Annotated in this window: 45 protein-coding genes and 1 pseudogene (1 of these 46 running past the window's edge); 18 read left to right on the top strand and 28 right to left on the bottom strand. The window is 65.4% G+C overall.

Annotated features, from left to right (window positions below):
• Both A5791_RS17370 and A5791_RS17365 read left to right on the top strand, forming a co-directional pair.
• Positions 1–1,720, top strand: partial view of a fumarate reductase/succinate dehydrogenase flavoprotein subunit gene (locus A5791_RS17370; protein WP_067239431.1) — the 3' portion only. It extends 209 nt beyond the left edge of the window; 1,720 of the gene's 1,929 nt are visible here — the last part of the coding sequence; the start codon falls outside the window, past its left edge; it ends in the stop codon at positions 1,718–1,720.
• A complete protein-coding gene (locus A5791_RS17365) occupies positions 1,720–2,466 on the top strand; it encodes a succinate dehydrogenase/fumarate reductase iron-sulfur subunit (RefSeq protein ID WP_067239429.1) in 747 nt (248 codons plus the stop codon). The genes A5791_RS17370 and A5791_RS17365 overlap by 1 nt, the downstream gene beginning before the upstream one ends.
• A 24-nt stretch (positions 2,467–2,490) precedes the next feature.
• Here the strand turns inward: A5791_RS17365 and A5791_RS17360 are convergent, their stop codons facing one another.
• Together A5791_RS17360 and A5791_RS17355 are read right to left on the bottom strand one after the other, a co-directional pair.
• Complete coding sequence (locus A5791_RS17360) at positions 2,491–2,982, bottom strand: flavin reductase family protein (RefSeq protein ID WP_067239427.1); 492 nt, start codon at positions 2,980–2,982, stop codon at positions 2,491–2,493.
• 6 nt (positions 2,983–2,988) lie between these two features.
• Positions 2,989–4,014 carry an isopenicillin N synthase family oxygenase gene (locus A5791_RS17355; RefSeq protein ID WP_067239425.1) on the bottom strand — a complete coding sequence of 342 codons (1,026 nt, stop codon included), beginning with the start codon at positions 4,012–4,014 and terminating at the stop codon, positions 2,989–2,991.
• Between the two features lie 197 nt (positions 4,015–4,211).
• Between A5791_RS17355 and A5791_RS17350 the strand changes: the two genes are divergently transcribed.
• On the top strand, positions 4,212–6,047 hold the full coding sequence (locus A5791_RS17350) for an acyl-CoA dehydrogenase (protein ID WP_067239423.1): 1,836 nt from the start codon (positions 4,212–4,214) through the stop codon (positions 6,045–6,047).
• A gap of 319 nt (positions 6,048–6,366) precedes the next feature.
• On the opposite strand, the gene A5791_RS17345 is transcribed toward A5791_RS17350, so the two are convergent.
• On the bottom strand, positions 6,367–7,689 hold the full coding sequence (locus A5791_RS17345) for an acetyl-CoA C-acetyltransferase (RefSeq protein WP_067239498.1): 1,323 nt from the start codon (positions 7,687–7,689) through the stop codon (positions 6,367–6,369).
• 147 nt (positions 7,690–7,836) lie between these two features.
• On the opposite strand from A5791_RS17345, the gene A5791_RS17340 reads away from it, so the two are divergent.
• Together A5791_RS17340 and A5791_RS17335 are read left to right on the top strand one after the other, a co-directional pair.
• Positions 7,837–9,201, top strand: a complete 1,365-nt coding sequence (locus A5791_RS17340; protein ID WP_067239421.1) for a 3-oxoacyl-ACP reductase — start codon at positions 7,837–7,839, stop codon at positions 9,199–9,201.
• A 22-nt stretch (positions 9,202–9,223) separates the two neighbouring features.
• On the top strand, positions 9,224–10,066 hold the full coding sequence (locus tag A5791_RS17335) for a MaoC/PaaZ C-terminal domain-containing protein (protein ID WP_067239495.1): 843 nt from the start codon (positions 9,224–9,226) through the stop codon (positions 10,064–10,066).
• Here A5791_RS17335 and A5791_RS17330 read toward each other — a convergent pair.
• From A5791_RS17330 to A5791_RS17320, 3 genes are all read right to left on the bottom strand, one after another.
• Entirely contained in the window at positions 10,061–11,275 is a 1,215-nt protein-coding gene (locus A5791_RS17330; protein ID WP_067239419.1) for a chloride channel protein, read from the bottom strand. The two genes, A5791_RS17335 and A5791_RS17330, sit on opposite strands and share 6 nt — an antisense overlap.
• A gap of 9 nt (positions 11,276–11,284) precedes the next feature.
• Complete coding sequence (locus A5791_RS17325; protein WP_067239417.1) at positions 11,285–11,926, bottom strand: TetR/AcrR family transcriptional regulator; 642 nt, start codon at positions 11,924–11,926, stop codon at positions 11,285–11,287.
• Positions 11,927–11,989: 63 nt separating this feature from the next.
• On the bottom strand, positions 11,990–13,147 hold the full coding sequence (locus A5791_RS17320; RefSeq protein WP_067239414.1) for a glycoside hydrolase family 3 N-terminal domain-containing protein: 1,158 nt from the start codon (positions 13,145–13,147) through the stop codon (positions 11,990–11,992).
• Positions 13,148–13,279: 132 nt separating this feature from the next.
• On the opposite strand from A5791_RS17320, the gene A5791_RS17315 reads away from it, so the two are divergent.
• The 4 genes from A5791_RS17315 (at position 13,280) to A5791_RS17300 (ending at position 19,648) form a co-directional block, all read left to right on the top strand.
• Positions 13,280–13,552 carry a hypothetical protein gene (locus tag A5791_RS17315; RefSeq protein WP_067239412.1) on the top strand — a complete coding sequence of 91 codons (273 nt, stop codon included), beginning with the start codon at positions 13,280–13,282 and terminating at the stop codon, positions 13,550–13,552.
• A 118-nt stretch (positions 13,553–13,670) separates the two neighbouring features.
• Complete coding sequence (locus tag A5791_RS17310) at positions 13,671–13,844, top strand: DUF2613 domain-containing protein (RefSeq protein ID WP_067239410.1); 174 nt, start codon at positions 13,671–13,673, stop codon at positions 13,842–13,844.
• 7 nt (positions 13,845–13,851) lie between these two features.
• Positions 13,852–18,135, top strand: a complete 4,284-nt coding sequence (locus A5791_RS17305; protein WP_231995942.1) for an alpha-(1->3)-arabinofuranosyltransferase — start codon at positions 13,852–13,854, stop codon at positions 18,133–18,135.
• Between the two features lie 70 nt (positions 18,136–18,205).
• The gene (locus A5791_RS17300) at positions 18,206–19,648 is read left to right on the top strand and encodes a lipase maturation factor family protein (protein WP_067239406.1); all 1,443 of its coding nucleotides are present in this window, start codon (positions 18,206–18,208) and stop codon (positions 19,646–19,648) included.
• A gap of 338 nt (positions 19,649–19,986) precedes the next feature.
• Here the strand turns inward: A5791_RS17300 and A5791_RS17295 are convergent, their stop codons facing one another.
• From A5791_RS17295 to A5791_RS17255, 9 genes are all read right to left on the bottom strand, one after another.
• Positions 19,987–21,762, bottom strand: coding sequence for a GMC oxidoreductase (locus tag A5791_RS17295; RefSeq protein ID WP_082966993.1), 1,776 nt, complete (start codon positions 21,760–21,762; stop codon positions 19,987–19,989).
• Positions 21,755–23,293, bottom strand: coding sequence for an NAD(P)/FAD-dependent oxidoreductase (locus tag A5791_RS17290; protein ID WP_067239400.1), 1,539 nt, complete (start codon positions 23,291–23,293; stop codon positions 21,755–21,757). The genes A5791_RS17295 and A5791_RS17290 overlap by 8 nt, the downstream gene beginning before the upstream one ends.
• A gap of 18 nt (positions 23,294–23,311) precedes the next feature.
• Positions 23,312–24,376, bottom strand: coding sequence for an aromatic ring-hydroxylating dioxygenase subunit alpha (locus A5791_RS17285; RefSeq protein WP_067239398.1), 1,065 nt, complete (start codon positions 24,374–24,376; stop codon positions 23,312–23,314).
• Positions 24,373–25,374 carry a PDR/VanB family oxidoreductase gene (locus A5791_RS17280; protein WP_067239396.1) on the bottom strand — a complete coding sequence of 334 codons (1,002 nt, stop codon included), beginning with the start codon at positions 25,372–25,374 and terminating at the stop codon, positions 24,373–24,375. The genes A5791_RS17285 and A5791_RS17280 overlap by 4 nt, the downstream gene beginning before the upstream one ends.
• A complete protein-coding gene (locus tag A5791_RS17275; RefSeq protein WP_067239394.1) occupies positions 25,371–26,615 on the bottom strand; it encodes a cytochrome P450 in 1,245 nt (414 codons plus the stop codon). Before A5791_RS17275 ends, A5791_RS17280 begins: the two co-directional genes overlap by 4 nt.
• Before the next feature lie 236 nt (positions 26,616–26,851).
• Complete coding sequence (locus A5791_RS17270; protein ID WP_067239391.1) at positions 26,852–28,336, bottom strand: long-chain fatty acid--CoA ligase; 1,485 nt, start codon at positions 28,334–28,336, stop codon at positions 26,852–26,854.
• A 14-nt stretch (positions 28,337–28,350) separates the two neighbouring features.
• Positions 28,351–29,235, bottom strand: coding sequence for a lysophospholipid acyltransferase family protein (locus tag A5791_RS17265; RefSeq protein WP_067239389.1), 885 nt, complete (start codon positions 29,233–29,235; stop codon positions 28,351–28,353).
• Between the two features lie 190 nt (positions 29,236–29,425).
• Positions 29,426–30,604, bottom strand: a complete 1,179-nt coding sequence (locus A5791_RS27495) for a CdaR family transcriptional regulator (RefSeq protein WP_082966986.1) — start codon at positions 30,602–30,604, stop codon at positions 29,426–29,428.
• Positions 30,604–30,783, bottom strand: a complete 180-nt coding sequence (locus tag A5791_RS17255; protein ID WP_067239386.1) for a hypothetical protein — start codon at positions 30,781–30,783, stop codon at positions 30,604–30,606. The genes A5791_RS27495 and A5791_RS17255 overlap by 1 nt, the downstream gene beginning before the upstream one ends.
• A gap of 190 nt (positions 30,784–30,973) precedes the next feature.
• Here A5791_RS17255 and A5791_RS17250 point away from each other — a divergent pair, with 190 nt between their 5' ends.
• The 3 genes from A5791_RS17250 to A5791_RS17240 all read left to right on the top strand — a co-directional run bounded on the left by A5791_RS17250 (position 30,974) and on the right by A5791_RS17240 (position 33,550).
• Entirely contained in the window at positions 30,974–32,248 is a 1,275-nt protein-coding gene (locus A5791_RS17250) for a CdaR family transcriptional regulator (RefSeq protein ID WP_082966992.1), read from the top strand.
• Positions 32,249–32,438: 190 nt separating this feature from the next.
• Positions 32,439–33,131: a TMEM175 family protein gene (locus A5791_RS17245; protein WP_197504715.1), complete on the top strand. Its 693-nt coding sequence runs from the start codon at positions 32,439–32,441 to the stop codon at positions 33,129–33,131.
• Positions 33,132–33,223: 92 nt separating this feature from the next.
• The gene (locus A5791_RS17240; RefSeq protein ID WP_067239384.1) at positions 33,224–33,550 is read left to right on the top strand and encodes a GNAT family N-acetyltransferase; all 327 of its coding nucleotides are present in this window, start codon (positions 33,224–33,226) and stop codon (positions 33,548–33,550) included.
• A gap of 348 nt (positions 33,551–33,898) precedes the next feature.
• Here the strand turns inward: A5791_RS17240 and A5791_RS17235 are convergent, their stop codons facing one another.
• From A5791_RS17235 to A5791_RS17190, 9 genes are all read right to left on the bottom strand, one after another.
• Entirely contained in the window at positions 33,899–35,662 is a 1,764-nt protein-coding gene (locus tag A5791_RS17235) for a GMC family oxidoreductase (protein WP_067239381.1), read from the bottom strand.
• Positions 35,663–36,035: 373 nt separating this feature from the next.
• A complete protein-coding gene (locus A5791_RS17230; RefSeq protein ID WP_067239378.1) occupies positions 36,036–37,490 on the bottom strand; it encodes a catalase in 1,455 nt (484 codons plus the stop codon).
• Positions 37,491–37,558: 68 nt separating this feature from the next.
• Positions 37,559–39,013 (bottom strand): catalase, encoded by a 1,455-nt coding sequence (locus A5791_RS17225; protein ID WP_067239376.1) that lies wholly within the window; start codon positions 39,011–39,013, stop codon positions 37,559–37,561.
• Between the two features lie 135 nt (positions 39,014–39,148).
• Positions 39,149–39,448: a hypothetical protein gene (locus tag A5791_RS17220; protein ID WP_067239485.1), complete on the bottom strand. Its 300-nt coding sequence runs from the start codon at positions 39,446–39,448 to the stop codon at positions 39,149–39,151.
• 420 nt (positions 39,449–39,868) lie between these two features.
• Positions 39,869–40,888 carry an aromatic acid exporter family protein gene (locus A5791_RS17215; RefSeq protein WP_067239374.1) on the bottom strand — a complete coding sequence of 340 codons (1,020 nt, stop codon included), beginning with the start codon at positions 40,886–40,888 and terminating at the stop codon, positions 39,869–39,871.
• A 278-nt stretch (positions 40,889–41,166) separates the two neighbouring features.
• Positions 41,167–41,535 carry a VOC family protein gene (locus tag A5791_RS17210; protein WP_067239372.1) on the bottom strand — a complete coding sequence of 123 codons (369 nt, stop codon included), beginning with the start codon at positions 41,533–41,535 and terminating at the stop codon, positions 41,167–41,169.
• Between the two features lie 41 nt (positions 41,536–41,576).
• Entirely contained in the window at positions 41,577–42,839 is a 1,263-nt protein-coding gene (locus A5791_RS17205; protein WP_082966985.1) for a helix-turn-helix domain-containing protein, read from the bottom strand.
• A 230-nt stretch (positions 42,840–43,069) separates the two neighbouring features.
• Positions 43,070–43,996 (bottom strand): LysR family transcriptional regulator, encoded by a 927-nt coding sequence (locus A5791_RS17195; protein ID WP_067239364.1) that lies wholly within the window; start codon positions 43,994–43,996, stop codon positions 43,070–43,072.
• Positions 43,997–43,998: 2 nt separating this feature from the next.
• Complete coding sequence (locus tag A5791_RS17190) at positions 43,999–45,648, bottom strand: acetolactate synthase large subunit (RefSeq protein ID WP_067239363.1); 1,650 nt, start codon at positions 45,646–45,648, stop codon at positions 43,999–44,001.
• 67 nt (positions 45,649–45,715) lie between these two features.
• Here A5791_RS17190 and A5791_RS17185 point away from each other — a divergent pair, with 67 nt between their 5' ends.
• On the top strand, positions 45,716–47,092 hold the full coding sequence (locus tag A5791_RS17185) for an NADP-dependent succinic semialdehyde dehydrogenase (protein WP_067239361.1): 1,377 nt from the start codon (positions 45,716–45,718) through the stop codon (positions 47,090–47,092).
• A 75-nt stretch (positions 47,093–47,167) separates the two neighbouring features.
• Here A5791_RS17185 and A5791_RS17180 read toward each other — a convergent pair whose 3' ends face one another.
• The 3 genes from A5791_RS17180 to A5791_RS17170 all read right to left on the bottom strand — a co-directional run bounded on the left by A5791_RS17180 (position 47,168) and on the right by A5791_RS17170 (position 50,836).
• Positions 47,168–48,106: a R2-like ligand-binding oxidase gene (locus A5791_RS17180; RefSeq protein ID WP_067239358.1), complete on the bottom strand. Its 939-nt coding sequence runs from the start codon at positions 48,104–48,106 to the stop codon at positions 47,168–47,170.
• Positions 48,107–48,116: 10 nt separating this feature from the next.
• Positions 48,117–48,788, bottom strand: a complete 672-nt coding sequence (locus tag A5791_RS17175; protein WP_067239356.1) for a TetR/AcrR family transcriptional regulator — start codon at positions 48,786–48,788, stop codon at positions 48,117–48,119.
• A 338-nt stretch (positions 48,789–49,126) separates the two neighbouring features.
• Positions 49,127–50,836 carry an acyl-CoA dehydrogenase family protein gene (locus tag A5791_RS17170; protein ID WP_067239353.1) on the bottom strand — a complete coding sequence of 570 codons (1,710 nt, stop codon included), beginning with the start codon at positions 50,834–50,836 and terminating at the stop codon, positions 49,127–49,129.
• An 89-nt stretch (positions 50,837–50,925) separates the two neighbouring features.
• On the opposite strand from A5791_RS17170, the gene A5791_RS17165 reads away from it, so the two are divergent.
• From A5791_RS17165 to A5791_RS17155, 3 genes are all read left to right on the top strand, one after another.
• The gene (locus A5791_RS17165) at positions 50,926–51,909 is read left to right on the top strand and encodes a phosphotriesterase-related protein (protein WP_255397704.1); all 984 of its coding nucleotides are present in this window, start codon (positions 50,926–50,928) and stop codon (positions 51,907–51,909) included.
• Entirely contained in the window at positions 51,906–53,396 is a 1,491-nt protein-coding gene (locus A5791_RS17160; protein WP_067239350.1) for an AMP-binding protein, read from the top strand. The genes A5791_RS17165 and A5791_RS17160 overlap by 4 nt, the downstream gene beginning before the upstream one ends.
• A gap of 96 nt (positions 53,397–53,492) precedes the next feature.
• On the top strand, positions 53,493–54,266 hold the full coding sequence (locus A5791_RS17155; protein ID WP_067239348.1) for a PP2C family serine/threonine-protein phosphatase: 774 nt from the start codon (positions 53,493–53,495) through the stop codon (positions 54,264–54,266).
• A gap of 9 nt (positions 54,267–54,275) precedes the next feature.
• On the opposite strand, the gene A5791_RS17150 is transcribed toward A5791_RS17155, so the two are convergent.
• A complete protein-coding gene (locus A5791_RS17150; protein ID WP_082966990.1) occupies positions 54,276–55,382 on the bottom strand; it encodes an acyltransferase in 1,107 nt (368 codons plus the stop codon).
• Between the two features lie 248 nt (positions 55,383–55,630).
• Between A5791_RS17150 and A5791_RS17145 the strand changes: the two genes are divergently transcribed.
• Together A5791_RS17145 and A5791_RS17140 are read left to right on the top strand one after the other, a co-directional pair.
• Positions 55,631–56,872 carry a DUF3068 domain-containing protein gene (locus tag A5791_RS17145; RefSeq protein WP_197504714.1) on the top strand — a complete coding sequence of 414 codons (1,242 nt, stop codon included), beginning with the start codon at positions 55,631–55,633 and terminating at the stop codon, positions 56,870–56,872.
• Between the two features lie 7 nt (positions 56,873–56,879).
• Positions 56,880–57,671: pseudogene (locus A5791_RS17140) on the top strand (hypothetical protein); the annotation flags it as partial.

Genomic DNA, 57,671 nt, shown 5'->3' with positions numbered 1-57,671 from the left:
CTTCGGCGACACGATGCGCGGTGGGAAGTTCCTGAACAACTGGCGGATGGCCGAGCTGCACGCCAAGGAGGCACCAGACCGGGTCTGGGAGCTGGAGACCTACGGCGCGTTGTTCGACCGCACCAAAGACGGCCGGATCAGTCAGCGCAACTTCGGTGGGCACACCTATCCCCGGCTGGCGCACGTCGGCGACCGCACGGGCCTCGAGCTGATTCGCACCATGCAGCAGAAAATCGTCTCGCTACAGCAGGAGGACTACGCCGAACTCGGCGACTACGAGGCGCGCATCAAGGTGTTCGCCGAATGCACGATCACCGAGCTGCTCAAGGACCACGGCGCCATCTCGGGAGCGTTCGGCTACTGGCGCGAGAGCGGCCGCTTCGTCGTGTTCGAGGCGCCCGCCGTCGTGCTGGCCACCGGGGGGATCGGCAAGTCGTTCAAGGTGACCTCGAATTCCTGGGAGTACACCGGCGACGGCCATGCGCTGGCGCTGCGGGCCGGGGCGACGCTGATCAACATGGAGTTCGTCCAGTTCCACCCGACCGGCATGGTGTGGCCGCCCAGTGTGAAAGGGATCCTGGTCACCGAGGGTGTTCGCGGCGACGGCGGAGTGCTGAAGAACTCCGAGAACAAGCGGTTCATGTTCGACTACATCCCTCCGGTGTTCAAGGGCCAGTACGCCGAGACCGAACAAGAGGCCGACCAATGGCTCAAGGACAACGACTCGGCCCGTCGCACCCCGGACCTGCTGCCCCGCGACGAGGTCGCGCGAGCGATCAACTCGGAGGTCAAAGCGGGCCGCGGCAGCCCGCACGGCGGTGTCTTCCTCGACATCGCCTCACGGTTGACCCCCGCGGAGATCAACCGGCGCCTGCCGTCGATGTATCACCAGTTCAAGGAGCTGGCCGGGGTCGACATCACCAAGGAGCCGATGGAGGTTGGCCCCACCTGCCACTACGTGATGGGTGGCGTCGAGGTGGACGCCGACACCGGAGCCGCCACCGTTCCCGGTCTCTTCGCCGCCGGCGAATGCTCCGGCGGCATGCACGGCTCCAACCGGCTGGGCGGTAACTCGCTGTCGGACCTGCTGGTGTTCGGCCGGCGCGCCGGCCTGGGCGCGGCCGACTACGTGCGCGCGCTGAGCAGCCGCCCGACGGTTTCGCCGGAAGCCGTCGACGCCGCCGCCGAGGTGGCGGTGAAGCCTTTCGAGGGCCCGGCCGACGGCTCCGCAGCGGAGAATCCGTACACGCTGCAACTCGACCTGCAGCAGGTGATGAACGACCTGGTGGGCATCATCCGCAAGGAGGACGAGATCACCAAGGCGCTGACCCGGTTGAACGAGTTGTGGACGCGCTACCAGAACGTCCAGGTCGAGGGCAACCGCCAATACAACCCGGGCTGGAACCTCGCCCTCGACCTGCGCAACATGCTGCTGGTCAGCGAGTGTGTAGCCAAGGCAGCGCTGGAGCGCACCGAGAGCCGCGGCGGGCACACCCGCGACGACCACCCGAGCATGGATGCCAACTGGCGCAACACCCTGCTGGTGTGCCGGGTCGGGTACGGCGACACGAGCGACTCGCGCGTCATCATCACCCGCGAGCCACAGGTACCGATGCGGCCTGACCTGCTTGAGCTCTTCGAGATCTCCGAGTTGGAGAAGTACTACACCGACGAGGAGCTGGCCGACCATCCGGGACGGACCCCGAGGACGGAGAGCTGATGAGCTACAACGCCAGCCTGCGCGTATGGCGCGGCGACGAAAGCGGCGGCGAGCTGCGCGATTTCACCGTCGAGGTCAACGACGGCGAAGTCGTGCTCGACGTGATCCTCCGCCTGCAGCAGACCCAGACGCCAGACCTCGCGGTCCGCTGGAACTGCAAGGCGGGCAAGTGCGGGTCCTGCTCCGCGGAGATCAACGGCAAGCCCCGACTGATGTGCATGACCCGGATGTCCACGTTCAGCGAGGACGAAACCGTCACCGTCACCCCGATGCGCACCTTCCCGGTGATCCGCGACCTGGTCACCGACGTGTCGTTCAACTACGAGAAGGCGCGGGAGATCCCGTCGTTCGCGCCGCCAAAGGAACTGCAGCCCGGCGAATACCGGATGGCGCAGGTCGACGTGCAGCGCTCACAGGAGTTCCGCAAGTGCATCGAGTGCTTCCTGTGCCAAAACGTCTGCCACGTGGTCCGCGATCACGAGGAAAACAAGCAGGCTTTCGCCGGCCCGCGCTTCCTGATGCGCGTCGCCGAACTGGAAATGCATCCGTTGGACACGCTGGACCGGCGCAACCAGGCGCAGGACGAGTTCGGCCTGGGCTATTGCAACATCACCAAGTGCTGCACCGAGGTGTGCCCGGAAAACATCAAGATCACCGACAACGCGCTGATTCCGATGAAAGAACGGGTCGCCGATCGCAAATACGATCCGGTGGTCTGGCTGGGCAACAAACTGTTCCGCCGCTGAACCGAGGCGGGCTGGTCGCCGTCCCTAACCGGTGACGAGGCGGCGAAAAGCGCTGCGGTGAAACACGATCGGTGCCACCTCGGCATCGATCGTGACCTGCCTGACCCGCAGTACGACGATGGTGTGGTCCCCTGCCGGGATCATTTGCTCGATCGCACTTTCCAGCCAGAGACCGGTGCCCTTGATGAACACCGCTCCGGACTCATGCGACACCGTCTCCAAGCCGGCGAACCGGTCGCCGGTCTTGGCGGCCAAGGTGCGCGCGGCCTCGTCGTGCGCCTCGCCGAGCACGCTGATGCCGAGCATCGGGACGTCCTTGAGTTTGGGCCACGTCGTCGAAATGTTCTGCACACAGAACGACACCAGCGGAGGGTCCAGCGAGACCGGAACGAAGGTGCTGGCCGCCAGGCCCTCCCGGACCCCATTCACCTCGGCCGCGATAGCCACTACCCCGGACGGGAAGTGGCCGAAAGCCTCACGCAGTGACGACGGTGTCAGATTGCTGTTCGAATTCACCGGAGTTCATTCGCCCCTCGAGCCGAGAACGGGATTCTCGGTTTGGAGCCTACCGGGTGCATATCCGTGCGCGGCAGCCACATCCGGGTGCGCGCGCAATCTGCTCTTCCACGCGTTGCGCCCGTAGACGGCGAAGATCGGATCCGACGGGTCCGGGCGCATCCCGGCCCGGGCGGCCAGTTTGGCGGGCAGCGAGAGCACCGGTATCCGCGCGTCCAGCCGGGGGTTGAAGAAGTACGCCACCGAAAGCCGCTCGACGGCCGGGAACTGCAGGTTCACCCGGTGTTCGGTGGCGCGCAGGTAGCCGCTGGTCGCGACCTCGAGCAGCTCACCGATATTGACGACGAACGCGCCGTCCAACGGCGGCACCTCGATCCACTGCCCTGAATCGGGTAGGCGCACCTGCAGTCCGCGGCTGCCCGGCTCGGCCAACAGCAGCGTCAGCACCCCCGAATCTTTGTGCGCGCCAACGCCTTGCGCGCCGGCTGTCGGCGCGGGGTACCGGATCACCTTGATCAGCGTGGCGGGCGCTCCGGCGAAGGCCGCGTCGAACACGTCGGGCGGACTGCCCAGCGAAACCGCCCAGTGGCGCAGCAACGTTCGGGCAACGCGCGAAAGCGCGGCGTCCCATTCCGCGATCACGCCGGGCAGTTCCGGCAGCGCCGCCGGCCACTGGTTGGGCCCTTGCAGCCACAAGTAATCCGGCTTGCCGGTCCCTCCGATCGAGGGGCGTTGCGGCCCCACGTCGATCTGCTCGCGCCAGTCCACCTCACCGCGGGTCAGCTCGCCACCGAGCCGCGTGTATCCCCGGAAATGGGGGCTATGCACCATGGCGATGGCGTCTTTGTCCGCCTGCGGCAGCGCAAACAGCCGACGCGCCGTCGCGAGCACCTTGCCCACCAGCGTCTCCGGCACCCCGTGGCCGGTCAGATAGCAGAAACCCACCTCGTGCGCGGCCTCGCGCAGGCCTTCGCGCAGCGCGTCGGGGTCGGCGCGCGCATCGATCACCGGGAGGGCCGTGACGCTCACCACACTCCTCTTGAAATCCCATCGCCGCAGGTCAAAGGGCTGCCGACGCGTTCCCAACCGGTTGGTTAGTTAGATAGTGAAATTTAGCTCACATTGACTTGCGTTGGACCATCAGACGGATATAGTTTAGCGGTGTTACTGGTGGGTAACTTAGCCCTAGTGCCCAACCACAAGTGGCATTCTCAACGAGGAGGAACGTAGTGAGCCACTACAAGAGCAACGTCCGCGACCAGGTATTCAACCTGTTTGAGGTCTTCGGCGTTGACAAGGCTTTAGGCGAAGGCGAGTACAGCGATCTGGACGCTGATGTCGCCCGCGAAATGCTGGCGGAGATCAGCCGACTCGCCGAGGGGCCGGTGGCTGATTCATTCGTCGAAGGCGACCGTAACCCGCCGGTTTTCGACCCGGAGACCCACTCGGTGACCTTGCCGGAGTCGTTCAAGAACTCGGTTCGCGCGGTTATCGATGGGGGTTGGGACAAGGTCGCCCTCGACGAGGAACTCGGTGGCACTCCGGCGCCCAAGGCGCTGTTGTGGGCTTTGCACGAACACATTCTGGGCGCCAACCCCGCGGCATGGATGTACGCCGGCGGCGCGGGTTTCGCGCAGATCTTCTACAACCTCGGCACCGAGGAGCAGAAGAAGTGGGCGATCATGGCCGCCGAACGCGGCTGGGGATCGACCATGGTGCTCACCGAGCCGGACGCCGGCTCCGATGTGGGCGCCGGACGGACCAAAGCCGTCCAGCAGGAGGACGGCTCCTGGCACATCGACGGTGTCAAGCGATTCATCACGTCAGCCGATTCCGGCGACCTGTTCGAGAACATCTTCCACTTGGTGCTGGCCCGCCCCGAGGGCGCCGGCCCGGGCACCAAGGGGCTGTCGCTGTTCTTCGTACCGAAGTTCCTGTTCGACTTCGAAACCGGCGAGCTGGGTGAGCGTAACGGCGTGTTCGTCACCAACGTCGAGCACAAGATGGGCCTGAAGGTCTCCGCGACGTGTGAGCTGTCGCTCGGCCAGCACGGCGTGCCCGCGAAGGGCTGGCTGGTCGGCGAGGTGCACAACGGTATTGCGCAGATGTTCGAGGTCATCGAGCAGGCCCGCATGATGGTCGGCACGAAGGCGATCGCCACCCTGTCGACCGGCTACCTGAACGCGCTCGAGTACGCCAAGTCCCGGGTGCAGGGCGCCGATCTGACCCAGATGACGGACAAGACCGCGCCGCGGGTGACCATCACGCACCACCCCGACGTGCGCCGGTCGCTGATGACCCAGAAGGCCTACGCCGAGGGTCTGCGTGCGCTGTACATCTACACCGCGACGTTCCAGGATGCCGCGGTCGCCGAGGCGGTGCACGGTGTGGACGCCAAGTTGGCGGCCAGGATCAACGACCTGATGCTGCCGGTGGTCAAGGGCGTCGGCTCCGAACAGGCCTACGCGAAGCTCACCGAGAGCCTGCAGACCTTCGGAGGGTCCGGCTTCCTGCAGGACTACCCGATCGAGCAGTACATCCGTGACGCCAAGATCGACTCGCTCTACGAGGGCACCACGGCCATTCAGGCGCAGGATTTCTTCTTCCGCAAGATCATCCGTGACAAGGGTGTTGCCTTGGCCCACGTGGCGGGCGAGATCCAGCAGTTCGTCGACAACGAGTCCGGCAACGGCCGGCTGAAGATGGAGCGCGAGGTGCTGTCCAAGGCGCTGGTCGACGTCCAGGCCATGGCGGCCTCGCTGACCGGCTACCTGATGGCCGCGCAGGAGGACGTCACCAGCCTGTACAAGGTGGGGCTGGGTTCGGTCCGCTTCCTGATGAGCGTCGGCGATCTGGTGATCGGCTGGTTGCTGCAGCGTCAGGCCGCAGTAGCGGTGGCCGCACTCGACGCCGGCGCCAGCGGTGCCGAGCGGTCCTTCTACGAGGGCAAGATCGCGGTGGCGTCGTTCTTCGCGAAGAACTTCCTGCCGTTGCTGACCAGCACTCGCGAGGTCATCGAGACGCTCGACAACGACATCATGGAACTCGACGAGGCTGCCTTCTAAGGCCAGGCCGACCGGATTTCAAAGCAAAGGTCCCCCGCTTCCACGCCGAAGCGGGGGACCTGTTTTGTCCGAGTGCAACTCAAAAGACCGCCGCTGGATCCCCTCACTCCAGCGGCGGCCTTTCCGGACGCCCGTCTCCGCTGACTGGCGGTCGTTTTCAGGGAAGCCCCGTATCGCCGTCGGGGTCGGGGGGTCAGACCGCAACACGGGGCTATCCGAACCCTCAGATACCCGTTCGTTAGGGTTACAAACCGCACCAAAAGAAACCCATTGGTCTCAGCGTGGTGTTTTCTGTGAGCGCGATGGGATGCCCGCCGGCTCAGGCCTGCAGAATGGCGGCCACACCCTGCCCGCCGGCGGCGCAGATCGAAATCAGCGCGCGCACCGGGGCGTCACCGAATTGCTCAGCCTTTTTCTGGGCGATCTGCTTGGCTGCCTGCGCCAGAATCCGCCCGCCGGTGGCGGCGAAGGGGTGGCCGGCAGCCAACGACGAGCCGTTGACGTTGACCTTGGTCCGGTCGATCGGCCCGAGCGCGGCATCCAGGCCCAGCCGCTGCTTGCAGTACTCTTCGGACTCCCACGCCTGCAGATGAGCCAGCACCACCGAGGCGAACGCCTCGTGGATTTCGTAGAAGTCGAAGTCCTGCAGGCTCAATCCGTTTCGGGCCAGGAGCCGCGGCACCGCATAGGTCGGCGCCATCAGCAGCCCGTCGTTTCCGTTGACGTAGTCGACAGCCGCCGTCTCGGCGTCGACGAAGTAGGCCAGCGGAGACAGGGAGTGTTCTTCGGCCCACTGCTCGCTGGCCAGCAGGGCCACCGAGGCGCCGTCGGTCAACGGGGTCGAATTTCCCGCCGTCATCGTCGCGTCGCCGGCCTTGACGCCGAATACCGGCCGCAGCGCCGCCAGCTTCTCGACGCTGGCGTCAGGACGCAGATTGTCGTCGCGGTAGAGCCCCAGAAAAGGGGTGATCAGGTCGTCGAAGAAGCCTCGGTCGTAGGCGTCGGCCATGTTGCGGTGGCTGGCGACGGCAAGCTCGTCCTGATCGACACGTTTGATTCCCAGCTGCTTGGCGGTGATGGCGGCGTGCTCACCCATGGACAGCCCGGTGCGCGGTTCGCTGTTGGCCGGAAGGTCGAGCCCGAGGTTGGCCGGCAGCGTCCCCACGAGTTTCAGCCGTTGCACGTTGGACTTCGACCGGCGCACCTTGAGCAGGGTGCGGCGCAGGTCGTCGCCCAGAGCGATCGGCGCGTCAGACGTGGTGTCGACGCCGCCGGCTACCGCCACCTCGTAGCGGCCCGCCGCGATGCCGTCGGCGGCCGCGATCGCGGCCTGCAGACCCGTGCCGCAGGCCTGCTGTAGATCGAACGCCGGCGTGTGCGGCGAGAGCTCCGAGCCCAGCACGCATTCGCGCATCAGGTTGAAATCGCGGCTGTGCTTGAGCACCGCGCCGCCGACCACCGCACCCAACCGCTGCCCGGCCAGGCCGAAGCGGTCTACCAGCCCACCGAGCGCAGCGGTGAACATGTCCTGGTTGGACGCCTCGGCGTAGGCGCGGTCCGACCTCCCGAATGGGATGCGGTTGCCACCGAGCACGGCGACTCGCCGCCTGGTCTGAGAGTTGTTCTGTGCAGCAGGGGCCACTTCGTCTCCGTCTGTCTCGTCACCTTGGGGGTCAGTTTGGGGCAGGCCGTTACCGGCCATACTACTCACTGTTCTTACTCTGAAGTAAGTTCGTTCCCAGATACGGTTGCCGTATACGCACACGCCCGCAACACGGAAGGCATTTCAGTGGCCACCAAGCGTTCTCCCGATCTGTTATCCCAGGTTGCCAACTCCGGCCCCGGATCCTTTCTGGCCAAGCAACTCGGTGTCCCGCAGCCCGAGATCCTTCGCCGCTACCGGCCGGGCGATCCGCCGCTGGCCGGATCCCTGCTCATCGGGGGTGACGGCAGGGTGGTCGAGCCGTTGCGTGCGGCGCTGGACCACGACTACGACGTGGTGGGCAACAACCTCGGCGGACGCTGGGCCGACTCGTTCGGCGGGCTGGTTTTCGACGCCACCGGCATCACCTCACCTCCCGGGCTGAAGGCCCTGCACGAATTCTTCACCCCGTTGCTGCGCAATCTGGGCCGTTGCGCGCGGGTGGTGGTCGTCGGCACCACGCCCGAGGCGGCCGCCGGCACCGACGAGCGGATCGCGCAGCGCGCGCTGGAGGGTTTCACGCGGTCGCTGGGCAAGGAGCTGCGCCGCGGGTCCACCGCGGCCCTGGTTTACCTGTCTCCGGACGCCAAGCCGGCCGCGACGGGCCTGGAATCCACCATGCGGTTCATTCTCTCGGCCAAGTCGGCCTACGTTGACGGCCAGGTGTTCTACGTGGGGGCCGCCGACTCCACGCCACCGGCCGACTGGGACCGACCCCTGGACGGCAAGATCGCCATTGTGACCGGCGCCGCGCGGGGCATCGGCGCAACCATCGCCGAGGTGTTCGCCCGCGACGGCGCACGCGTGGTCGCGATCGACGTGGAATCGGCTGAGGAGACCCTGGCCGAAACGGCCAGCAAGGTCGGCGGCACGCCGTTGTGGCTCGACGTCACCGCCGACGACGCCGTCGACCAGATCACCCAGCACCTGCGCGACCACCACGGTGGGCGCGCCGACATCCTGGTCAACAACGCCGGCATCACCCGCGACAAGCTCCTGGTCAACATGGACGACGCCCGCTGGGACGCCGTGTTGGCCGTCAATCTGCTTGCCCCTCAACGTCTTACCGAAGGCCTGATCGGCAACGGCAGCATCGGGAACGGCGGCCGGGTGATCGGCCTGTCGTCGATGGCCGGCATCGCCGGCAACCGCGGGCAGACCAACTACGCCACCACCAAGGCCGGAATGATCGGTCTCACTCAGGCGCTGGCGCCCGGACTCGCCGAAAAGGGCATCACGATCAACGCCGTCGCACCGGGCTTCATCGAAACTCAGATGACGGCGGCCATCCCGCTGGCCACCCGGGAGGTGGGCCGCCGGCTGAACTCGCTGTTGCAGGGCGGTCAGCCCGTCGACGTCGCCGAGACCATCGCTTATTTCGCCAGCCCGGCTTCGAATGCGGTGACGGGCAACGTCATTCGTGTCTGCGGCCAGGCCATGCTGGGCGCGTGACGCAGTTCCGGAGGGAAAGCAGATGAACCAACCAAGCGGCCTGAGAAACATGTTGCGCGCGGCCGCCGGAGCCATGCCGTTCGTACCCCGCGGCGACAAGTTGCCCGAGCGCACCGTCAAGGTGGACGAACTGCCGATCGACCACACCAATGTCGCCGCCTATGCGGCCGTCACCGGTTTGCGCTACGGCAACAACGTGCCGCTGACCTATCCGTTCGCGTTGACCTTCCCGACGATGATGTCGCTGGTCACCTCGTTCGACTTTCCTTTTGCCGCAATGGGATCCATTCACCTGGAGAACCACATCACGCAGTTCCGGCCGATCGCGGTGACCGACACGGTCGGCGTGCAGGTGCATGCCGAGAACCTGCGCGAACACCGGAAAGGTCTGCTGGTCGACCTGGTGACCGACGTGAACGTCGGCAATGACACCGCGTGGCACCAGGTGACGACGTTCCTGCACCAGCAGCGGACCAGCTTGTCCGACGAACCCAAGCCGCCGCCGCAGAAGGAGCCCAAGCTGCCGCCGCCGAGCTCCGTCCTGCGGGTGTCACCTAGCCAGATCCGTCGCTACGCGTTCGTCGGCGGCGATCACAACCCGATCCACACCAACCCGGTCGCGGCCAAACTCTTCGGGTTCCCCACCGTGATCGCACACGGAATGTTCAGTGCCGCAGCGGTATTGGCAAACATTGAGGCCCAGTTCCCGGACGCGGTGCGGTATTCGGTGAAATTCGGCAAGCCCCTGGTGCTCCCGGGCACCGGGGGACTCTACGTCGAAAAGCAGGACGACGGCTGGGATCTCGCGTTGCGCAATGTCGCCAAGGGATACCCGTACCTGACCGGCACTGTCCGGCCCCTATAGCGCCTTCTTCAGCGCGTGCGCGCCGACCGCGGTCACCAGGAAGACCAGGAACAGCCAAACCGGCGGCCGGGCTAGTTCCCAGACGAAGATCGCGGCCCAGATCGGTGACCCCTGGGTCACCGCGAGCACGCCCGCGGCACCGGCCAGCGAGACCACGGGCGCATGGAGGTGCGTCCCGGCCGCGGAGTTGACGGCCAGCACCAATACCGACCCGGCCGCGGCACCGGTGGCCAGCGACGGTGTGAGCATGCCGCCTGCGCCGCCGGCGCGCAGGAACAGCGCGGTCAGCAACGGTTTCAGCACCAGGATGACCGCGGCGGTGGACAGCGTCATTCCGGAGGCGAGGCTGACGGTCAGGATGCTTCGCCCGTTGCCGGGCAGCTCAGGCCACCAATGCGAGCAGATTCCCGTCACCAACCCGGCACCGGCCAGAGCCGGGATCAGCACCCAGCTGCTCATCGGGGCGCCCGGGCGCGCCGCGGCCATCAGCCGGTTGAAGGCCAATCCGACCCCCAGCGTCACCGGCGCCAAGATCAGCGCCTGCCCACTCAACTCAAACGTGCGTTCCGCGCTGGGCCACGCCAAACTGGGGTGATCGTGTGTGATCAAAGAACCGACTGCGACGGCCAGGCTTGAGGTGATCAACGCCGCACCGACGGCACGCGGATGCCAGGTGCTCAGGATGATCCGCACGGTGAACAGCGCACCGGCCGCCGGCACCGCGTAGACCGCCCCCAGGCCGGCCCCGGCCGCGCAGGCCAACAGGATCTCGCGGTCGCCGGGCGACAGCCGCCTGAGCCATCCGGTGGCCAAATCGCTTAATGCAGCGGCGAATTGGCGTGGAGCGCCTTCCCGGCCGAGCGAGGCGCCGGAGCCGACGAGCAGCACCTGCAGCAGGGCGTCGATGCTCCACGACAACCGCGGTATCCGGCGATGCTGGGTGATGGTCGGCTCAAGGGGCGGCACCTCGCTGCGGCGTCGCAGCATCCTCCACCCCACCGCTGCCAGCGCGGCGCCGGCCATCGGGCCCAGCGCGCGGCGCACCGGACTACTGCTGGCGATTCCGGCGAGCAACGGACCGAATGTGTAGTGGTACGTGAGGTGTTCGACGGAACGCAATACGAAAGTCGTGGCCAATCCGGCGACCCCCGCCAGCACTCCGACGATGACCACCGCGCAATAGAAATCGAGGTTGCGGCGGTGTTGCACGCCCTGAACTTAGCCTGCGGCGACGTTGGGGCCCGGCTGATTCGAGCCTGAATCCCGCTCGGCGGGTCCGCCCCGGAGACCGCGCCAGAACAGTTCGATCATCAGCTCGGCTGCCTCGTCCACATCGATATCGCCGGTGCTGACCCTGGTGGCCATCGCCTCACCCGCGCCCACCAACGCGACCGCCATCATCTCGTGCTCGGCGTCGGGCCGCGGGCTACGGCTGCCGGCCCGCACCAGCCCGGCCACCAGTTCGATGATCTGCTCGCGCCCCTCGCGCACTGTCTGGGCGAACACCTGTGAGCTGGTGGCCTGGGTGTACATCACGATCCACGACGCCCGGTTGGCATCTATATAGCGCAGGAACGACACGATCGTGTTGCGCAGCAAGTCTTTCGGGCTCTGCTCGAAGTCGATGTCGGCGCGCACCGCGTCGATGAACCGGCCCATCTCCCGGTTCAGGCAGGCGCCGAACAGATCCTCTTTGGAGCCGTAATACAGGTAGAGCATCGGCTTGGAGATCTGCGCCTCGGCGGCGATGGTGTCCATCGACGTCTCGTGATAGCCGTTGAGCGAGAACATCTGCACGGCAGCGTCCAGCATCTGCTGTTCCCGGACAGCACGCGGTAGCCGCTTGGTACCACCCGCCATGGATGCCTCTGACGCCTCTCTAGCCTGTCTATCTGACTCCAGAGTAGGCAACACGCGGTCGTGTCAGTGTCCGCACCCCGGCTTGACCTGCTTCATCTTCGCGATCCGCACCACCGAGGCGTCCACCGCCGCCTTGTCTAATTTGCCGTCGTTCCAGGCCTGTTCCAGCTCCTTCAGGACCGCGGGCACCTCTTTGGTGGTGACCCACAGCGCGATGTCGGTGCCTGCCTGCAAGCTGCGCAGCACCGCCTCCGATACGCCGAACCGGTCGGATATCGCCGCCATGCTGGACAGGTCGTCGCTGAAGATCGGGCCGTCGAAAGCCGGAGCGCCGTAGCCGGTCCCGGTCCGCAACAACTGCACCGCGGCCCGGCTCAGGGTGGCCGGGTCGTCACCGGTCAGCCCGGGAACCTGCAAGTGACCGACCATCACACCGACCGGGTTGGCGGTCACCAGTGCCCGATAGGGCTGCAGGTCGTTGTTCTGCAGGTCGCTCAGCGGCGGCGTGACAACCCCGCCCTTGTGCGAGTCGCCCGAGCCATGCCCGTGGCCCGGGAAGTGCTTGAGCACCGGGAGCAGCCCGGCGTCACGCAACCCCTGTGCGTAAGCCCCCGCGTAGTCGGTGACCGTCTTCGGATCGGCGCCGAAGGACCGGTCCCCGATCACGGTGTCGTCGGGGGCGCTGGTGACGTCGACCACCGGCGCAAAGTCGATGGTGATGCCCAATGCGCGCATCTTGCGGCCGCGCTCGAGCGCGAAGTCGTGGACGTATTGCGGCGTTTGCGTCTGCGCCAGCTCGCGAGGCGACGGCGACTCCCCGATACGCTTCTTCAACCGCGAGACCCGGCCGCCCTCCTCGTCGACGCTCACGGCCAGCGGCAGCTTGCCAGCGCTTTTAGCGATCTCGGCGAGCGGGCCGTCGAAAATCGACAGGTCCGTCCAGCTGCCGATGAAGATCCCGCCGACGTGATAGGTGGTGACGACCGCCTTGGCGTCGTCGGCGTTCTGCACGCCCACCATCAGGAGCTGGGCGAGCTTTTCCTGCAGTGACAAGCCGGCCGGGACGCCCGTCGGGTCGGTGCACAGTGGCGGCGCTGGAGCGGGCGCACTGACCTTGGTTGAGCTGGCGGCGGGGGGTCGTCCGGTGTGACCGCAGCCCGCCAGGGTCGAAGCTGCGACTCCTAATGCCAGAGCTACAGCCAGGGTGCGCCGAAAAGCCATCGGGCCATGTTGTCATGGCCGACCGGCGGGCCTTGTCACGGGCGCGCCGAAAGATGGCGTTTGCAGTGTTCCGCAGGTCCAATACTGTTACCTTTGCCACAGCTCCTATTGACTGGCAGGGAGGAGCCAGCGATGACCGGGTTTTCGCGTGGCGCGCGGGCCGGCATCGCGGCGGGATTGTTGATCGCCGCCGCCGCGACCATCGGCGCCACGGCGGACGACCACATGCCGGCTCAGCGCGCGCCAGCTCCCGGCGCGCCGCATCTGGTGGAATACGGCGGTCGCTGCTACGGCGGGTATTGCGTGCCGGCAGTGCCGGCGATCCCCGCACCGCCCGCGGTGCCCGCGCCGCCCTGCAACAGTGTGCAGAGTTGCAGGAACAAGCTGCCGCCGGGACTGCGGTAAGCAGCCTTTCAGACGCTTGACATTGTTCTGCTAGGTTGGCGCTTACGCTGCTGTGGCTCTTCGGGGCTCTCCACTGGACATGCCACGCCGCGACCGCAGACCCGCAAGGAGCCAACCGATGAATCGGATCATTGCGCCCGCCGCCGCGAGCGTGGTGGTGGGTTTGTTGCTCGGCGCGGCCGCGATTTTCGGGGTCACCCTGATGGTGCAGCAGGACACGAAGCCGCCACTTCCCGGAGGCGACCCGTCGTCGTCGGTGCTCAACCGGGTCGAGTACGGCAACCGTAGTTAGCCCGGCGGTGGCGCCGGCGGCGGCATCACCGGCGGAAACCGCCTCCGCGAGCCCGCTGTCCCGTAAATGGTTGCTGGTGGCCGGGACGGTCGCGCTGGCGTTGACGTTCGCGCAGTCGCCGGGGCAAATCTCCCCCGATACCAAGCTCGACCTGACCGCCAACCCGCTGCGCTTTCTGGCCCGCGCCACCAATCTGTGGAACAGCGAGTTGCCGTTCGGCCAGGCGCAGAACCAGGCCTACGGATATTTGTTTCCGCACGGCGCGTTTTTCCTCGCCGGCCACCTGCTGGGAGTGCCGGGCTGGATCACCCAGCGGTTGTGGTGGGCACTGCTGCTGACAGCCGGCTTCTGGGGGCTGCTGCGGGTCGCCGAGGCGCTGGGCATCGGCAGTCCGACGTCGCGGGTGATCGGCGCGGTGGCGTTCGCGCTGTCACCGCGGGTGCTGACCACCCTCGGGTCCATATCGTCGGAAACCCTGCCGATGATGCTGGCGCCGTGGGTGCTGCTGCCCACGATCCTGGCGCTGCGGGGAAATTCCGGGCGCTCGGTCCGTGTCCTGGCAGCGCAGGCCGGTGTGGCGGTCGCCTTGATGGGCGCCGTCAACGCCATCGCGACGCTGGCCGGCTGTCTGCCCGCGCTGATCTGGTGGGCCTGTCACCGGCCGAACCGGCTGTGGTGCCGATACACCGGATGGTGGGTGCTGGCTCTCGGCCTGGCGACGTCGTGGTGGGTGGTGGCGCTGATCCTGCTGCGCAACGTCAGTCCGCCGTTCCTGGACTTCATCGAATCCTCCGGCGTGACGACGCAGTGGTCGTCGCTGACCGAGATGCTGCGCGGCACCGACAGCTGGACCCCGTTCGTGGCACCGGACGCGACCGCGGGCGCCCCGCTGGTCTCGGTATCCGCTGCCGTCCTGGGCACTTCGCTGGTCGCGGCGGCCGGCCTGGCCGGGCTTGCCAGCCGCGCCACCCCGGCCCGAGGCCGTCTGGTGACGATGCTGTTGACCGGGGTGGTCCTGATGGCTGTCGGCTACAGCGGCGGGCTGGGCTCGCCGGTGGCCGGCGAGGTGCAGGCCTTCCTGGACGCGGCCGGCGCTCCGCTGCGCAACGTCCACAAGCTGGGTTCGGTAATCCGGATCCCGCTGGTGCTGGGTATCGCACAGTTGCTGGGCCGCATACCGCGTCCGGCCGGCACGCCGCTGGCGGGGTGGCTGCGCACGTTCGCCCACCCCGAGCGGGACAAGCGAGTCGCGGTCGGCGTCGTGGTGCTGACCGCGCTCACGGTCAGCACCTCGCTGGCGTGGACCGGCCGGCTCACCCCACCGGGAACGTTCGCCGCGATACCCGACTACTGGCACGACGCCGCCGACTGGCTCAGCGAGCACAACACGGGTTCCGAGTCGGGCGGCCGGCACCCGGGGCGGGTGCTGGTGGTTCCGGGCGCGCCGTTCGCCACCCAGGTCTGGGGCACCAGCCATGACGAACCGCTGCAGGTGCTGGGCAGTAGCCCGTGGGGGGTGCGCGACTCGATCCCGCTGACGCCTCCGCAGACCATCCGGGCGCTGGATTCGGTGCAACGCCTCTTCGCCGCCGGTCGCCCTTCGGCCGGTCTGGCGGATACCCTTGTCCGCCAAGGCATTTCCTACGTCGTGGTGCGCAACGATCTGGACCCGGAGACTTCGCGGTCGGCACGCCCGATCCTGGTGCACCGCGCCATCGCGGGCTCACCCGGCTTGCCGAAGGTGGCGGAATTCGGTGCGCCGGTGGGCGCGGGCACCCTGGCCGGCTTCGTCACCGACAGCGGGCTGCGGCCGCGATATCCCGCGGTGGAGATCTATCGCGTCGACGCGGCGGGTAATCCGGGCGCGCCCTACTTTGCCGACGTCGATCGGATGACCCGCGTCGCCGGTGGCCCGGAGGCACTGCTGCGACTCGACGAACGGCAGCGGCTGCTCGGCCAGCCCGGGCTGGGACCGGTGCTGATGACGGCCGACGTCGGGGCCGCCCGCGCCGCGGGGCTGGCGCCACACACCGGCGTCACAGTCACCGACAGCCCGGTAGCGCGCGAAACCGACTACGGCCGGGTCGACCACCACTCTTCGGCGATCCGGGCGGTCGACGACGCCCGGCACACGTTCAACCGGGTGCCCGACTACCCGGCCCCGGGCGCCGACACCGTCTTCGGTGCGTGGAACGGCGGCCGCATCACGGCATCGAGCTCGGCGTCGGATGCCACCGCACTGCCCGACGTCACGCCGGCAACCTCACCGGCCGCCGCGATCGACGGCGATCCGGCGACCGCCTGGGTGTCCAACTCGCTGCAGACCGCCGTGGGCCAGTGGTTGCGAGTGGATTTCGACCGACCGGTGACCAACGCCGTCCTCACGCTGACGCCCAGCGCGACCGCCGTCGGCGCCCAGGTCCGTCGCGTCCAGATCGAAACGGCCACCGGCACAACCACTTTGCGGTTCAGCGAGCCAGGCAAACCGCTGACTACCGCGCTGCCGTACGGAGAGACGTCATGGGTGCGGATCACCGCGACCGCCACCGACGACGGGTCGGCCGGAGTGCAATTCGGTATCACCGACCTGACGGTCACCGAATATGACGCGTCGGGTTTCGCTCACCCCGTCGACCTGCGCCACACCGTGCTGGTTCCCTCTCCGCCGCCGGGTTCGGCCGTTGCGGGATGGGACCTGGGGTCGGAGCTGCTGGGCAGGCCCGGCTGTGCCCAGGCGCCCGACGGCGTGCTTTGCGCGGCGGCCATGGCGCTGACGCCGGAGGAGCCGGTCAATTTCAGCCGGACGCTGACCGTGCCGAATCCGGTGTCGGTGACACCGGCGCTGTGGGTGCGGCCACGGCAGGGTCCCAAGCTGGCCGAGCTGGTCGCAGAACCGGAAACCACTCGCGCCCACGGTGATTCCGATTTGGTGGACGTCCTCGGCTCGTCGTACGCGGCCACCGACGGTGATCCGGCCACCGCGTGGACCGCGCCGCAGCGGGTGGTGCAACAGAAGACGCCGCCGACACTGACCATCAAACTTCCGCGACCCACCGAGGTCACCGCGCTGCGCCTGGTCGTCAGTAACTCGACGTTGCCCGCACGCCCGACGGTGGTCGCCGTCAATCTCGGCGACGGGCCGCAGGTACGGCAATTGAAGCCCGGCGGCAGCGATTCCGGCAGTGAGCAGCAGACCTTGTCGCTCAAGGCCCGGGTCACGGACACCGTAACGATGAGCCTGCTCGACTGGGAAGACGTCATCGACCGCAACGCGCTCGGGTTCGACCAGCTCAAGCCGCCGGGCCTGGCCGAGATCGCGGTGCTCGGCGCCGACGGCAGCCCCATCGCACCCGCCGACGCCAACCGCAACCGGTCGCGAGAGATCGTGGTCGACTGCGAACACGGGCCGGTCATCGCCGTCGCGGGCCGGTTTGTGCACACCTCCATCCGGGCCACGGTGGGTGCGTTGCTGGCCGACCAGCCGCTTGCGGCGGACGTCTGTGACCGCGACCCGATAGCGTTGCCGGAGGGTAAGCAGGAATTGCTGATCAGCCCCGGCCCGCAGTTCGTCGTGGACGGGATAAGGCTGCACGTCTCCGGCGCTCCCGAGTCGCCCGGTGCCACAGTGACTTCCGCGGCCTCCGGGGTCTGGAGTCCCGACCACCGCGAGGTGCGGGCACCCGCCTCGACCACCAGCCGGGTGCTGGTCGTCCCCGAAAGCATCAACCCAGGCTGGGTGGCGCGCACCAGCGCCGGCGTCCGGTTGACGCCGGTCGCCGTCAACGGGTGGCAGCAAGGCTGGATAGTGCCCCCCGGAGATCCCGGGACCATCACGCTGACGTTCGCCTCCAACTCGCTGTACCGCACGGGCTTGGGAGTCGGGCTGGCCTTGCTGCCCTTGCTGGCCGTACTGGCGTTATGGCGCGCCAGGCCGGCAAGCCGGGACGACCCGCCCGCGCAGCCCTGGGCACCCGGGCCGTGGGCCGCCGTCGCGGTAGTGGCTGCCGGGGCGCTGATCTCCGGCGTGGCCGGCGTCGTCGTGGTGGGCGCGGCATTCGGGCTGCGGTATGTGCTGACCGATCCGAGGCGAAGTGACCGGGTGACGATGTGGCTCAGCGCCGGCGGGCTGATCCTGGCCGGGGCCGCGCTGTCGCGGCACCCGTGGCGGTCGGTCGACGGCTACGCCGGCCACTCCGCGAATGTGCAACTGCTGGCACTTGTTTCGCTCGCGGCCGTGGCCGCCTCCGTGGTGACGATGCCTTCTCGTGGACGGCCGCCACCCGACGAGTAGCTTCCGGGGGTTGGCTGGCGGGTTTACGGCTGATTCACTTGGATACACCACCGTCCGAGGAGTTACGGCCATGGGATGGTTTTCGGCACCTGAATACTGGCTCAGCAGATTGGTGCTCGAACGCGGCGTGGCGGCGATCTACCTGATCGCGTTCGTAGCGGCGGCGATGCAGTTCCGGGCACTGATCGGTGAGCACGGAATACTGCCGGTGCCACGGTTTTTGGCGGGGCTGTCGTTCTGGAAAGCACCGAGCCTCTTTCACCTGCGCTACTCGGATCGGTTGTTCGCAGCCGTGGCCTGGTCGGGCGCGGCGCTGTCGGCGGCCATCGTCGCCGGTGCGGCTGACGCGGTGCCGTTGTGGGGTGCGATGGTCATGTGGCTGACGCTGTGGGTGCTCTACTTGTCGATCGTCAACGTCGGGCAGACGTGGTATTCGTTCGGCTGGGAGTCGCTGCTGCTCGAGACCGGGTTCCTGATGGTCTTCGTCGGCAACGACCGCGCGGCGCCGCCGGTGCTGACGATGTGGTTGGTGCGCTGGCTGCTGTTCCGGGTCGAGTTCGGCGCCGGGCTGATCAAGATGCGCGGCGACCGGTGCTGGCGTGATCTGACCTGCCTCTACTACCACCACGAAACCCAGCCCATGCCGGGGCCGTTGAGCTGGTTCTTCCATCACCTGCCCAAGCCGCTGCACCGAATCGAGGTGGCGGGCAACCATTTCGCTCAGCTCGTCGTGCCGTTCGGGTTGTTCGCGCCGCAGCCGGTGGCAAGTGTGGCCGCCGCGATCATCGTCGTGACGCAGCTGTGGCTGGTGGCGTCGGGCAACTTCGCCTGGCTCAACTGGATCACGATCGTGCTGGCGTGCAGCGCGATCGACCAGTCCTCGCTCTCGGCGTTGCTGCACGTGACCACCCCACCTGTGCCGGAACCACCGCTTTGGTTCGTCGGGGTGGTGATCGCGTTCGCGGCAGCGGTCCTGGTGCTGAGCTACTGGCCCGCACGCAACATGCTGTCGTCCCATCAGCGAATGAACGCTTCTTTCAACGCTTTTCACTTGGTCAATACTTACGGGGCGTTCGGCAGCGTCGGCCGGACTCGCCGCGAGGTGGTGATCGAGGGCACCGACGAAGCCCGGATCACCAGTCAAACCATCTGGAAAGAATACGGATTCAAGGGCAAGCCCGGCGCGGTGCGCCGACTACCACGGCAATGGGCGCCCTATCACCTGCGGCTGGACTGGCTGATGTGGTTTGCCGCCATCTCGCCGGGCTATGCCTTGCCCTGGCTGCAGCCGTTCCTGGAACGGCTGCTGCGCAACGACCGGTCCACGCTACGTCTGTTGCAGCACAACCCCTTCCCCGAGGCACCGCCCCGATACGTGCGCGCTGAGCTCTACCAGTACCGCTTCACCACCTGGGCCGAATTGCGAAGCGAGCATGCGTGGTGGCACCGCGCCCGCATCAGCATGTACACCCGGCCGATGACGTTGCAGAGAACGACGGCGCAGAAGGGTTGAGCACGTTAAGTCCCAGCTACCCCTCGCCGGGATTGGTGACATCTGGCCCGCCTAGTAGCGACAAACCACAACGAGTGACCTCACGGCTTTGCGTGTGAGGCCAGGGCTTTGCGTGTGAAGGCAGGGCGGGATTCCCGGCCGCCTTTCCGCCCTGGCTTCACCGCCAACGCCCTGGCTTCACCGCCAACGCCCAGGCTTCACCGCCAACGCCCAGGCTTCACAGCCGAATCCCAAGACCACGGATGTCGTCGCCGGCACGGGGCGGCGAAGTCGGGCCTGAATCTTCCAGCGACGACCAGACCCGCGCGCTTGCGACATGCATCGGCTGAGGTATCGAGTCAGGATGCAGGTGACGCGCTGCCCTCCGACCGCAAGGATGGCGGCACTGTGCCGGCCTGAAACTTGCTCAGCCGCAATGCCGCCGGCGCGGTGGCCGGGACAACGGGTTTCAGCGGCTCGACCGGCTGGATCCGCTGATAACCGGTGCCGAGCGCCGGGCGGGTATCGGTTTCGCGCTTATTGGGCCAGAAGGAGGTGGCCCGTTCGGCCTGTGCCGTGATCGTCAACGACGGGTTCACCCCGATGTTGGCCGAAATCGCCGAACCGTCGAAGATGTGCAGACCTGGGTGACCGAACACTCGGTGGTAGGGGTCGATCACTCCACGTTCGGGAGAGTCTCCAATCACGCAGCCGCCCAGGAAGTGTGCGGTCATCGGGACGTCGAAGATCTCGCCGACGCTGCTCCACGGCATGCCGTTGATATCGCGGGCAAGCGTCCGGACGGCCTCGTTGGCGGCCGGAATCCAGGTCGGGTTGGGCACACCGTGACCTTGCCGCGAGGACAGCTTGATCCGGCCGAACCGGGTGCGTTTGGGAAACAGCGTCAGCGAGTTGTCCTCCGTCTGCATCACCAGTGCTATCACCGTGCGCTGCGACCAATCTCGCAGCCCCACGTACAGCGAAGCGGCCTGGGCGGGATGGCGTAGCACCTGTCCCAGCCACTTCACCGGCCTCGGCACTTTCCCGCCCCCGTCGGTCATCACGGTGGTCAGCAGTCCCATCGAGTTGGAGCCCTTGCCGTAGCGGCAGGGTTCGATGTGCGTCCTGTCGTCAGGATGGATCGACGACGTGATCGCAATGCCCTCGTGGAAGTCCTGGCTCTTGCGGTGCCGCAGTTTGAGGCTGGCGCCACACAGTGCCTCCGAGTTCGTGCGGGTCAGTTCTCCCAGGCGATCCGACAGACGCGGCAAGATGCTTTCAGCTTTCATGCGGTGCAGCAGTTGCTGGGTTCCCCAGGTACCGGCGGCGAACACAACCTGTTCGGCGGTGATCGTCCGGGCGGTCTTCTTCACCCGCCAAGAACCGGTGCGTACCGTGTCCACCGCGTAGCCGCCGTCAACGGGTCGCACCGCGGTGACGGTTGTCAGCGGGTGAATCTGTGCGCCGGCCTGCTCGGCCAGGTAGAGGTAGTTCTTCACCAGTGTGTTCTTCGCGTTGTGCCGGCAGCCGGTCATGCATTCGCCGCATTCCAGACAACCGCGCCGGCGCGGGCCCGCTCCGCCGAAGAACGGGTCGTCGACCTCCTCGCCGGGTGTTTTGGTGTTTTCCGGTCCGAAGAACACCCCGACCGGGGTCATGCCGAACGTGTCCTTCACCCCCATCTGCTCGGCAACCGTGAGCAGTACCCGGTCCGACGGTGTCATGGTCGGGTTCTTCACCACCCCGAGCATGCGTTTGGCTTGGTCGTAGTAGGGCGCCAGCTCTGCTTTCCAGTCGCTGATATCTGACCAATGCGGATCACGGTAGAACGCATCGGATTTCGGCTCGTACAGGGTGTTCGCATACACCAGCGAGCCCCCACCGACACCGGCGCCTGCCAGGATGAGCACGTCGGGCAGCACGTGGATCCGCTGAATTCCGGTGCAGCCCAACTTGGGCGCCCAGAAGAATTTTCGTATCTGCCAGTTGGTGTCCGGGAGTTCGTCGTCCTCGAACCGCCGCCCGGCTTCCAAAACACCTACCGAATAGCCCTTCTCGGTAAGGCGCAACGCCGCCACCGATCCGCCGAAACCCGATCCGATGACCACCACGTCGTAATCGAATTTTTCAGACATCACGTTCTCCTGTTCGAAGTCCGGCACCCGCCGCGGCGTGAGATGGCAACTCGGTGCCCGACGTGGCGTCGGTTTGGTAGTGCACCGGGTCGAAATATCGGGTCTGGCGGCGATAGTCGAAGGTGAAGCTCGGCCAGTTGTTGGTGTTCTTGCCCGCGTCAGTGACATACCAGCTGTCGCAACCAGCTTGCCAGACAGTCTTTTTCAGCTGATCTTGCAGGTCCTTGTTGAACTCGGCATGTGCTTGGGGACGCACGTCGAGCCACTTGGCCCCATGACTGGCGGCATGCCGCAGTGCCTCGAGCACATAGTCGGTCTGGGTCTCCAGCATGTAGATGATGGAATTGTGTCCCAGATTGGTGTTGGGCCCGTACAACAGGAACAGATTTGGAAACCCCGGCACCGAGATCCCTTTGAAGGCGTCCGCGCCGCCTCGCTCAGCCCAAACGTCGTGTATCTCACGACCGTCACGTCCGATGATGCTCATCGGCGCCAGAAAGTCGTTGGTGGCAAACCCGGTGCCGAAAATGATCGTGTCCACCTCGCGTTCCGAGCCGTCGGCAGCCACGATGCCCTCGCTCCTGACTTCCGTCAGGCCGGCCGGTATGACCTCCACATTCGATCGGCTCAACGCGGCGTACCAGTCATTGGAGATCAGCACCCGCTTGCAACCGATCGCGTAATCCGGCCGTAGCAGTTCGCGCAGCTTGTCGTCGGTGATCTGGGCACGGAAGTACCGCTCCCAAGCCTTTTCGATCGCCTTCACTCCGACGCCCTTGGTCAGAGGCAGCACCCGCGCCTCGTGATAGGCATACTGACGAGTGCGACTCGCGACCAGCATGGCCGGAAAATGCCGGTAGAGGTACTTCTCCAGCGGCGTGTACGGCCGGTCAGGCTTGGGCAGCACATACGGCGCCGAGCGTTGCAACACATGCAACCGCGCGACCCGCGGCGCGATCTGCGGGACGAACTGGATCGCCGACGCGCCTGTGCCGACCACCGCGATGCGCCTGCCCCGCAGATCGTAATCATGGTCCCAACGCGCGGAGTGAAAGACCTTGCCGGCGAACGACTCCAGGCCGGGGAACTTTGGATCGGCAGGAAGGCTCAGCTGGCCGGTAGCCGCCACCAGGTATCTCGAATCGACGGTATCTCCGTTGTCCAGATTGACCAGCCATCGACTCGAGCGTTCATCGAACTCGGCCTGGTTCACTTGCTGACCGAAGCGGACCTGATCGATGACACCGTACTTGCGCGCGCAATGATCGATGTAGCTTTGGATCTCCGGTTGAGTGCCGTACTTGCGCGACCAATCGTGGCTCGGTTCAAAGGAATACGAATACAAGTGTGACGGAATATCGCATGCTGCACCGGGGTAGGTGTTGTCACGCCATACCCCACCGACGCGGTCTCCTTTCTCCAGAATGGTGAACGAGACACCCGCCCGGCGCAGCTTGATGCCCATGCAGATCCCACCGAAGCCCGCACCGATGATGGTGACTTCGTTGCGATTTCCTGCCGCCATGGTCATCCGGAAGTCATCCGGAAGTCATCCGGATGCCGTGAGAATCCGGCTCAACATGAACCGCCCGGATTCCTCGTCGACCATCTCTAGAGCAATGCGCCGTGCCCGGACCGCGGCGCGGTCAGCCTTCACGTTGAGGTCGCGCCGAGGCACGGTCTCCTCGCCCAACCGACCCTGAATCGTTTCGAGCACAACCGCATCTCGCATCGCCCACTCATGGAACATGCTGCGGAGAAACTCCTCGACACGGGCATCGTCAGTCGCGAAATTGCGGGCCATCTGCAGGAACACGTGGGTCGCTTGCGGGGATTCGGGGGTGAATCCCTGAATCCGCAAGAGCGCATGACCTTTTCCGTCTTGGGGCCCATCCCCTACCGCAATGACGTAGTGCTGGACATGCAGTGCCGGTGAAACGAATATTCCTTCCTCACGCCGGCTGCCCGTGGTGTCGGCAGGAAGGCCGGTGATCTCCGCCTCCCACGGCGCAAGCCTGCTGGGCGGTGTCGTCCGGGAATAGGAGACGGACCTTTCGGAGACTTCGACCTCGTCGAGTTGGGGCAGCACCCCGATATCGGGGGGCACCACCTCCGGATGCATCACGAAGACGTCGGTGAGATCGAGGTAATGCTCGTGCAACAGCAGGTAATTCGCGTCGAAGCGCAGCACCTCGGTGGTGCTCGCCCACCCCGTGCCGTCGCGGTACCAGGGCACGCGTGGCGGCGGACGCAGCGCGGCGACGCCAGGATCACCCAGCCAGATCCAGACGAACGGCGACTGCTCGCGCACGGGGTAGGTGCGCACTCGTGCACCCGGCGGCACATTCTCCTGCGACGGCACGTCCACCAGGCAGCCGTCGGGGTCATAGCCGAAACCGTGGTAGCCGCAGATCACGCGATCCCCGTCGCGCCGGCCGGCCGACAGCGGATAGGCCCGGTGAATGCAGCGGTCCTCCATGGCCACGACTTCTCCGGAGGCGCGACGGTACATGACCACCGGCTTATCGAGCAGGCGGCGTGCCAACAGACCTTGCCCGACCTCGTCGCTGCTCGCAGCGACATACCAGCAGTTGTACGGATAGTTGGACCTCATAGGTCGAGCACCAACCTTTCTGAGCGGGAGCGCGAAACGCAGATCAGGATGCTTTGGTTGGCTTCCTTCTCGGCGTCGTTGAGCACTGAGTCGCGATGATCACCCTCGCCCTCGAGGAGGTCGCATTCGCAGGTGCCGCAGACACCTTCCATGCAGGAGCCAAGCACGTCGACGCCGGCTTCCTCGCATACTTCGTAGATCGATTTATCTTGTGGCACAGTCAAAGTCACGCCGGAACGCTGACATTCCACTTCGAATGTGGCCAACGCGTCCGGTGACGGTTCCTCCAGCGCTTTGGCCGAGAACCGTTCGATGTGCAGGCTGCCCGGAGGCCAGCTTTTGCATGCGTCCTCGACCGCGCTCAGCAGCCCTTCGGGCCCGCAGCAGTACACCAGCGTGTTCTCGCCCGGCTCGGACAGCGCTGTGCCGAGGCACTCCCGAAAGTTCGCCCCGTCCTGGGCATCCCGGGCGCAGAGAGTGACACGCTCGCCGTGGCGCTGCAAGTCGTCGGCGAAGGCCATCGACGATCGCGTCCTGCCGCCATAGAGCAGACGCCAGTCGGCACCGGCCGCCTCGGCCGCTCCGATCATCGGCACCATCGGGGTGATGCCGATGCCGCCGGCCACGAACAGATACCGCGGCGAACCCACCAGCGGGAAGTGGTTGCGCGGACCGCGGACCCGTACCGTGGCTCCCTCGTGCAGCTTGTCGTGCACGAACTGGGATCCGCCGCGGCTATTGGGATCGAGCAACACCCCGACCTGCCATTCGTCCCGGTTGGCGGTGTCGCCGCACAGCGAGTATTGCCGCACCAGCGACGGTGTCAGCATCAGATCGATATGTGCACCCGGCGCCCACTCCGGCAGGTCGGCGCCGGTCGGATCGGCAAGCGTCAGCGTGACGACACCGTCGGAGACCGCTTCGCGGCGGCGAACTTCGACGTCGACCTCGACTTCGCGATAGGCGGCCCTGGCGCGGGTCGTCTCTGTGGTCGTCACGAGGTTCTCCGTACCGGAATTGAGTTGTACTGGTTGAGGAACAGCGCCCGCACCCGGTTCGGCTCGCCGTCGAGTTCCAGGTCGGGGAAGCGTTCCAGGGTCTGCTGAATCCACAGTCTCAGCTCCAGGCGGGCGAGGTTGGTCCCCAGGCAGAAGTGTCGTCCGCGACCGCCGAAGGCCTGGTGCTTGTCCGCGAGGCCCTCACGGGTGAGGTCGAACGTGTGCGGATTGGGGAACACCGACTCGTCACGGTTGGACGCGATGTACCAGAGCAGCAGCCGATCGTTTTCTTTGATCTGCTTGCCGCCCAGCTCGGTGTCCTTGGTGGCGGCCCGTGCCATGAACGCAAACGCGGGATACATGCGCAGCCCCTCTTCCACCGCGGCGGGGATCAGCTCGGGGTGTTCACGCAGCTGCTGACGCAACTCCGGGTTGCGCATGATCTCCAGCATCGTCGAGCTGTAGGTTGCCCGGGTCGAGTCGTTGCCCGCCGACATCAGCAGCACGAAGAACGTGGCGATTTCCAGCTCGTTGAGCTTCTCGCCGTCAACCTCGGCGTTGACCATGGCGTCAAGCAGGTTGCCGCCGATAGAGTCGTCGCGCTGCGCAATCCGGCCTTGGGTGTACTCGACGATCTCGGTGACGACCGCTCCCGGGTCACCCCATTGCTTCCGGATTTCCGGGTCTTCGAACGCCGTGAACACGTTTGTCCAGTGCACCAGCGTGGCATCGTCCTCGGGAGGGGTGCCCAGCAGCGAGCCGATCACGCGAGCCGGGATGGGCCGCGCGACATCGGCGACCAAATCGAATCGCTCCTTGTCAGCCACGCTGTCGAGAACATGGTTGATGATCCGCTTGACCGCTTCCTCATGCCTGGCAACGGCTTCCGGGGTGAATTCCTTGATGACCATGGCCTTGAGGCGGTCGTGGCGGGGCGGGTCCATCGAAATCAGCTGTAGCCGCTGAAGGTCCAACGTGAGACCGTCGCTGATCTCGTCCCAATGGAAGATGCCGCGCTTCTCCGAGGAGAAGGTCCGGTGATCGCGGCTCACGGTACGCACGTCCTCGAAACGGGTGATGTCCCAGAATCCGCCCTCGTCCGGCCGGTTGCGTTGCGGACTGAAGTGCACCGGGTCTTCGCGCTGCATTCGGGCGAACAGCTCATACGGCGGGCCGTCGTCCCACACCGATTGGTCGGCCAGGTCGACAGTGTCGAGGTCCCGTTCGTGGATGGCTGTCATGGCTACTCCTTGTACTTGCGTTTAATTACTTCGTGTTTCGGCTTACGGCGTGGGACGTGCCTCAAAACTGCGTTAGAAGGGGCTGCTGATGTTGTTCAGTCTGCGCCGATGCGCCTTGACGGTAAATGGTTTGACGGCAAAGATTGACGGTTGCACGCAATCGAATCGCGGCCACGTCGGGTCACGTGGACGTGGGAGTGATTGTCGCCAAAATCTCTGTGCTACAAGCATTTCCATCATGCGTCCACCGGGATGGCCGGAATGGCTATGTCGCGTTTGAGGATCTTACCGGTGGGGCCCTTGGGCAGTTCGTCGACGAACCAGATCCGCCGCGGGTACTTGTAGGACGCGACTCGGTCCTTGACGAAGTCACGGATCGCCGTGGCGTTAGCCTCGGCGCCGGGTAGCAGGGCGACGGCTGCGCCGACTTCTTCACCAAGCATCTCGTCGGGCACCCCGATCACAGCGGCCTCGCGGACCACGGGATGCTCGTGCAGCACCTCCTCGATCTCACGCGGGTAGACGTTGTAGCCGCCGCGGATGATCATGTCCTTGAAGCGGTCGATGATGAAGAAATAGCCGTCGTCGTCAACACGCGCCAGATCGCCGGTGCGGAACCAGCCGTCAGCATCGACAGCCGCGGCCGTCGCGTCCGGCCTATTCCAGTAGCCCTTCATGACATTGGGCCCGCGGATCGCGATTTCGCCGACGCCGTCGTCTCCCGGCTCGACCAATTTCATTTCGACCCCATCCACCGGGGTACCGATCGACCCGGGTTTGCGCTCCCGTCCGGGATGGTTGAACGAGGCCACGGGAGAGGTTTCGCTCAGCCCATAACCCTCGAGCACCATGGCGTCGAAGGCGCTTTCGAAGGCGCGCATCACCTCGACCGGCATCGCGGCTCCACCGGAGATGCACAGCCGCAGCGAGCCGGTGTCGGGACGCGCGCCGCAGTGCAGCATTGCGGCGAACATCGTTGGGACGCCTTCGAATACGCTGACCCGGTCACGCTGGATGATCTCCAGTGCCCGTTCGGGTGAGAACCGCGGGATCAGCGTCAGGCAGCTTCCCGCCTCGACCGCGGCGTTGAGGCCCGCGGTTTGCCCGAATGCGTGAAACAGCGGCAGGGCGCCCAGAATCACATCGTGGGCCGAGAGGTTCAGCATCGCCACCACCGTTGCGGCGTTGTGCCGCAGGTTGGCATGGGTCAGCTCAGCGCCCTTCGGAGTGCCGGTGGTGCCCGACGTGTAGAGGATGACGGCAGTATCGGTGTCTCGGCGTGGCACCGGTTCGGCGACGGGCGCGGCGGAGCAGATCAATTCTTCGAACTCGCCCGGGACAACCGCGATGCACTCCGCCCCGGCGGCGTCCGCACCCGCCTGAGCGGCCGGGACGAACTCGTGCCAGGCGAGCACGGCCTTGGCCGCCGAGTCGGAGAGGTAGAAGGTGGTCTCGCGTTCTTTCAGCAGAACATTCATCGGCACCACCACCCCGCCGGCACGCAGCACGCCGTAATAGGCCACGGCGAAGTACGGAACGTTGGGCAACATGACGCCGACCCGGTCGCCGGGACGCAGACCCCGAGCGACCAGCAACCCCGCCAGGCAGGCGCTGGCCGCATCGAGTCCCGCATAAGGGATTTCGATTTCGTCGAGCCGCAGCGCGACGCTATCGGGTTGGCGGCGGGCGGTCGCCGTCAAGTTCAGCGCGAGGCTGGTCATGTCGTCACCTCGAATCAGCCAAGAATCGGAAAGCTGCGACGTTTGGCAAGGCGGTCCATGCCGTCCTGGATCGCGCCTTCGACCTGGTCGTACACCGAGTTGACGTATTCGGTGTCGTCGGCGCGAGCGGGGTCGGTGTCCACGCGGATGGGATCCAGGAACTCGGTGCGGATCTTCGCCGGCAGCGGGAGGTGGGCGGGCAGGATCTCGATAGCCAGCGGGAACGGCACGCCCGCGATGATCGGCGCGGTCGCGCCGCGGAGGCGCTTGCCCAGGCCGGTCCAACGGGCGATGAACCGGCCTTCGGACAAGACAAATACGGTGTCGTGGCCGCCGACGGTCGCCACCGGAACGATCGGAACCCCTGAACGAATGGCTTGGCGGACAAAGCCTTTGCGGCCGAACAACAACGCCTTGTCGCGATGACGCCAGCTGCGCATCGCGTCTTGCTCGCCGCCGGGCCACACGATCACGTCGTGTCCGGCGGCCAGCGCCTTGGTGACGCCCTGGCGCGACGCCGGAATTACCCCGACCGCCTTGAAGTAGTCGCCCAGCAGCGGTGCGGCCATCAGCACGTCGTGGGCGGTGCCGTGCAGGATTCGGCGCCCTCCGAAGCGGCGGTACCAGGAGTGCACCAGCGTCCAGGCGTCCATCGTCAGGGCGCCGCCGGAATGGATGCCGATCAGCAGCGAGGGCTCGTCGGGTATCCGGTGCCAGCCGTCGATCTCAAGACGAAAATAGTGGTCGCACAGGAAGTTCCAGACCGGGTTCTGGATGTAGCGCATGAACTTCTCATTAGGGCCGCGCAGCGGTTCCGTGCCCCCCGTGCGACCGGCGACCAGTTGCGCGAGCCATCCCTGCTTAGCACGCGCCTTTCCGTTGGGCACGGTCTCGACCATGTCTATCAACCCGTTACGTGGGAGCGTTGTCGGTGTTGTCGTTGCCATCGTGGTCCTCCTGGTGGTTTTGGTTAACTGATTGAGGTGGGAGTGACTCGGTCCGGCAAAGACATACGGTCGAGTGTCCGTCCGCCGTAACCGGAGGTCATCAGAGCCGATTCCGAGATTTCCCGGCCCGCTTTGGCGGCCATTACAAGCGCATTCCGGAAAGCTCGAGGGCCCACCACAGTCCGACGAGGGCTTCCGTCTCGTGCAGACTTGCGCCGGTCAATTCCTCGAAACGGGTCAGCCGGTAACGAACGGTGTTCTGGTGAACGAACAATCGCTTGGCAGTCCGTTCCACGTGCATGCCGCAGGCCAGGTACGCGCGCAGCGTCGCCATCAATTCGGTGGCGGAACCGCCGGCGGCCAACGGTTCCAGGTATCGCCTCCGGAGTAACTCACCGAGATCGACGTCCATTGCCACGGCGGCCCGCACCCCCAGCGAGCCGATGTCGTAGGCGCCGCGCAGATTGCACGCTTGCACTGTCATCAACGCGCGCGCGGCGAGGCGATACGACTCGGCGAGGTGCTTCAGCGATCTGGGTGGGCCGAACCCGGCGACGCCGTCGATGTTGCTGGGGGGTGGCTCGCTCAAGAAGCCCGCGATGTCGCCGTCGACGACCGCGCAAAGTCCGCGCCGCCGCTGACCAGCGTCACCGAAACCCAGCACTCGCTCGAGCGCCCGCTGGTGGACATCCTCGCCGAGTCGGGCCCGGACCGCGACGTATTCGCCTGCGGGGTCGAGCCCGTACACCTCGGCGTGTACGGCAACTTCGGCGACGGGAAGCGTACCCATCAGCACGCCGCGGACGAACGCGGTGCGTCGTTCTTCTTCGGCGATCGCCTGCGCGACTTCGACGCGGCGATGCGCCTTGGCGGTCGCGACCATGGCGACGTCCGACCACGCCAGGACCGACTGCATGAAATCCAGGATCTGGCCGTCTCCGATGGCCAGCCGCTGCACTACCTCACGCGCGTAACCGAAGACCACCTCGACACCAATTCGCCAGGCGCGCAACATGTCGTCGACGGGTATGCCTTGACGCGACCGTGCTTCGCCGATCTCGGCGAGCTCCGCGAGTTCGTCGCCGCTGACCTCGGCATGTCCGGCGCTGGCGGACAGCAAGACCCGTTGAACCTGCAATCCCACTTCAGCGCTGAGCGTCTGCCGGGAGATCGAGCGATACGCGGGCAGCCGGGCCTGCATGGCCTCGCGGATGCGCTCGGCAAGCTCTTGGTACTCGCCGAGCATCGTCTCGAACAGGACGTCGCCGCTCCGCGCGCCCTGTGCTTCGCCCGGCGGGCTCAACACCAGATGTCGCGGCATCACGCCGGAGCGACGGCGGGAGTGGGCCGTCGCGTTGTTGCCGGCACCGACTTCTTGGCCATCTTGGCCGTACTGCCGGTCCTAGTCCGGAATTCGCCGACCGCGTGCGTGACCGTGACGCCCAGCGGGATCAGCACCGGCATCAGGATCATGATGAGGTAGATGAACAAGCCGAGCATGGAGTCACTCCTTTCTCCGCACAGCGAAGACAGTCGGGTTTGATTGATTTCAAGACGCTCGGTTCCGAATTCGGGGCCCCCCGCGCTGGTAAAGAAATTACGGAGCGCACGCCCACGGATCGACGTCCTGCGGTGACCAACTATTGGCAACCCGTTGTCTCGCGGAGACAATGCCGACTACGTTCGGACCATGGGGGCCGACGCCACTGGCACCGATCGCGCGATCGTCGCGAAGACCGCGGCACTGATTGCCGCCAGGCTCGATGAGCAGCTGGAGGCTGCGACACGGTCAATCCAGCAACTGCTGGTCACCGAGATCACCGAGCTGGCCGGCGACGCGCAGTTGGTGCAGTTGTTGCGCGATACCGTGGCGTCCAACGTCGACACGTTTTTCTCGGCTATTCGCAACGGCATACCCGTGGAGCACATCGAGCCGCCGACTGCCGCACTCGAGTATTCCCGTCGGCTGGCGCAGCGCGAGATCTCAGCGAACGCCTTGGTGCGCGCTTACCGGCTCGGCCACCGCGCGGCATTGGACTTTGTGCTCAATGAGATTCGGGCAGCCGGACTAGATCCGCAACTGAGTCTGGACGTGTACGAGCAAATGGCGGCGGTGTCATTCGCATATATCGACTTGACCTCGCAGCGGGTGGTGGCCGCCTATCAGGACGAGCGCGACCGATGGCTGGGCAATCGAAACACGTTGCGCGCCCTGCACGTTCGCGAGTTACTTGCCGGTGGCGACGCCGACGTCGACGCAACGACCATCGCGATCCGCTACCCGCTGCGGCGTCTGCACGTCGCGCTCGTCACCTGGTGCCCCGAGTCCACCGACGTCACCGAACTGGACTCGATGGAACGCTTTGTGCAGAAGCTGTCCGAATCGGTTGGCTCTCAGGAGAGTCCGTTGTTCATTTCGGTGGATCGCGTGACCGGATGGGCATGGATCCCGGTGCCGGCGGACAGGGCACCGAACGTGCTGACCGAGATCCGCCAGTTCGCGGAGTCGGTGCCGGATGGCCCGTCCGTTGCCGCCGGCAATCCGCTGCCGGGGATCGACGGCTTTCGCCGCTCACATCAGCAGGCGGAGCACGGCCGCTCGGTAGCGATCGCGTCAGGCACGACCGACCGCCGAATCGTCACGCCGACCGATCCGGGCCTGGCTATCGCGGCACTGCTGGGCGACAACGTCGAATCCGCGTCGGCGTGGATTGCGGAGGTGCTTGGGCCGCTCGCCTCCGACACCGAGGCCGACGAGCGGTTGCGCGAAACACTGCGAGTTTTCCTGCATGCCGGCGGCAGCCACAAAGCGGCCGCAGAGGAGCTCCACCTGCACGCCAACTCGGTCAAATATCGCGTGAATCGGGCAATCGAACGTCGTGGCCGGCCCATCGCCGACGACCGCTTGGATGTCGAAGTCGCGCTGCTGCTTTGCCACTGGTTCGGCGCGACGGTGCTGGGGTGAGGGTCGCGGATCTGCGTCGAGCGTGTCGTGAGGGCGACTTTTCGGCCAAATTCTCACCCTCAGAACACGTTCGGCGAAATGCTGGGGTCTCCGGCCGACGATCTACCGAGGTGCGTTCGTCCTCGGCGGACAAAACCGTAGTGTGCTGAACGGAAAGACCGCCTCAGCCCCACCACCGAGGATTTCAACCGTGCGCGCGAAACCTAACGACCAGGCCGACTCCGACGATCAGCGCATCCCGCCGCTACCAGATACCAACCGGCTGGAGGCGTTCAGCGACGGAGTGTTCGCGATCGTCGTCACCCTGCTCGTGCTCGACCTGAAGGCACCAGAGCACACCGATGGCCGCCTGCTGGCGGCGCTCGGCCAACAATGGCCGGCATATCTCGCATATTTCGCATCGTTTGCCTACGTCGCGGTCATTTGGCTGAACCACCATCAAACTTTCGCCGGCATCCAGCGCGCCGACCGAGGGGTGCACTATGCCAACCTCGCTTTGCTGTTGACCACGGCCTTGATCCCGTTTCCCACCGCAGTGCTGTCGCATGCGTTCATCATGGGCATCGACAGTACGGACGCTCGTACCGCAGTAGGCCTGTATGCCGGCATCGCCACCGCGATGTGCGCGAGCTGGCTGCTGCTGTACCACCAGGTTCACCGCCACCGCGATCGCTTGGTCGAGGAGGGCTCGGATCGCGAAATGTTCGGCGTTGAGCGTATCCGCGCGATTGTCGGCATCGTCGCCTATCTGGCCGCCGGCATCGTCGGAGTTCTGTGGTTGCCGGCGATTGCGTTGGGCGTGTTTGTTGCACTGCCCGTCTTCTACGGCCTCACCAGCGAGGGGCTGAAATCCTTGGCGCGCAAAAGACCGTCCAGGCGGTAGCGTCGTCACCAGCGACCAACACTGCCATAGGGGGTCCCGTGCTAGGACGACGAAAAGGCCGAGGACTTTTTACCCGACCAGCGAGCGGCGAGGTGAGCGAGGCGTCGGTCACCCTTGTCGGCGAGCACAAGCGTTACGAGATCAGCGCCGACGGCGTGCAGGCCGGCTTAGCCGCCTACGTCGACACTCGCAGTCAGCGCATCTTCTACCACACCGAGATCGACGACAAGTTCGCCGGTCGCGGCCTGGCCAGCACGCTGATTGCGTTCGCGCTGGACGATACGCGCGCCGCGGGCATCCGGATTGTGGCGATCTGCCCGTTCGTCGCCGCCTATGTCGACAAGCACGAGGACTACGACGACATCCTCGATCCCATCACTCCACAGGCGCACGCAGTGGTGCGAGCCCAAATCTCTTGAGCCTGAGTGGTTCTGAGGCTTGTACGCGTTACACCTGTACCCATGCCGTCGCGCGGACTGCATGGGCGATGTTGGCGAATTATGACGGCACCAAGTCACATCAGCCCCGTGAGTCACTGCGCGGCGTGGCCACTGATTTTGTAATGTGCTATCACCGGCGCTATCAGATTCCAAACCCGCCACATGCCCGCCTTCCCGGTGCGGGAGTGACGGTGTGACGAAACATCCGGCTACGGTGAAACGATCGCGCATTCCTACATATTCGCGTGCGCCGATTACGCAGGCGCCCTTCGTGTTTGAGCATCGGTTGGCCCGGCGACGTTGCCGGGCCAACCGAAAGTCCGCTGGCTACTTGAACAGGTCCTTGTGGTCATCCTTGATCATGTCAGCGCCCTTCTCACCAACCATGTAAACCGTGTTCTGGATGCGGCAGTCAGGGATGATCGGGAAGACGGAAGCATCGATGACGCGGAGCTTGTTGACGCCGTGGACCTTCAGCTTCGGGTCGACGACGCCCTGCTCGATGTTCTTGGACAGCCGGTTGGTGCCGCAGGGGTGGTATGACGTCTGCACACGGTCCTGAATGGACGTCCTCATCAGCTCGTTCGAATGCAGAGGCATATCCCAGGGGTACTGGCTGACGACAAGGTCCTTGAAGCCGTCGCCCTTGGTGAGGATGTCGTAGACGAACCTGATGCCCTCACGCAAGCCGATGATGTCCAGCTCGCTGGCAAGGAAGTTGAGGTTGATGTTGGGCTGCACCAGCGGGTCGGAACTGTTCAGCGTCACCTCACCGCCTTCGTATGTCGGGCGGACCAGGTCAACCATCACCGTGAGGTGGTCGCCTTCCTCGGGGGTCGGGTATTGCCACTGGAACGCACTGCCGAACATCGGAACAAAATCGAGTTCGAAGTGCGGCTGCCCTTCCGGCGAGAAGGGGTCGAGCCCGCCGTTTGCGGCCTTGGCCTCGCGGTAGACCGGGTCCTTTTCCAAGTACTCGTCGATGCGCGGAAAACCGATCAACTCCAGCAGACCCGAGCCGATTGGTCCGGAATGGTCCTTCTGGTAGGCGGCAACAGCAGCCTGGTAGTTGGAACCGTGGCGGATAAGCGTGTCGTCCATGCCGAAGCCGTCCTTGATCCGCATCACGAACGGGACGCCGGGGTGGTCGAAAAGGTGCTGTCCGACATGGCGAGAGTCGACGACTACCGGGATACCGTGCTTAGCCAACTCGCGGGCGGGACCGATACCGCTGAGCATGAGCAGCTTGGGGCTCTCGAACGCCCCCTGGGCGAGGATGACTTCGCGGGTGGCGTAATAGTTGTGCTCGTTGCCGGACGCGTCGATGACCGTCACACCCTTGCACGTGCGATCGGCGTAATCGATGATCAGACGCCTGGAACGAACCTGCGGCACAATCGTGACGTTGGACTTGTCCTTCACGAACAGGAAGCTGCCGGAGCGCTGGCCGTTGTAGATGCTGTTGATCGAGTGGGTGAGGCCGTTCATCTCACCGTCGTAGATGTTCTCGGTAAGCGGCAAGCCCCTGGACGTCCAAGCCTCGATGACAGCCTTACGGAAGTTCTCCAACTCCGGGATGTCGGCGTGGGAAATGGGCAGCGGGCCACCGGCGCCGATCTTCTCGAGTTCGGCCGGGTAGCGCTTGGCATCCTTCGGATCACCGTGGTAGGTAGCGCTTTTGCGCAGATACGGCAGAAGGGGCTCCCAGGTCCATTCCTGTCCGCCGTACTCCGCCCACCGGTCATAGGTCGGCTTGCAGCCAGGGACCCAGCTGAAGTAATTGGCTGAGGAGCTCCCGCCGAGGATCCTGCCGCGGGTGCATTGCTTGTCGATGCGCTCCCAGACCGGACGGCCGACGAACTTGGCCTTGTAGTTCCAGTCGTACTCGGAGCCGCGCAGGCCCATGGCCAGTGAAGGAGTGGTAACCCCCTCGAGATCCCAGGGGTTGCCGACGCCTGCCTCGACGATCAGGACCTTGACGTTGGGGTTCTCGGCAAGCCGGCCGGCGACGACGCACCCCGCCGTTCCGCCACCAACGACAACAAAGTCAAAGCGACCTCCGTCTTGGGCACTGAGTTCTTCCTCTAACATGAGTTCCTCCTCGAACGTCGGGTATGCAGCGGGGCCGCACCACCACGCATCCAGTCGTTATTTCCCACTGTGATGCGGATTTCGGATCCGCAGTTAGCAGCATGTGCGTATACGGTTTCGATCTCCATGGAGTTGGCTCCGTAATTCGGCGGGATTTCGCGCCAAGCTTTGGTGACCGCTACAACCACATGCCAAACAGGGCTCCTTGAGCTGAAAGACGCGAAGCGACAACGGCTTTTCGCCTCAACACTGCTTCGACGAGCCGTCCTCCATCGAAAGTTAAGCCGCTGCGGCGTCTGTCGGCGTGTGGTGTTGGTGGTTTAATTAAGTGTCGCGGCATCATGATCGACAACAGCCATTCATGGCATCGCGGTCAGTGCTTAAGACTAGCGCCGACGCCCTCTTCGACTCTTTGGCCGATGGCAGAGTCGATGTTGCGCCAGTACTCGAAGACGCGCGACAGCACCGGCTCTTTCACGCCAGCGGAGACATGGCCAACGATGTTGTGTACCAGTCGTTCCCGTTGTGCATCGTCCATCACGTCACGCACCAGGGCCCCGGCCTGACCCCAGTCGTCATCATCGGGTCGCAGTGTGTAGGCGGTGCGCATCATCTCCCCGTCGGCGGCCCAGCGCACCTCGGCGGCCCGAACCGGGTCGGCCCGGGGTCCGCCGTCAGAGTTGGGGGCATACACCGGATCGGAGGCGTTGACAAACCGCATCCGGCCGTCCTTGGAATAAGATCGCACCGCACACCGGGGAGCGTTGACCGGGATCTGGTTGTGGTTGACCCCGATGCGGGTGCGGTGCGCATCGGGGTAGGCGAAAGTGCGCCCGAGCAAAAGCTTGTCCGGGCTCAGCCCTGTGCCGGGCACCAAATTGCCTGGTGCGAAAGCGGCTTGCTCTACCTCGGTGTGGTGATCGGTGATGTTGCGGTCCAGTGTCAGCGTGCCGACGTCGACGGGCGGGTAGTCGGCATGCGGCCATACTTTGGTTACATCAAATGGGTTGAGCCGATACGTTTTTGCCTCCGCGAACGGCATAATCTGCACTTGCAGCGACCAGCTCGGATACTCCCCGCCCTCGATGGCCTCATACAGATCACGCACACAACAGTCCGGGTCGGTGCCGGCCAGCCGGTCGCCATCTTCTTGGGTCAACCACTGGATGCCATGGTTGGTTTTGAAGTGATACTTCACCCAAAAGATCTCCCCGGCGGAATTAACCCAGCTAAACGCGTGTAGGCCAAAGCCGTTCATATGCCGAAACGTCTTGGGGATACCCCGATCCCCCATCACCAGCGTCACCAGATGAGCGGTCTCGGGACAGAGCGTCCAAAAATCCCACACCATGTTGTGGTCGTGCAGATCATTGTCCGCACGGCGCCCCCCGGCGCGGATCAAGTTGGGAAACTTGATCGGATCCCGGATCGCAAACACCGGCACATCGCTCCCGACGATGTCGAAATTGCCCTCGGTGGTGTGGAACTTCACCGAAAACCCGCGGTTGTCGCGCGTCGTATCCGCACTTCCGCGTTCACCGCTATTCCCCGAAGAGAACCGGGCGAATACCTCCGTGGTCGAGCCCGGCTGCAGGAACGCCGCCTTGGTGTAGTCACCCACATCGGCTGTCACCTCAAAATGCCCGTATGCACCGGCGCCCTTGGCGTGCGGCTGACGCTCCGGCACCCGCTCCCGATTGAACGCAGCCATCTGCTCAATCAGATACGAATCCTGCAACAGGATCGGCCCATCAGGACCCAGCGACAATGACAGGTCGTCGCTGGGCGCCGGAGCACCCGCATTCGTCGTCGTATAGTTGTCCGCCATAGCGCGATTTGCCTTACGGTAGAGCGGAACTGACCACACGTTTCAACACGGTCCCGCTACCGCGCTCCTTACTTACTGAGGTTGGCGGCGCGGATGCCGTCTTCGACCTTCTCGCCGATGTTGCGGTCGATGTTGTACCAGTATTCGACGACGCGGGACAGCACTGGCTCTTTCACGCCATCGGAGACGTGGTAAACGATGTTGTGTACCAGTCGTTCCCGCTGCGCGTCGTCCATCACGTCGCGCACCAGGGCGCCGGCCTGACTCCAGTCGTCGTCGTCGGGTCGCAACGTGTAGGCGGCACGCACCATCTCTCCGTTGGCGGCCCAGCGCACCTCTGACGCGCGATCTGGATCGGCTTTCGGGCCACCGACGGAGTTGGGCGCATACACCGGGTCGGTCGAGTTGACAAAGCGCATCTGCCCGTCCTTGGAATAGCTGCGCACCGGACACTTCGGAGCGTTGACCGGAATCTGGTTGTGGTTGGCCCCAACCCGGTAACGGTGCGCATCGGCGTAGGCGAAACTGCGCCCGAGCAAAAGCTTGTCCGGGCTCAGTCCGATCCCAGGCACCAGGTCGTGCGGCGCGAAGGTGGCCTGCTCGACCTCGGTGTGGTGGTCGGTGACGTTGCGGTCGAGGGTCATGGTGCCCAAATCGATGAGCGGATAGTCGGCGTGCGGCCACACCTTGGTCACATCGAACGGATTCAACCGGTAGGTCTTTGCCTCCTCGAACGGCATGATCTGCACCTTCAGCGACCAGCTCGGGCACTCCCCGCGCTCGATCGCCTCATGCAGATCCCGCAAGCAGCAGTCGGGATCGGTGCCGGCCAACCGGTCGCCCTCTTCCTGGGTCAACCACTCGATGCCCTGATTGGTCTTGAAGTGAAACTTCACCCAAAAGATCTCCCCGGCGGCGTTGAGAAAGCTGAACGTGTGCAGCCCATAGCCGTTCATGTGCCGAAATGTCTTGGGGATACCGCGATCACCCATCACCAGCGTCACCAGATGGGCCGTTTCCGGGGACAGCGTCCAAAAATCCCACTGCATGTTGTGGTCGTGGCAATTGTTGTTCGCGCGGCGCTTGGCGGAGCGAATCATCTGCGGAAACTTGATCGGATCGCGGATGAAAAAGATCGGCACATTGTTGCCGACAATGTCCAGATTGCCCTCGGTGGTGTAGAACTTCACCGAAAACCCACGCGTGTCGCGCAGCGTGTCGGCGCTCCCACGCTCGCCGGCGTTTGTCGCCAGCCGCACGAACACGTCCGTCACCGCACCCGGCTGAAACACCGCGGCCTTGGTGTAAGCGCTCAGATCATTGGTGACCTCGAACCGACCGAACGCACCGGCACCCTTGGCGTGCGGCTGACGCTCGGGCACCCGCTCCCGATTGAACGCTGCCATCTGCTCGATCAGATAGGAATCCTGCAACAGGATCGGCCCATCAGGACCCACCGTCAACGACAGTTCGTCACTAGGTGCCGGTGCACCGGCATTCGTCGTCGTAAAGTTCTCCGTCATATCAGCGTCCTCTCGAGTCTGAAATCTTCTGTTAATCAAGGAGATTCGACTAAATTGCCGTTAGCGGTGTTAAGTTGAATCGGCGGGGCGGCCGGGGGGAGGTCAGGCGTCCCGCCGATGGCTCAACGGCGAAACCTACTCAATCCTTCGGTACGAGTCGATATCTGCCTGTTCGATTGACTGCGCGAACTCTTGCCCTTTGTCCGTGAGCTGCAGCCACACGGCATACATCCATCTCTCCGGATCGTCGTAGTGCCTGAGGTAGACGTGGGAGATCTTGTGCATCGATCGCTCCAGCGGCTGGTCCCAGGCAACGAATCGTTCACCTTCGGTCGCCACTCCGCCCAGATGTTCACCCAGCATGACCTGGGCGCCCAGCCTGACCAGTCCGTCGTTCACCAAGGAGCGGATGACCTCCAAAGTTTCGTTCTGCACTTCCGAGGGCGCTGCCGACGGATTGCGTTGTTTGACATACCAGTCCACGGCATTCAGATCGACAGGTTGGCCGAGGCCTTCGAGCAGGAGCCCGCGGCGCACCATCTCACGTGGCGTGACTTCGTCTTTAGCTTGCATATCGCCGTCAGCTCCTTGCCGTCGCTTCGCGTGCTGCGTCAACTTTCTGCCCATTGCGCACGGATATCTACGGAGTCGATTCCAATCCGCCGCGTCGATTTCGAGCCCCGGTTTGGTAGTCGCTACAAGCGGCCGATCGTTGTCAGCGCTCTGATGGATTGAAGGCTTGTCGTGCCCGCTAACGCGGTCTGGGAAATCAACGTGAGACTTTGGACAAGGCTCCGTAGACACCCAGGAGCCGCACGCACCGCCGATTCGACGTTGAATGTCGGCGTCTTTCATTCATGGCGCCTCGGGATGAACAACTTGTTCCAGCTCGTCGGCGCACGCACCGATGACGGCGGCCGGCAGCACGTCGTCGCCGGCCGGGGTGGGTGGGCGTAGCGCCGCGACGCGATGCCGCACGGAGTCCGCATGTGCGGCGGCGATTTCCGGCTCGTCGGCGGCCAGAGCTGCGGCGGCGTCAGCCAGCTCGCTGGTCGCGGCTCGCAGCGATTCCGCGAGCGGTTCGGCGACGCAGTTGAGGGTGCGCGCCAACTGCAACACCGAGCTGCCGAACAGCGCTATGTGCGAAGCCTGGTGATCGGCGACGCGGACCGCCTTGCGCATTGGCCAGCGACGCGGGCAGACGTACGCTAATTGCCTTGCGGTGCCGCGAGCTTCGACAAGCCGGGCCAGCTGTCGGTGGAGCCGGTCAGCCGCGGAGGGCGTCCAGCTTTGGTCCGGCGACGACGAATTGCTGTTGCGGCCAACGACTTTCCCGAGAATGTCTTCGACGGCGGTCAATACATCACCGCGAGCATCGTGCAGCACGGCCAGCGGATTCTTGGGGAAGAGCAGGATGCTGAACACTACCGCCAAGCCCCCGCCGATCAGCGCGTCATACAGCCGTTCCACACCCAGCCCGGTGTGCGGGAATGCCATGATCAGGATTGCCGAAATCACACTCTGGTTGACGAACATGGTCCTTTGGGTAGCGAAACTCTGCGCAATGAACACCGCCAGGGTCAGCGAAAACAGCACGGCCGCACCCATTCCGAGCGTCCCGGTGCCGAGCACAGCCAGCACGGCGGTGCCCACCCCGATCCCCACCGTCACACCGATAATCATCTCTACGGCCAGTTCCGCCCGTACCAGGTTGGTCATCCATAGACACACCGCCGCGGAGATCGGCGCGAAGAAGGGCTCCTTGTGCCCGAGCACATCGTGGGCGAGGTACCAGGCGAGCGAGGCGGCGATTGTGGTCTGCGCGATCGGCCACAAACCTCGACGCAATCGACGCGCGGCGGCCCCGGTGAACATACCCGGGACGTTACGGCGGTGTGAGGTTGTCATACTTCGCTTCTCCATCACGAAGTGTCCAGTCAGTGCGATCGCGTGACTACGGAGTCGGTTCCGATGTTTCTCGTCCCAGTTTTGGGGACGACTACAAACGCGCCCCTAATGCTCAGCAAAGATGGCCGGCTTCATGCGAGGACGCTTCACCACGGTTCTGGCCGTTCGCCCGCGGCCGCCGACAAAGTGCGCACGATGATGGACAAAGTCAGCGCGCTGAGCTGAGATCTGGACCCGGCACGGAATCACCGCAGCTTCTGCGCGAATTCGATGACGTTGCCGTCCGGATCGGCGATGTGGAGCGTCCTTTCGCGCCATGGCCGATCCACCGGACCGCTGAGAATGTCGACACCGAGCCGCTTCAATCGCTCCGCTTCCTGGTCTACGTCGTCGATCAGGAAGCCGATCTCGGCGCATGGCGCAGTGCCGCCTTCGCGGCCGATCAGCTCAGGCAGCTTCGAGCGTTCGAAAAGCGAGAACTTGGTGTTGAGCATCTCGAATTCGACGTAGCCGTCGCCCTCGATGCGCACCTCGAGCCCGATCACGTCGCGGTAGAACTCGACCGACCGCTCGAGTGACCCGACATATTGGATGACGTAGTCAATGCGACGCATGCAATTCACCGTATCGGTTCGAACCGACGGACTTCGCGAATTCACACGTGCATCGACGAAAGCTCGAGGACCCACCACACCTCGGTGAGCACCTCGGTGTCCCGCAGGCTGGCACCGGTCAGTTCTTCGAAGCGTGCAAGCCGATAGCGCACGGTGTTCTGATGGACGAATAACCTTGCCGCCGTGCGCTCCACGTGCATCCCGCAGGCCAGGTAGGTGCGAAGCGTCGCAACCAGATCGCGGCTCGAACCGCTTGCGGACAGTGGCTGCAAGTAGCGCTTGCGCAGCAATTCGCCGACATCGGCGTCCATTGCCACAGCTGTGCGCAGACCCAGCGTGGCGATGTCGTAGGCACCGCGCAGGCCACAGGCCTCCGCCGTCACCAGTGCTCGGGCCGCCATCCGGTAGGACTCGTTCAACCGCAGCAGCGGTCTGGGCGGCCCGAAACCCACGACGCCCTCGACCTGGCGCGGCGGCTCGATCAAGAAACCAGCGAGGTCGCCGTCCACGAGGGCACACAAACCAGGCCGGCCCTGCGCCGGGTCCTGAAAACCGAGTGCCTGCTCCATCCGGAACTGAGGTCCGTCGTCACCGAGCCGGGCGCGGACAGCGACATACTCCGCATCGGTATCCAGGCCGTACACCTCGGCGTGCATCCGCAACTCGGCGGCAGGCAGCGCACCCAACAATGCGCCCCGGACAAAAGCGGCCCGACTTTCGTCTGCCGCGAGCGCCAGCGCCAGCTCCGCTCGCCGATGCGCTCTGGCAGTCGTGACCATGGCGACATCGGACCAGGCCAATACCGACTGGACGAACTCCAGCACCGACGAGTCGTCGACGCCCACATCTTGTGCCGCCTCACGCGCGCACCCCACGACAACCTCGACACCGATGCGCCACGCGCGCAGCATGTCGTCGACAAATATGCCATCGCGCGCCCGCGCCTCACCGATCGCGGCAAGCTCGACAAGCTCTCTCTCGTCCAGGGCTGCGCAGGCGCACCGTAAGACCCGCTCGACCTCCAGCCTTACCTCGGCATCGAGGGCCTCGCCGGGAATCGCGCGATACGCCGGCACCCTGGCCGCGACGGCCTCGCGGACACGGCCGGCAACGTCGGCATGCTCGTCGAGCAACGCGCCGACCAGGACGGCCCAGGTCGTGCCGGCGTCGGGTCGGACTGGTTGGTAGCGTCGCGGCTTGGGCGACCCGGGCAGTGCGGATATAGAGCGCAAGCTCGCGAGAGTCTCTCCGCCGCTTTCCTCTACGCTGTCCGCGCCATTTATAGAATGATCGAAACGCTGCATCACAGCGTCCGGCTCTTGGTCAAGGTGGTGCGTGTGTCAGCGGCGCCCACCGAGTCGCGGTACAGGATGCACCGGCTCTTGGTCATGATCTCTCCTGAGTGGAATTGGCCTCGCGGCCTGTGGATGCGTCGCTTCGAAGCACATTCAGTCTCGCGTGACGTCGCCGAGGGTGTCCAAGACGCAATTCCGACCGCGTGATAGGCACGGCCGATTACGCGGGGTATTGGTCGTCAGCTGATGGCAGGAACGACCGGCTTGTGCAGTACGTCTTCGATGCCGGCGTTCTGCGCGGCCTGCACGAAGGCACGGGTCAGCACGGAGCCGGGCTCGACGGCAGTGGTGACCAGCGCGATCAACGCGGTAACCGACGGGTTTTCCAGCCGCAGGATGTGCGCTCCGGCGGGCGGGCGCAGTGCGTGAATCCAGGTCTGCGGGATGATGCTTGCCCAGTGCCCGGTGCTGACGTGTGCGAGCAGCGTCGCCACGGAATCGGTTTCGAGCTGCGGTGTCACCGCAAGCTTTTGTGCGGCCAGCGCATCGTCGATGAGTTTGCGGCCACGCATGCCCTGATTCAGCAGGCACATGGGCAGTTCCAGCGCGTCGGACCAGTCGATGGTCTCAGCTTGGCCGATGAGCAACTCGCCGCCGGCGATAAGAACCTGCTGTTCCCGGTAGAGCGGAGTGACCACAAGGTCGGCGGTGTCTCGGCCGTGCGGGTAGATGACCCCGGCCTCCAAGTCGAATTGACGTACTCTGTCTACGATTTCACTCGATCGCAGACTCGCTTCCAGCCGTACCCGCACCAGCGGGTGCGCGGCACAGAACGGATCGGTAAGCAGCGCAACGATGCTCGAGGCAGCCGGGACCACCCCGAGGCGCAGCTCACCGGTGAGACCGGTCTGCAGTGCCGTGACTTCGTGTTTGAGCGCATCGTGGTCGGCCAGGATCCGCCGTGCCCAATGCACGAGTCGCTCGCCTTCGGGGGTCAGGCCTTCGAATTTTTTCCCGCGCCGGACGAGCGGGACCTTCAGCTCGTGTTCGAGCTTGCGGATGGCTTCCGACAGCGCCGGCTGCGACACGTAGCAAGCGCTGGCGGCACGGGCGAAGTGACGCTCGCGAGCCAGCGCTACGAAGTATTCGAGCTGCCGGAACTGCATGATTACAGCGTCTCGTCCAGTTCGCCGAGCCGGTCGGTCAATCGCAGATTCTCGGAGTAGTCCACCGGGCAGGAGATCACCGACACGCCGTCGTCGTCCAGCGCGGCCTTCAGCGTCGGCAACAGCTCCTCGGCGCGATTGATCCGATATCCCTTGGCGCCAAAGCTTTCCGCGTAGCCCACCACGTCCGGATTGCCGAACTTCACGTAGTAGTGGTCACCCAGTTCGAGGTCCATCTTCCATTCGATGAGGCCGTAGCCGCCGTCCTCCCAAATCAGCACCACCAGCGGTATCCGCTCGCGCACAGCGGTCTCGATCTCCTGCGAGTTCATCAGGAAGGCACCGTCGCCCACCACGGCCAGCACCTTGGCGTCCGGCCTGGCCAGCTTGACACCCAGCGCGCCGGGCAACGCAAAACCCATGGTGGACAACCCGTTTGAAACCAGGCAGGTGTTATGCACGTAGGTCGGATACAGCCGGGCCATCCACATCTTGGTGGCGCCGGTGTCCACCAGCACGACGTCGCTGCGGCCCAGGGCGGCGCGAGTATCGGCCACCACCCGCGCGGGGGCCAGCGGGTACCGCGAATCCTGTTGTCCCCGAGCGAATTCCTCGGCAAGCAGACCGGAGCCCGGGATGACTTCCTCACCGCCGAAGCGGTGTCCGGCGAGCGCTTCGGTGAGCGCGTCCAGCGAGGCGCTGATGTCGCCGATGATCCCGACGTCGACCGGATAGTGCAGGTCGACCTCGGCCGGGAAGCGATGAATGTGAATGACCTTCTTGTCGGAGTTCGGATTGATCCGGACCGGGTCGAATTCCTGTAGCTCGTAGCCGACCGCGATGATCACGTCGGCGTTGTCGAACCCGAAGTTGACATAGTCGTGGCGCATGAACCCTAGGGTCCCGATCGTGTTGGGGTGGTCGTCGGGCATGACGCCCTTGCCGTGGAAGGTGTTGGCGACCGGGATACCGAGCTCTTCGGAAAAGCGGACCAGGGCCGCGGTGGCGTCGCCGCGGGCGGCGCCGTGCCCGGCCAGCGCCACGGGGCACTTCGCCTCGCGCAGAATGTCGACGGCCCGCGCCACCTGACGGAACGCCGGCGCGTCGGCGCGAACGACGTTGCGCGGCAACGGTGCCAGCTCGGGATAGTCGGCCTCGTCGGTGTCGATGTGCTCCGGCACGGCCAAGTACACCGCCGCCGGGCGTTCGGCCTCGGCGACCTTGAACGCCTTGCGGAACATCTCCGGTATGGCCTGCACGGTCGGGACGCCGGCCGCCCAGCGGGTGATCGGTGCGTACATCGACACGAGGTCGACGTACTGATGCGATTCTTTGAACTCGCGATCGTGCCCGACTTGCGCGGAGATCGCGACCATGGGGGTGCTGTTGGTGGTGGCGTCGGCCACGCCGAGCTGCATGTTGATCGCGCCCGGGCCCAAGGTGGCCGACACCACCGCGGCGCGACCGGTCACCCGACCGTACATCTCCGCCATGAACGCCGCCGCCTGCTCGTGCCGGGTCAGCACATAGCGGATGTCCGAGGATGCCAGCGCCTGCACGAAGCGGATGTTCTCCTCGCCGGGCAGCCCGAATACGACGGAGACCCCCTCGTTTTCCAGGCACTTCACCATCAACTGAGCGGCTGTAGTCACACCGGCCACGATAGTGGCAGGCTGGGCTGGAAACCTTCCGCTTAGACAAGCAGCAGAGGATGTCACCGTGCCCATCGCCACGATCAACCCGGCCACCGGCGAAACCGTCAAGACCTTCAACCCCGCGACCGACCAAGAAGTCGAAGCGGCGATAGCCCGCGCCTACGAGCGGTTCCTCGACTACCGCCGCAACACCACCTTCGCCCAGCGTGCCGAGTGGGCCAATGCCACCGCCGACCTGCTGGAGGCCGAGGCCGAGCAGACCGCCGCCATGATGACCCTGGAGATGGGTAAGACACTGGCCTCGGCCAAGGCCGAAGCGATCAAGTGCGCCAAGGGTTTTCGCTACTACGCCGAGCACGCCGAGCAGCTGCTCGCCGACGAGCCGGCTGACGCGGGGAAAGTCGGCGCCAAAAAGGCCTACACCCGGTACCAGCCGATGGGGGTGGTGCTGGCGGTGATGCCGTGGAACTTCCCGCTGTGGCAGGCCGTCCGGTTCGCGGCGCCGGCGCTGATGGCCGGCAACGTGGGCATTCTCAAGCACGCGTCGAACGTCCCGCAGTGCGCGCTGTATCTGGCCGACGTCATTGCCCGCGGCGGCTTTCCGGAGGGCTGCTTCCAGACGCTGCTCGTTCCGTCCAGCGCCGTCGAGACCATCCTGCGCGACCCGCGGGTCGCGGCCGCCACGCTCACCGGCAGCGAGCCCGCCGGCCAATCGGTGGGTGCCATCGCCGGCGACGAGATCAAGCCCACCGTTCTCGAGCTCGGCGGCAGCGACCCGTTCATCGTGATGCCGTCGGCAGACCTCGACGAGGCGGTCAAGACAGCGGTCACCGCCCGGGTGCAGAACAACGGCCAGTCCTGCATCGCCGCCAAGCGATTCATCGTGCACGCCGACGTCTACGACGCGTTCGTCGACAAGTTCGTCGAGCGAATGGCGGCATTGCGGGTCGGCGACCCGACCGACCCGGACACCGACGTCGGTCCGCTGGCCACCGAATCGGGCCGCGATGAGATCGCCAAACAAGTCGAGGACGCCGCCGCCGCCGGCGCGGTGATCCGTTGCGGAGGTGAGCGTCCCGAGCGGCCTGGCTGGTTCTACCCGCCGACGGTGATCACCGACATCACCAAGGACATGGCGCTCTACACTGAGGAGGTCTTCGGCCCCGTCGCCTCCGTTTACCGGGCCGCCGACGCCGACGAAGCCATCGAGATCGCGAACGCCACCACCTTCGGGCTGGGGTCCAATGCCTGGACCAATGACGAGGCCGAGCAGCAGCAATTCATCGACGGCATCGAGGCCGGCCAGGTCTTCATCAACGGTATGACGGTGTCCTACCCCGAGTTGCCGTTCGGCGGCGTCAAGCGCTCCGGCTATGGCCGCGAACTCGCCGGTCTCGGCATCCGCGAGTTCTGCAATGCCAAGACCGTCTGGGTCGGGTAACGGTTCCCTCGCGAGCAGACGCAGAATCGCACAAAACTTCATTGTTTTGTGCGATTTTGCGTCTGCTCGCCACCCTTAAACGGCGGCCAGCGCCCTGGCGTCCTCGTCGGCGAAGGTGTCTTCCAGTTGCACCGGCGAGTAGTCCAGGTCGATCTCCTCGAGTGGCCGCCCGCGGGCGCTGGAGATCGTGCCGAAGCGCCGCATGCCCTTGTCGGTGGAGTACTGCAGGAACTCGTCTTCCGACAGGTCGAACGGCTTGGGGTCGTCGTAGAGGGCGAAGCCGTCCTGGACCAGGCCCAGCCCCAGCGGGATGAGTTCGTTCATGCGTGTTTCGAAGACCGTCCAGTTGGCATCGTCGGCGGCGACATGGCGCCGGCAGGTGAAGGTGCCCCAGGCCATGTGGCGTCGCTCGTCGTCGCCGATATGCCGGATCAGCTGTTGCATGCCCGGCAGAATCCCGCGTTCCACGCAGACCTTGTTCCAGGCGTAATAGCCGGTCAGCGCCAGCATGCCCTCGACGATGTGGTTATAGGTGACCGACGCGCGAACCTGAGCGGCCGGTGACGGATCGGTCGACAACGCGCTGAGGCACTCCGGCAGCTCGTCGTAGAAGATCTGCCGGTAGGAGGGCAGCTCGTCGAGATAGCTGTGCAGGTCCTCGGTGACGCCGATGGCGTCGAGCCACATGCGGAACACCTGAACGTGCTTGGCCTCCTCGAACGCGAACTGCGTCAGATACATTTCGTCGCCGAGGCGCCCCTCGGCCCGCATCGCCGACATGAACGGCTGAATGTCCTCGGTCACCGATTCCTCGCCGGCCACGAATTGGGCACACAACCGGATGGCGTAGTCACGTTCGATGTCGGTCAGCCGCTCCCAGTCCGCCCGGTCGCGGGAGAAGTCGATGTCGGCCGGATTCCAGAACTTCGCGTTACCACCGGCAAACAGCTTCAGCGGCAGGCTTTCCCAGTTCAGGCCACCCGCCTCGAGCGAGCCCAGACGTGTGCGATTCATGTTGACCTCCTCAGATCATTTCAGGGCTAATAGGTTGCGGGACAGGCGAATACGCAGTAGCCAGCACCGCGACCAGCCTGCGCACGGCCAGCGCGGGCTGGTCGGGCGAGGGCTCGTCGAGCCCGAGAACCGGGTCCAGGCCGCGCATATACGGCGCCAGCGCCAGGTGCGGGAAGATCAGCAGCAGCAGCGAAAGCAGTGCGTCGGTGTCGGAATCCGACCGCAGGTCGCCGCGGACCTGCGCGTCGCGCACCAGGGGCCGCAACACTTCGAGGTAGTGGCGATGGATGACGGACCGCACACTGATACGGGCATCGGTGTCGACCTCGAGGCTCGCCGCCGCATGCAGGGCGCGCTCGCGCGGATGGTCGGCGAAATAAGCGACCCAGTCGTCCAGCAGGTCGGTGAGAAATTCGAAAAACGGCCTGCTCGGGTCGAGTTCGCGAATGCGGGCCTCCATGTAGGACCGCACGCGCTGGCTGCCGACGTCGGCGATGAACGCATACAGGTCACGCTTGTCCGCGAAGTACTGGAACAGGCTGCCTTTGGCGACGCCCGCGCGCCGCGCGATGACATTCAGGCTGCCTTGGGAAAAGCCATGCGCTCCGAATTCGGCTTCCGCGGCTTCCACAATGGCCGCTCGACGGGCCGGATCGACTCGTCCCCACGTCACCGTCGGCATGGCGCCTCCTAGCAGGAATGACCACTGGTCATTCTACGGTGAGCTAGCTCACAGTCAAGGAGCTCCGCGTCGGCGCTGGGCGTTGGGAGTGAAGCCACGGCGTTGGGAGTGAAGCCACGGCGTTGGGAAGCCACGGCGTTGGGAGTGAAGCCACGGCGTTGGGAGTGAAGCCAGGGCGGGATCTGGGCGATTTGGCCGCCCTGGATACACAGCCAAAGCCGTGAATTCACAGCCAACGCCCTCATTACACACTCGACGCAAAACGAGTCCGGGGAGTCCGGCGTCTCCCGAGATCCCGGGGCCCGAGACGCAACGCCAAATCAGCCCGAAGCCCGGGCCTACGGACGCATGGCATACGCCCCGTTGATGGGCAGCACGTGCTCCTTCCACACCTGGTCGTAGCGGGCGGGATCGTTGACCGGGCGGCGGACCATCCGCATCGCGAAACGGGCCTGCTCGTCCGTCGTCGCGGCCTTGTCGTGCAGTTCGACGGCATAGGTGTTGAAGTCTCGCACCAGCAGCGCGAAGATCTCGTCGATCAGCGGCTCATCCACACTGCGGAGCGGGGCTTCCTCGAGAATCAGTTGCGCGTAGGGCACCAGGGCGAAGATCTGTCCAACGCCGAAGGCGAAGTCGATGTCTTTCTGTTGCGCCGCATCCGGTGTCGCGGCGGCCAGCATCTCGGCCAGCACGTCGATCTGGTCTCGCAGCAGCGCCACGTTAGGCAGATGGGCGTAGCTGTCAAACGGCGCGCGCCAGTCGTGGAAGCGGACCTTGCCCAGGCCTCCCGTCGGCCCTTGGGCGAACAGGAACGAGTCGTCGGTCGCGTCGTCACGGCGGGGGATCAGCGGCAGCGCGGTGTCGGGGGCGAACAGGAAGTTGGGCATGAACTTGGCCAGCAGCCCGATGTTGATGTGGACGGTTCCTTCCAGCCTCGGCAGCAGTCCGATCTCGCGGGCCACGGTGTCGAAGAAGGTGTCCTTCTCCACGCCCTTGGCGGCGATGACATCCCACAGCGCGATGATGACCCGCTCGCCCTCGCTGGTGATCTTGGCCTTGGTGAGCGGGCTGTACAGCAGGTAGCGGCGGTCGTTCGCCGATGCGCTGCGCATGTAGTCCGACGCCCGGCTGGCGACCAGCCGCATGGCCACCAAGCGCACGTAGGCGTCGGTGAGCAGCCGTCGCACGTGGGTGAAGTCGGTGACGACGGTGCCGTAGAGATGACGATTGGCCGCGTGGGTGACCGCTTCGTACATGGCGTGCGTGCACATCCCGATGGCGCCCCAACCCAGGTTGTACTTGCAGACGTTGACGGTGTTGAGGGCGGCGTGGAACGCCCCGATGCCGCGATGCAGCAGATCGGCCTCGGTCACCGGGTAGTCGCGCAGGGCGTAGTTCGCCACGTAGTTCTGCGAGTTGACGACGTTCTTGATCAGGTCGTAGCGGTCGTGCTGCGAGTCGGCGGCGAAGAACACGTACTCGTCCTTCTCCGGGGAGTCGCCGGCGATCTTGCCGAACGTGGAGACCATCCGGGCCACGTTGGCGTTGCCGATGTAGTACTTCTCGCCGTTGGCCGTCCACCCGTGTTCCGACGGGGTCAGGATCATGTCGGTCTGGTAGACGTCGGCGCCGTGGGTCTGCTCGGACAGGCCGAAGGCGAACACCTCGCCCTGCTCCAGCTGTGCGGCGGCCTTACGCTTCGCATCTTCGTTGTCGCTCATCCAGATCGGGCCCAGGCCCAGGGCGGTCACCTGGAAGGGGTACCAGTAGTTCAACCCGTAGAAGCCGAGGATCTCGGCGAACTCGCTGATCCGATAGGTGTCCCAACGGCAATCGGCGGCACCGTACTCGGTCGGCGTCAGCAGCGAGGCGAACAGCCGCTCCCGTCCGACATGGTCGAGGAACTCCGAGTACCAGACGCGCTCGTGGTCGTCGTGCTTCAGTCGCGCCTTTCCGCGGGACTCGAAAAAGTCCACCGTCGCGGCCATGATCTCTCCCGAGCGCGAGTCCGGGTATTTGCGTTGCAAGCGGTTGGGATTGAGCAGCATGAGGGGAACGTACTGCAAACACCTCAGTTCGAGAACCTTCTAAATATGGGGAGCAGCGACCTAGCATCGGTTACGTGTCACAACCCGGAATTGCCTCAGAACTGAACACCGCTCGCGGACCCATCGATACCGCCGATCTCGGCGTCACGCTCATGCATGAGCACGTGTTCATCATGACCACTGAAATCGCGCTGAACTATCCCGAAGCCTGGGGCGACGAAGAAAAGCGGGTGGCTGACGCCGTCACGCGGCTCAACGAGCTGAAGGCCCGCGGCGTGGACACCATCGTCGACCTGACCGTGATCGGCTTGGGCCGCTATATCCCGCGCATCGCGAAGGTGGCCGCGGCCACCGAGCTGAACATCGTCGTCGCCACCGGCTTGTATACCTACAACGACGTCCCGTTCTGCTTCCACTACATGGGTCCCGGCGCGCAGCTGGGCGGCCCCGAGATCATGACGGACATGTTCGTCCGCGACATCGAGCAGGGCATCGCGGACACCGGCATCAAGGCCGGAATCCTCAAGTGCGCCACCGACGAACCCGGCATCACCCCCGGTGTCGAAAGGGTGCTGCGCGCGGTCGCCCAGGCGCACAAACGCACCGGTGTGCCGATCTCCACGCACACCCATGCGGGCCTGCGCCGAGGGCTCGAGCAGCAGCGCATCTTCGAAGAGGAGGGCGTTGACTTGAGCCGGGTGATCATCGGCCACTCGGGTGACAGCACCGACGTCGGCTATCTCGAGGAACTCATCGCCGCCGGCTCCTACCTGGGGATGGACCGGTTCGGCATCGACGTGATCCTGCCGTTCGAGGAGCGGGTCAACATCGTGGCGACGATGTGCGAGCGCGGGCACGCCGACAAGATGGTGCTCTCCCACGACGCCAATTGCTACTTCGACGCTCTGCCCGAGGAGATGCTCGCGGTGGCCGCGCCCAACTGGCATTACCTGCACATCCACAACGACGTGATCCCCGCGCTCAAGCAGCGCGGCGTCACCGACGAGCAACTGCACACCATGCTCGTGGACAACCCCCGACGCATCTTCGAGCGCCAGGGCGCCTATCAGTGACGGCGCCCGTCCCGCCGATCGGCGCGCAGATCTCGGCCCTGGCCCGACTTGCTCCCGACGAACCGGCGGTCAGCAGCGACGGACGCACGATCACCCGCGCCGAGCTGGACACCTCGACCAACCGGCTGGCGCGGGCCTACGCCGAGCGTGGGGTCGGCACCGGCGACTACGTGACCATCGCGCTGCCCAACTCCGTCGAGTGGGTGCAGGCCGCGGTGGCGTGCTGGAAGCTGGGGGCGGTGCCGCAGCCGCTGTCCCCACGATTGCCGGACGCGGAGTTCGAGGGTCTGCTGCAACTCAAGCCCCGCGCCCTGCTGGTCGGCCGGTCCAGCCCCGGAATCCCCAGCGTCCCAGCGGATTTCGTGCCAGATCCGAACCTGTCCGATGCCCCGCTACCGGAAGCGGTGTCGCCGTGCTGGAAGTCGCTGGCGTCGGGAGGCAGCACGGGCCGGCCCAAGCTCATCGAGGCCGGCGGCGACAGCCGGGTCCCACCGGCCATCGGTTATCCGCTGGGCGCGCAGGAGGGCGACACCACGCTGGTGCCGGTGCCGCTGAGCCACAACACCGGCTGCACCACAGCGGTGATCGCGTTGCTGATGCGCCACCACCTGGTGCTGATGCGCCGGTTCGACCCGCACGAGTTCCTGCGGCTGATCACCGACTATCGGGTCACTTTCCTGACCACTGTCCCGACGATCATGCAGCGGGTGCTGCCGGTGTACCACGACGATCCGGAGTCCTATGACCTGTCGTCGATCCGGCGGTTCTGGCACCTGGGAGCGCCCTGCCCGCCGGCGGTCAAGCAGGCGTGGATCGATCTGCTGGGCCCCGACGTGGTGTGGGAACTGTACGGCGGCACCGAATTACAGGCGCTGACCTTCATCTCCGGCGGCCAGTGGCTGGCCCACCGCGGCTCGGTCGGCAAGGTGGTCGCCGGTGAGATGAAGGTGCTCGACGACGACGGCCGGGAGTGCCCGCCCGGCGTGGTCGGCGAAATCTACATGCGCCCCGGCCCAGGCAGCGCGCCCACCTACCACTACGTCGGCGTCAACGCCAAAACCCGCGACGGCTGGGACTCCTTGGGAGACTTGGGTTACTTCGACGACGACGGGTTTCTGTACCTGTCGGACCGCCGGGTGGACATGTTCACCGTCGGCGGGCGCAACGTCTACCCCGCCGAGATCGAGGGCGCGCTGTCGGCCCACCCGGACGTGCTGTCCTGTCTGGTCGTCGGGGTACCGGACCCGAACGACGGCGATCTGGGCCAAGTGCCGTACGCGCTGGTGCACACCGCCGACGGGTCCGCACTGGACGCCGCCGCGGTTCAGCAGTTTCTGCGCGAACGTATCGAGACGCACAAGGTGCCCCGGATGGTCGAATTCGTCAGCAACCCTCTGCGCGACGACGCCGGCAAGGCGCGGCGGTCAGCAGTGCGGGATGAGATCATCGCGCGGTTGCGATCTGGTGAAGTTCGTCGACGACGGTGAGTCGCGGAATCGCAAGCATGGGTGTTGGATTGAGACTATATTTCTCAGCAATTTCTGGCCCGAGTCGTTCGCGACGCAAGGCCGCCGGGAACAACCATGAGCGGGGAGGCTGGTGGCGAAATGCCCACACACACCGTTGATTACGCCGGCCTCAGCGATACCGGCCGTCAACGAACCAGCAACCAGGACCGCTGGGGTGTCAACGCCGAGCAGGGCCTGTTCATAGTCGCCGACGGCGTTGCCTCCAGCAGCCACGGCGACCGCGCCGCCGAAATGGTGGTCGACTTGCTGCCGCAATACCTGCAACGCCACCTCGACTCCGTCGGCCTGGACGACCCGACCGCTCCCGAGCGGTTCGGCGCCGCGATCGCCGACATCTCGAACAACCTGCGCACCAGCGGCGACAACGACCCCGGGCTGGCCGGAGCCAGCACCACGGTGGTGGCTCTGGTCGTCTCCGGTCTGCGAGCCTTGGTCGGCCATCTGGGCGACAGCCGCGGCTACCTGTACCGCAACCAGCAATTGCACCGCCTGACTCGCGACCACAGCCTGGTCCAGGCGCTGGTCGACGCGGGGGAAGTCGAACCGCAGAATGCCCGCGAGCATCCGTCGCGCAGCGTCATCACGCGGCATGTGGGCATGGCTCCGCCCGCGCATCCCGACGTTTCCGCGGTCGATCTGCAGCCCGGCGACCGGGTCATGCTGTGCAGCGACGGCTTGCACGGAGTGGTCGACGATGTGTCGCTCGCCCAGATCCTGGGCTCCCAACGCAGTCCCCGCGATGCATGCGCGGCGCTGATCGAAGCAGCCAACAACGGTGGCGGGCCCGACAACATCACGACAATCGTCATCGACGTCGTCGGCCAATAGCACCGCCCGTCAGGGCGCGATGGCTTCCGCTTCCGGGTCGGTCACCGAGACATCGGCGGGGTGGGTGCGTTTCTCCCAGCGCCGCAACGCTTCCCGGCACGGCGACTCGACCAGGGCATAACTGACCGCCGCGATCGCGAAACCGAAAATTACCGTCAGCACCAGCACGGTGGGCATCCGCCCGGTGAACGGGAAGGTGCCGATCACAGGGAACACCATCGCCAGTGCGGCCAAGTGCCAGATGAAAAGGCCGTACGACCAACGCCCCAGGGTCACCATGACCGTCCTGCCCAGCAGTCGGTGCGACGTCTCGGGCCGGTCCAGCACCAACGGGGCCACGAGCGCGAACGCCACCAGCGAGCCCATCGCCGTCTTGACCGCGAATTGGACCGCGGTGCCCGGCACCAGCCCCTCGGGACCGGCCAGCGGGGAGGCCGCCACCAGGTAGGCCAGCACCGCGACGACGGCCATCGGCACCCGGCGGCGCGCCATTCGGTGCGGCCATCCGATCGGGCTGTAGGCCCACTCCGCCAGCAACATGCCCGCGGCGAACCAGGAGAAGAACGCCGGCGGCCAGTTCAGCGGGGTGATTCCCGGGCCGCCACTGAGCGGCACCCAGCCCCACGCCCAGCTGAGGGCGCCCAGAGCCGCAATTGCCGGTACCCGCGCGGCGACCGGAAGCCGGCGGGCAAGCAACGCCAGCACCGGCAGCGCCAGGTAGAAGGTGACCTCGACGGACAGACTCCACATCTGGGTCAGTCCGCCGGTGAGGGTCAGCGGCACGTAAATCTGGGTGAGCGTCAGGTTGGCCAGCCACACCGTCAGGCTGGCGTGGTCCGCGTCGGGCAGCAGGCTCAAAATCACCACGACCGCCACCAGATACGCCGGCATGATGCGGACCACCCGCGACCGCAAGTAATGGCCGGTCAGCGGCCGGGGCCCCAGATCGCGCGCGGCCGCGGCATGTCCGCGCCACAGCAGGAACCCGGACAGCGCGAAAAACACCGCGACGGCCAGATCGAAACGGCCGAACAACCGGCCGAACACGCCGCCGGAGTGGCCCGTCTGAAACGCGACGTGGGTGACGACGACGCCGATGGCGGCGCAGGCGCGCATTCCCTCCACGGCGGGCAGAAAGCTGCGGACCCCGCCGACCTGCTGGGCATCGCTCACCGTCCCAGTTTGCCCGTGCTGTGTCGCGCGACAATCGGGTACACCCGAATACGTAGTGACGCGGCGACGGGTTCGCACGGTATGGCCCAAGATTCTGCTGTTAGGGTCGAACGGGTTTGCCTCGCTGCTTGGTCAGGTCGGAGCGGGTCGCGACCGACGAGTCCAAAGGACCATTAGGAGGTCACAGCAACGTGAATCGGGCAGTCATGTTGCGATTCGGCGCATGCGGGATCATCGGACTCGGCGCCGCTCTGCTGATCGCGGCATTGCTGTTGTCGACGTACACGAGCAAACGGATCACCAAGATCCCGCTGAATGTCGACGCCACGCTGATCAGCAACGGCAGCGGCACGGCACTCGACGCGGCGTCCTTGTCGACTGACCACGTCGTCACGAACCAGAACGTGCAGCTGGTGTCGCAGCAGCAGATCACCGTCGAGAACCCGGCCAATGCCGACGTCGTGACCTTTCAGGCGGGTACTTCGGTGCGGCGCACCGACAGGCAAAAGGACAGCGGCTTGCTGCTGGCGATCGTCGACTTCGTCACGCTCAACCGCAAGACCGCGATGGCCGTGTCGAACCCCAGCGGATTCGTCCAGAAGCCACGCGCCTTCAACGACGACAATCCGCCGACCACCACGCCGCTGCCGCACACCGGGTTGTCGTACCGGTTTCCGTTCCACACCGAGAAGAAGACGTATCAATACTTCGACCCGATCGCGCAGAAGCCGTTCGACGCCACCTTCGAGGACGAAGAAGACGTCAACGGTTTGACCACATACCGCTTCAAGCAGAACGTCGGCTACAACGCCGCGGGCACGCTGACTGACCCCATCGAGTACCCGTCCCTGTTGACCAACAGGGAGGACGGCAAAATCACCACCTCCGCGAAGATGTGGGGGGTGGCCGGCGAGCCCGACGAACAGATCACGATGACCCGCTATTACGCCGCGCAGCGGACGTTCTGGGTGGACCCGGTGACGGGCACCATCGTCAAAAAGACCGAGCGCGCCAACCACTACTTCGCTCGCGACAAGATGAAGCCGGAACTGCGCCTGGCCGACTACACGGTCACCTTCACCGAAGACACCGTCGAATCCCAGGTCAACGCCGCCCGCGACGAGCGCGACCGGCTGGCGCTATGGTCGCGGGTGCTACCGATCACGTTCACCGCGGTCGGCTTGATCGCGCTGGTCGGCGGTGGATTGCTGGCTTCGTTCAGCCTGCGCACCGAAAGCGCGTTGATCGATCCGGGCCTGGACCGCGGCGACCACGACTACTACGGCCGCGGGCTCGACGAACCGGTGCCGGGTGCTGAGGCCGAGACGGAGAAATTGCCCACGCAGCACCCAGATCTGCATCCGGATCCCAGCCCCCCTGATCCCCGACCGCCCGATCCTCCGGAGTCGGGCGCCCCAACCGTGCAGGCCTAACGACGGGGTGACCGCAGTACTCCGCCAGGCTCAGTACTGGTCCCGGCCGGGCTACGCGCTGTTCCTCGCGCTGCTGGTGGTCGGGCCGGTGCTCGGGCCCGGATACCTGTTGCTGCGCGATGCGGTTTCCACTCCACGCTCGTACCTTTCCGACACGGCCCTGGGGTTGACGGCGGCGCCGCGGGCGACGCCGCAGGATTTCGCCGTTGCGCTTGCCTCGCACGTGCTCGACGGCGGCGTCGTGGTGAAGGCACTGCTGGTCTTGGGGTTGTGGCTGGCGGGCTGGGGTGCGGCGCGATTGGTCGCGGTGGCGCTGCCCGCGGCGGGCGTCGGTGGCCAGTTCGTCGCGATCACCCTGGCGATCTGGAATCCCTACGTCGCCGAACGGCTGCTGCAGGGTCACTGGAGCCTGCTGGTCGGCTACGGCTGCCTGCCCTGGGTCGCCGCGGCGATGCTGACGCTGCGCTCGGCGCCCCACGGGCCGCGGCGGGGGTTCTTCGAACTGGCCTTCTGGATCGCATTGGCGGGGCTGACTCCGACAGGGTTGCTGCTCGCCGCGACGGTGGCACTGGTCAGCGCGGCCGTTCACGCCGAGGGCCGGCCACGCTGGCTCTGCTCGGTAGCGGCTTTGAGCGCGGCGGTGGTGGCGGCGCTGCCCTGGCTCACCGCATCGGCGCTGGGCTCGTCGTTGCCGTCACATACGCCGGCGAACGCACTTGGGGTGACCGCCTTCGCACCTCGCGCCGCACCCCAGCCCGCCAGCCACAACCCCAAGACCAGCAGTGCCTTCACCACGACG

Source organism: Mycobacterium sp. 852002-51163_SCH5372311 (assembly GCF_001667115.1).
Taxonomy (GTDB): Bacteria; Actinomycetota; Actinomycetes; order Mycobacteriales; family Mycobacteriaceae; genus Mycobacterium.
This window is presented reverse-complemented; position numbering and strand designations above follow the sequence as displayed.

What these genes read in the sequence shown, in the direction of transcription:
- A5791_RS17170 (WP_067239353.1), bottom strand. Translation starts at nt 50,836, where the DNA reads ATGCTGCTCAATCCCAACCGCTTGCAACGCAAATACCCGGACTCGCGC.
- A5791_RS17250 (WP_082966992.1), top strand. Translation starts at nt 30,974, where the DNA reads ATGGGGGCCGACGCCACTGGCACCGATCGCGCGATCGTCGCGAAGACC.
- A5791_RS17275 (WP_067239394.1), bottom strand. Translation starts at nt 26,615, where the DNA reads ATGACAGCCATCCACGAACGGGACCTCGACACTGTCGACCTGGCCGAC.
- A5791_RS17230 (WP_067239378.1), bottom strand. Translation starts at nt 37,490, where the DNA reads ATGGCGGACAACTATACGACGACGAATGCGGGTGCTCCGGCGCCCAGC.
- A5791_RS17235 (WP_067239381.1), bottom strand. Translation starts at nt 35,662, where the DNA reads ATGTTAGAGGAAGAACTCAGTGCCCAAGACGGAGGTCGCTTTGACTTT.
- A5791_RS17320 (WP_067239414.1), bottom strand. Translation starts at nt 13,147, where the DNA reads ATGGCTTTTCGGCGCACCCTGGCTGTAGCTCTGGCATTAGGAGTCGCA.
- A5791_RS17335 (WP_067239495.1), top strand. Translation starts at nt 9,224, where the DNA reads ATGAACCAACCAAGCGGCCTGAGAAACATGTTGCGCGCGGCCGCCGGA.
- A5791_RS17365 (WP_067239429.1), top strand. Translation starts at nt 1,720, where the DNA reads ATGAGCTACAACGCCAGCCTGCGCGTATGGCGCGGCGACGAAAGCGGC.
- A5791_RS17215 (WP_067239374.1), bottom strand. Translation starts at nt 40,888, where the DNA reads ATGTTCACCGGGGCCGCCGCGCGTCGATTGCGTCGAGGTTTGTGGCCG.
- A5791_RS17315 (WP_067239412.1), top strand. Translation starts at nt 13,280, where the DNA reads ATGACCGGGTTTTCGCGTGGCGCGCGGGCCGGCATCGCGGCGGGATTG.
- A5791_RS17180 (WP_067239358.1), bottom strand. Translation starts at nt 48,106, where the DNA reads ATGAATCGCACACGTCTGGGCTCGCTCGAGGCGGGTGGCCTGAACTGG.
- A5791_RS17325 (WP_067239417.1), bottom strand. Translation starts at nt 11,926, where the DNA reads ATGGCGGGTGGTACCAAGCGGCTACCGCGTGCTGTCCGGGAACAGCAG.
- A5791_RS17175 (WP_067239356.1), bottom strand. Translation starts at nt 48,788, where the DNA reads ATGCCGACGGTGACGTGGGGACGAGTCGATCCGGCCCGTCGAGCGGCC.
- A5791_RS17285 (WP_067239398.1), bottom strand. Translation starts at nt 24,376, where the DNA reads ATGAGGTCCAACTATCCGTACAACTGCTGGTATGTCGCTGCGAGCAGC.
- A5791_RS17155 (WP_067239348.1), top strand. Translation starts at nt 53,493, where the DNA reads ATGAGCGGGGAGGCTGGTGGCGAAATGCCCACACACACCGTTGATTAC.
- A5791_RS17225 (WP_067239376.1), bottom strand. Translation starts at nt 39,013, where the DNA reads ATGACGGAGAACTTTACGACGACGAATGCCGGTGCACCGGCACCTAGT.
- A5791_RS17300 (WP_067239406.1), top strand. Translation starts at nt 18,206, where the DNA reads ATGGGATGGTTTTCGGCACCTGAATACTGGCTCAGCAGATTGGTGCTC.
- A5791_RS17270 (WP_067239391.1), bottom strand. Translation starts at nt 28,336, where the DNA reads ATGACCAGCCTCGCGCTGAACTTGACGGCGACCGCCCGCCGCCAACCC.
- A5791_RS17290 (WP_067239400.1), bottom strand. Translation starts at nt 23,293, where the DNA reads ATGACCATGGCGGCAGGAAATCGCAACGAAGTCACCATCATCGGTGCG.
- A5791_RS17255 (WP_067239386.1), bottom strand. Translation starts at nt 30,783, where the DNA reads ATGCTCGGCTTGTTCATCTACCTCATCATGATCCTGATGCCGGTGCTG.
- A5791_RS17150 (WP_082966990.1), bottom strand. Translation starts at nt 55,382, where the DNA reads ATGCGCGCCTGCGCCGCCATCGGCGTCGTCGTCACCCACGTCGCGTTT.
- A5791_RS17195 (WP_067239364.1), bottom strand. Translation starts at nt 43,996, where the DNA reads ATGCAGTTCCGGCAGCTCGAATACTTCGTAGCGCTGGCTCGCGAGCGT.
- A5791_RS17265 (WP_067239389.1), bottom strand. Translation starts at nt 29,235, where the DNA reads ATGGTCGAGACCGTGCCCAACGGAAAGGCGCGTGCTAAGCAGGGATGG.
- A5791_RS17205 (WP_082966985.1), bottom strand. Translation starts at nt 42,839, where the DNA reads ATGCAGCGTTTCGATCATTCTATAAATGGCGCGGACAGCGTAGAGGAA.
- A5791_RS17310 (WP_067239410.1), top strand. Translation starts at nt 13,671, where the DNA reads ATGAATCGGATCATTGCGCCCGCCGCCGCGAGCGTGGTGGTGGGTTTG.
- A5791_RS17295 (WP_082966993.1), bottom strand. Translation starts at nt 21,762, where the DNA reads ATGTCTGAAAAATTCGATTACGACGTGGTGGTCATCGGATCGGGTTTC.
- A5791_RS17210 (WP_067239372.1), bottom strand. Translation starts at nt 41,535, where the DNA reads ATGCGTCGCATTGACTACGTCATCCAATATGTCGGGTCACTCGAGCGG.
- A5791_RS27495 (WP_082966986.1), bottom strand. Translation starts at nt 30,604, where the DNA reads ATGCCGCGACATCTGGTGTTGAGCCCGCCGGGCGAAGCACAGGGCGCG.